Source organism: Geobacillus sp. Manikaran-105, from assembly GCF_002809955.1.
In the GTDB taxonomy this organism is placed as follows: Bacteria; Bacillota; Bacilli; order Bacillales; family Anoxybacillaceae; genus Geobacillus; species Geobacillus thermophilus.
Genome location: NZ_PIJG01000003.1, coordinates 57,672 through 98,989, shown reverse-complemented (window position 1 = coordinate 98,989; position 41,318 = coordinate 57,672). Strand labels below are relative to the sequence as shown.

The 41,318-nt window shown below is 51.8% G+C and carries 37 protein-coding genes, 4 pseudogenes and 2 CRISPR repeat arrays (1 of these 43 only partly in view); of the genes and pseudogenes, 5 read left to right on the top strand and 36 right to left on the bottom strand.

Annotated elements, in window-relative coordinates; all coding sequences use genetic code 11:
* Positions 1-86: 86 nt before the first annotated feature.
* Positions 87-458: a substrate-binding domain-containing protein gene (locus CV945_RS01940; protein ID WP_232721959.1), complete on the top strand. Its 372-nt coding sequence runs from the start codon at positions 87-89 to the stop codon at positions 456-458.
* A 100-nt stretch (positions 459-558) separates the two neighbouring features.
* Here the strand turns inward: CV945_RS01940 and CV945_RS01935 are convergent, their stop codons facing one another.
* Complete coding sequence (locus CV945_RS01935; RefSeq protein ID WP_100659029.1) at positions 559-1,323, bottom strand: enoyl-CoA hydratase; 765 nt, start codon at positions 1,321-1,323, stop codon at positions 559-561.
* A gap of 134 nt (positions 1,324-1,457) precedes the next feature.
* Between CV945_RS01935 and CV945_RS01930 the strand changes: the two are divergent.
* A pseudogene (locus CV945_RS01930) lies at positions 1,458-1,808 on the top strand (ArnT family glycosyltransferase); the annotation flags it as partial.
* Positions 1,809-1,857: 49 nt separating this feature from the next.
* On the opposite strand, the gene CV945_RS01925 reads toward CV945_RS01930, so the two are convergent.
* A complete protein-coding gene (locus CV945_RS01925) occupies positions 1,858-3,294 on the bottom strand; it encodes an aldehyde dehydrogenase family protein (RefSeq protein ID WP_100659028.1) in 1,437 nt (478 codons plus the stop codon).
* A gap of 426 nt (positions 3,295-3,720) precedes the next feature.
* Here CV945_RS01925 and CV945_RS01920 point away from each other — a divergent pair, with 426 nt between their 5' ends.
* Positions 3,721-4,371, top strand: a complete 651-nt coding sequence (locus CV945_RS01920; RefSeq protein ID WP_025950879.1) for a cyclase family protein — start codon at positions 3,721-3,723, stop codon at positions 4,369-4,371.
* A gap of 114 nt (positions 4,372-4,485) precedes the next feature.
* Here CV945_RS01920 and CV945_RS01915 read toward each other — a convergent pair.
* Both CV945_RS01915 and CV945_RS01910 read right to left on the bottom strand, forming a co-directional pair.
* Positions 4,486-4,593 (bottom strand): annotated as a pseudogene (locus tag CV945_RS01915) (maltose acetyltransferase domain-containing protein); the annotation flags it as partial.
* A 51-nt stretch (positions 4,594-4,644) separates the two neighbouring features.
* Positions 4,645-6,024 (bottom strand): D-serine ammonia-lyase, encoded by a 1,380-nt coding sequence (locus CV945_RS01910; RefSeq protein ID WP_100659027.1) that lies wholly within the window; start codon positions 6,022-6,024, stop codon positions 4,645-4,647.
* A gap of 426 nt (positions 6,025-6,450) precedes the next feature.
* Between CV945_RS01910 and CV945_RS01905 the strand changes: the two genes are divergently transcribed.
* Positions 6,451-7,620, top strand: coding sequence for an MFS transporter (locus CV945_RS01905; protein ID WP_100659032.1), 1,170 nt, complete (start codon positions 6,451-6,453; stop codon positions 7,618-7,620).
* Between the two features lie 333 nt (positions 7,621-7,953).
* Positions 7,954-8,433: a GNAT family N-acetyltransferase gene (locus CV945_RS01900; RefSeq protein WP_100659026.1), complete on the top strand. Its 480-nt coding sequence runs from the start codon at positions 7,954-7,956 to the stop codon at positions 8,431-8,433.
* Positions 8,434-8,543: 110 nt separating this feature from the next.
* Here CV945_RS01900 and CV945_RS01895 read toward each other — a convergent pair whose 3' ends face one another.
* The 32 genes and pseudogenes from CV945_RS01895 to CV945_RS01735 form a co-directional block, all read right to left on the bottom strand.
* Positions 8,544-9,167, bottom strand: a complete 624-nt coding sequence (locus CV945_RS01895) for an urease accessory protein UreH (RefSeq protein WP_050367337.1) — start codon at positions 9,165-9,167, stop codon at positions 8,544-8,546.
* Positions 9,168-9,187: 20 nt separating this feature from the next.
* The gene (locus CV945_RS01890) at positions 9,188-10,003 is read right to left on the bottom strand and encodes an urease accessory protein UreD (RefSeq protein WP_033011719.1); all 816 of its coding nucleotides are present in this window, start codon (positions 10,001-10,003) and stop codon (positions 9,188-9,190) included.
* A complete protein-coding gene (gene ureG / locus CV945_RS01885) occupies positions 10,000-10,614 on the bottom strand; it encodes an urease accessory protein UreG (RefSeq protein WP_033011718.1) in 615 nt (204 codons plus the stop codon). Before ureG ends, CV945_RS01890 begins: the two co-directional genes overlap by 4 nt.
* Before the next feature lie 49 nt (positions 10,615-10,663).
* Positions 10,664-11,341 carry an urease accessory protein UreF gene (locus CV945_RS01880; RefSeq protein WP_033011716.1) on the bottom strand — a complete coding sequence of 226 codons (678 nt, stop codon included), beginning with the start codon at positions 11,339-11,341 and terminating at the stop codon, positions 10,664-10,666.
* Entirely contained in the window at positions 11,334-11,780 is a 447-nt protein-coding gene (gene ureE, locus CV945_RS01875; RefSeq protein ID WP_050367339.1) for an urease accessory protein UreE, read from the bottom strand. Before ureE ends, CV945_RS01880 begins: the two co-directional genes overlap by 8 nt.
* A gap of 10 nt (positions 11,781-11,790) precedes the next feature.
* Complete coding sequence (gene ureC, locus CV945_RS01870) at positions 11,791-13,500, bottom strand: urease subunit alpha (RefSeq protein ID WP_100659025.1); 1,710 nt, start codon at positions 13,498-13,500, stop codon at positions 11,791-11,793.
* On the bottom strand, positions 13,497-13,832 hold the full coding sequence (locus tag CV945_RS01865) for an urease subunit beta (RefSeq protein ID WP_015375019.1): 336 nt from the start codon (positions 13,830-13,832) through the stop codon (positions 13,497-13,499). The genes ureC and CV945_RS01865 overlap by 4 nt, the downstream gene beginning before the upstream one ends.
* A gap of 44 nt (positions 13,833-13,876) precedes the next feature.
* Positions 13,877-14,182, bottom strand: a complete 306-nt coding sequence (gene ureA, locus CV945_RS01860) for an urease subunit gamma (RefSeq protein WP_020755308.1) — start codon at positions 14,180-14,182, stop codon at positions 13,877-13,879.
* Positions 14,183-14,266: 84 nt separating this feature from the next.
* Positions 14,267-14,968: an urea ABC transporter ATP-binding subunit UrtE gene (urtE, locus tag CV945_RS01855; protein WP_063165752.1), complete on the bottom strand. Its 702-nt coding sequence runs from the start codon at positions 14,966-14,968 to the stop codon at positions 14,267-14,269.
* Positions 14,947-15,711 carry an urea ABC transporter ATP-binding protein UrtD gene (urtD, locus tag CV945_RS01850; RefSeq protein ID WP_055357887.1) on the bottom strand — a complete coding sequence of 255 codons (765 nt, stop codon included), beginning with the start codon at positions 15,709-15,711 and terminating at the stop codon, positions 14,947-14,949. Before urtD ends, urtE begins: the two co-directional genes overlap by 22 nt.
* Positions 15,686-16,744: an urea ABC transporter permease subunit UrtC gene (urtC, locus tag CV945_RS01845; protein WP_042380801.1), complete on the bottom strand. Its 1,059-nt coding sequence runs from the start codon at positions 16,742-16,744 to the stop codon at positions 15,686-15,688. The genes urtD and urtC overlap by 26 nt, the downstream gene beginning before the upstream one ends.
* Before the next feature lie 11 nt (positions 16,745-16,755).
* On the bottom strand, positions 16,756-17,649 hold the full coding sequence (urtB, locus tag CV945_RS01840) for an urea ABC transporter permease subunit UrtB (protein WP_042380689.1): 894 nt from the start codon (positions 17,647-17,649) through the stop codon (positions 16,756-16,758).
* A gap of 61 nt (positions 17,650-17,710) precedes the next feature.
* Positions 17,711-18,967, bottom strand: a complete 1,257-nt coding sequence (gene urtA / locus CV945_RS01835; RefSeq protein WP_033011712.1) for an urea ABC transporter substrate-binding protein — start codon at positions 18,965-18,967, stop codon at positions 17,711-17,713.
* A gap of 290 nt (positions 18,968-19,257) precedes the next feature.
* Entirely contained in the window at positions 19,258-20,655 is a 1,398-nt protein-coding gene (locus CV945_RS01830) for a methyl-accepting chemotaxis protein (RefSeq protein ID WP_047818477.1), read from the bottom strand.
* Between the two features lie 117 nt (positions 20,656-20,772).
* Positions 20,773-21,444 (bottom strand): annotated as a pseudogene (locus CV945_RS01825) (GntT/GntP/DsdX family permease); the annotation flags it as partial.
* 193 nt (positions 21,445-21,637) lie between these two features.
* The gene (locus tag CV945_RS01820) at positions 21,638-23,197 is read right to left on the bottom strand and encodes a gluconokinase (RefSeq protein WP_100659024.1); all 1,560 of its coding nucleotides are present in this window, start codon (positions 23,195-23,197) and stop codon (positions 21,638-21,640) included.
* Entirely contained in the window at positions 23,184-24,230 is a 1,047-nt protein-coding gene (locus tag CV945_RS01815; RefSeq protein ID WP_033008364.1) for a LacI family DNA-binding transcriptional regulator, read from the bottom strand. Before CV945_RS01815 ends, CV945_RS01820 begins: the two co-directional genes overlap by 14 nt.
* 107 nt (positions 24,231-24,337) lie before the next feature.
* A pseudogene (locus tag CV945_RS01810) lies at positions 24,338-24,436 on the bottom strand (DUF4351 domain-containing protein); the annotation flags it as partial.
* Between the two features lie 233 nt (positions 24,437-24,669).
* Positions 24,670-25,374: direct repeats of the CRISPR family, unit length 30 nt; unit sequence GTTTCAATCCCTCATAGGTACGATAAAAAC.
* 182 nt (positions 25,375-25,556) lie between these two features.
* Positions 25,557-26,492 carry an AEC family transporter gene (locus tag CV945_RS01805; protein WP_033008367.1) on the bottom strand — a complete coding sequence of 312 codons (936 nt, stop codon included), beginning with the start codon at positions 26,490-26,492 and terminating at the stop codon, positions 25,557-25,559.
* Between the two features lie 75 nt (positions 26,493-26,567).
* A complete protein-coding gene (locus CV945_RS01800) occupies positions 26,568-27,254 on the bottom strand; it encodes a response regulator (RefSeq protein WP_033008361.1) in 687 nt (228 codons plus the stop codon).
* 72 nt (positions 27,255-27,326) lie between these two features.
* Positions 27,327-28,925, bottom strand: a complete 1,599-nt coding sequence (locus CV945_RS01795) for an ATP-binding protein (RefSeq protein WP_100659023.1) — start codon at positions 28,923-28,925, stop codon at positions 27,327-27,329.
* Between the two features lie 75 nt (positions 28,926-29,000).
* The gene (locus CV945_RS01790) at positions 29,001-30,527 is read right to left on the bottom strand and encodes a tripartite tricarboxylate transporter permease (RefSeq protein ID WP_100659022.1); all 1,527 of its coding nucleotides are present in this window, start codon (positions 30,525-30,527) and stop codon (positions 29,001-29,003) included.
* 13 nt (positions 30,528-30,540) lie between these two features.
* Positions 30,541-30,996: a tripartite tricarboxylate transporter TctB family protein gene (locus tag CV945_RS01785; protein ID WP_015375035.1), complete on the bottom strand. Its 456-nt coding sequence runs from the start codon at positions 30,994-30,996 to the stop codon at positions 30,541-30,543.
* A 52-nt stretch (positions 30,997-31,048) separates the two neighbouring features.
* Positions 31,049-32,089, bottom strand: coding sequence for a Bug family tripartite tricarboxylate transporter substrate binding protein (locus CV945_RS01780; protein ID WP_100659021.1), 1,041 nt, complete (start codon positions 32,087-32,089; stop codon positions 31,049-31,051).
* Positions 32,090-32,451: 362 nt separating this feature from the next.
* A complete protein-coding gene (locus CV945_RS01775; RefSeq protein ID WP_100659020.1) occupies positions 32,452-33,381 on the bottom strand; it encodes an Rpn family recombination-promoting nuclease/putative transposase in 930 nt (309 codons plus the stop codon).
* Positions 33,382-33,481: 100 nt separating this feature from the next.
* Positions 33,482-33,846: direct repeats of the CRISPR family, unit length 30 nt; unit sequence GTTTCAATCCCTCATAGGTACGATAAAAAC.
* A 180-nt stretch (positions 33,847-34,026) separates the two neighbouring features.
* Entirely contained in the window at positions 34,027-35,187 is a 1,161-nt protein-coding gene (locus CV945_RS01770; protein WP_100659019.1) for a mannitol-1-phosphate 5-dehydrogenase, read from the bottom strand.
* Complete coding sequence (locus CV945_RS01765) at positions 35,187-35,630, bottom strand: PTS mannitol transporter subunit IIA (RefSeq protein ID WP_100659018.1); 444 nt, start codon at positions 35,628-35,630, stop codon at positions 35,187-35,189. The genes CV945_RS01770 and CV945_RS01765 overlap by 1 nt, the downstream gene beginning before the upstream one ends.
* A gap of 5 nt (positions 35,631-35,635) precedes the next feature.
* Entirely contained in the window at positions 35,636-37,726 is a 2,091-nt protein-coding gene (locus tag CV945_RS01760; RefSeq protein WP_100659017.1) for a BglG family transcription antiterminator, read from the bottom strand.
* Between the two features lie 275 nt (positions 37,727-38,001).
* Positions 38,002-39,453, bottom strand: a complete 1,452-nt coding sequence (locus CV945_RS01750) for a PTS mannitol transporter subunit IIBC (RefSeq protein WP_100659016.1) — start codon at positions 39,451-39,453, stop codon at positions 38,002-38,004.
* 138 nt (positions 39,454-39,591) lie between these two features.
* Entirely contained in the window at positions 39,592-40,095 is a 504-nt protein-coding gene (locus CV945_RS01745) for a PIN domain-containing protein (protein ID WP_044743587.1), read from the bottom strand.
* Positions 40,088-40,384: a UPF0175 family protein gene (locus tag CV945_RS01740; protein WP_011231436.1), complete on the bottom strand. Its 297-nt coding sequence runs from the start codon at positions 40,382-40,384 to the stop codon at positions 40,088-40,090. Before CV945_RS01740 ends, CV945_RS01745 begins: the two co-directional genes overlap by 8 nt.
* Positions 40,385-40,504: 120 nt before the next feature.
* On the bottom strand, positions 40,505-41,318 hold the 3' portion of the coding sequence (locus tag CV945_RS01735) for a CoA-acylating methylmalonate-semialdehyde dehydrogenase (RefSeq protein ID WP_100659015.1). It continues 650 nt past the right edge of the window; the window shows 814 of its 1,464 coding nt (coding positions 651-1,464); its start codon lies beyond the right edge, outside the window; its stop codon occupies positions 40,505-40,507.

The window sequence follows — 41,318 nt, the reverse complement described above, 5'->3', positions numbered from 1 at the left end:
TGCAAAATCCGAAATAATTCACAAAAATTTTGCACATTATTTCGGAATCCGTCTGAAATAATTTGAAAAAGGGGTTCCGAAATAATGTGCTAATTTACAATAATACAAATAAGGATAAAATCAGGGACTTCCTCTCTAACCACCGGGATATCACCGCCCTATTTGTGATAAATAATGGCCTGACAGTTATGGAAGTAGCCCTGGAAATGGGCTATACTATTCCACAAGACTTATCTATTATTATGTTTGATGACTATGAGTTTTCGCATCTTCTCAAAGTTCCGCCTACATGTATGAGGCAACAAGAAAAATTATTGGGGCAAGAAGCTGTAAAACTAATTATATCGACAGTTGAAAATCCGTTACAAAAACGTCAGCAAATCTTTGTGCCTCCAAAGCTTATTATCAGAAATTCAACTGCTCTATATAAAGCAAAGACTAGCCAACAGGTAAATTAACAAGACCCTTCCGTTAATACAGGTATTTGTACTAAAAAAGAGACTCCTGCCAAGATGCACACAAGCGCAGTCAGGCAGGAGTTTGTTGTCTCAATCCCTCTTACCTCCCCCCAAACACCGGCTTCCGTTTTTCTAAAAAGGCGCGGACGCCTTCGCGGTGGTCTTCGGTTTGCCGCATGCGCTGTTGGGCGTCGGTTTCGAGTTCGAGCACGCGAAGCAGCTCCTCTTTTGTTTGTTCGACGTACAACATTTTCGTGGCGATCATGGCTTGGAGCGGTTTTTCTTGCAAGGAAGCGATGAATGGTTCGGCCTGCTCCTCGTTTTCGACAACGAAGTCAACGAGCCCAAGCTGCTGCGCTTCGTCCGCGCTCATCGGTTTTCCTTCCCAAATGATCTGTTTGGCTTTCGCCGTGCCGACCCGCTGGGCCAGGAAGAAATGCCCGCCGCCATCAGGGATGAGGCCGATGCCGATGAAATTCATCGCCAGGCGCGCTTCTTTCGTGGCGATAAGATAATCGCTTGCCAAGGCGAAGCTGAATCCAAGGCCGGCCGCTGGGCCATGGATGAGCGAAACGGTGATTTTCGGCATCGTATACAAGAGCATGATCATCTCTTGGATCGTGTTCATCACCGTCTGAAATTGACTCGGATCATCGACAGAAAGCATCGTCTTAATGTCGCCGCCTGCCGAGAATCCCCTTCCCTTACCGCGGATGACGACGATCGAAGCGTCACTTTCCTTGATTTGCCGCAACGCGTCGACAAGTTCCGTTAACATGTGCCCATCCATCGCATTGAGTGCCTGCGGGCGATTGAGTTCCAGTATTGCTTTGTTTTGGTCAAATGTCAGTACAACCGTTTCCATGGCTTTCCTCCTCTGAATGATGATTCATTTCTTTTCATTCGCCATGAAGATGGTTTTTTCCTTGTTGGCGGCAAAAATATCATGTTCTCTAACACATCCATGCTTGACATCTTTATCTACTTGTAATAGCTTCTATGTCGGTGTTGCTTTTTTTCGAAGCACAGCGTGCCGATAAAGGAGTGGATCGCACGAGAAATCCAAGTGTACGAAACATCTCGTTTTATCTAGCGGCGGCGTTGATCTTCTCGATGATGGTCTACAACGTCTTTTATCATCTAGGAACATTCCCGATTTCAAGCTGGGACGAAGCGCGTCATGGCGTCAATGCATACGAAATGCTGAGACATGGAAACTTGATCGTCAACACATACCTTGGGCATCCTGATTACTGGAATTTAAAGCCTCCTGTCAGCTACTGGGCGATCATGATTGGCTTTAAACATACAGCCTTGGAGTGCCACTCTCTCCAAGGCTGCGCAACCATTCTTCTAGAATTTTAGGAATAAACTTTACTCCAACCTCTTCTCATCCCGCTTAACTTTCGTTAAAAATAATCAACTTCAACTCCGTCATTTCTTCAATCGCATAGCGAATCCCTTCGCGGCCAAACCCGCTTTCTTTCACGCCGCCGTACGGCATATGGTCAACGCGGAACGTCGGGATGTCGTTGATCAGCACCCCGCCGACGTGCAGTTGTTTCGCCGCTTTCCATGCGGTATGGATGTTGTCGGTGTAGATGCCTGCCTGCAAGCCGTAGCGCGAGTCATTGACCAATTCAATGGCTTCATCGATCGAACGGACGCGGTTGATCAAGACGATCGGGGCGAACACTTCTTGGCACGACACTTTCATCGTCGGTTCGGCGTCCACAATGACCGTCGGAAGCAAGATATTGCCGTCGCGTTCGCCGCCAAGAACAACGTTGGCGCCGCCTTGTTTTGCCTCTTCGATCCAAGAGAGCGCCCGATCGACGTCATTTGGCGTAATTAAGGCCGACACATCGGTATTCGGATCGAGCGGGTCACCCGTCTTCAATTGTTTGGCCGCCGTGACAAATTTCTCAACGAATTCGTCATAACAATTCTCATGCACGTAAATGCGCTGGAGTGAAATGCACACCTGCCCTTGGAACGTGAACGCACCGAACACGCAGCGCGGGATGATGCGGTCAAGATCGACCTGCTCGTCGACGATCACGGCCGAGTTCGAGCCAAGCTCCAACGTCACCCGCTTTAAGCCCGCCTTATTGCGGATCGCGATGCCGACTTCCGGGCTGCCGGTGAAGGTGATCATGCTGATGCGCGGGTCGGTGACGATTTTGTCGCCGACCGTGCGGCCGCTTCCGGTGACGACGTTGAGCGCCCCTTTCGGCAAACCGGCTTTTTCGAACAATTCGGCGATAAAATAGGCGGACAGCGGCGTTTGGCTGGCTGGTTTTAACACAACTGTGTTGCCCGAGGCAATGGCCGGGCCAAGTTTATGGGCGACCAAGTTCATCGGGAAGTTAAACGGCGTAATCGCCCCGATGACGCCGATCGGCTCGCGGACCGTCAAGGCGATGCGATGTTCCCCGCCCGGCGCGGCGTCAAGCGGCAGCGTTTCCCCGTGAATGCGCTTCGCTTCTTCGGCGGCGAATTTGTACGTTTGAATCGTGCGGGCGACTTCCCCTTTCGCCGTGATGATCGGTTTGGCTGCTTCCAGTGCGATCAACCTTGCCGCTTCTTCCTGCCGCGCTTTCAGTTGCTCGACAACCCGCTCTAAAATGGCGGCCCGCTCATGAGCAGGCATAGCGGCCATCGTTTGCCGCGCGGCGTACGCCGCCGCGATCGCTTCGTCAACTTCTTCTTCCGATGCAGCCGGGATCTCGGCGATCGTCTCGCGTGAATACGGTGATTTCAGTTCAGTGTAAGACTTCCCTTCCCGCCATTCGCCGTTGATGTATAGCTTCTGTTTCTGCACCGCGATTGACATCTTTTCACCCTTCCCTTCTTTTAAGCACGCGGCCGAAATTTTCCCCTTCAGTATATGTCCCGCATGCCCTGTTTATTTGTTTCATTCGCCATCGCGCGTGAAAATCCTTCCACTTGTCCTTTGTTTACGAAAGCCGTCCGTTGCCATGCAGCGCCATCATTCGCCTCTCTCGTTACGGGTGACGTTCCCCTCCCCTCTCTATGATAACACTCCGTCGCTCGGTTTGCCGCCAAACTGCTTGCCCCTGTTCGCGGAAAGACAAGCAACATAGCCCTTGGTCACCGGCCGCCCAACGTTCGGCGCAACATTTCCTCAGCTAACCGTTCAGCCCCGCAAGGCATGATGATGGCTTTCTAATTCCTCCTTCTCCTATGTTTTTGTTGTATGATAAAAGCAGCCAAAAATAGTGTAGAGGGAGATTTGGAAATGAACATTAAAACACTCATCGACCTCACCATGCCGATCACGGCCCAAACTCCGGTGTACCCGGGGGATCCGAAGCCGAAAATCGAACCGGCGGCGACGTTCGCCCAAGACGGCTATCACGTCAGCCGCTTGGTGCTTGGGTCGCACAGCGGCACGCATGTGGATGCGCCGTTTCACTTTTGCGAACACGGTTGGCGGCTCGATGACGTGCCGCTCACCTATTTCCTCGGCCGCGGCATCGTGATCGATGCCACCGGGAAAGCGGAAGGCGAAGCGGTGACGATGGCCGATGCCGCTCCGTATATCCCGAAGCTGTCGCCGGGAACCATTGTGTTGTTTCATACCGGCTGGTCGCAATACGCCGGAACAAAGCGGTATTTTTCCCATCCGTACGTTGCTCCGGAGGTGATTGAAGCGATGCTGGAGCGAGGCGTGCGGACGTTTTTCATCGACGCGCTCAACATCGACCCGCCGGACGGCTCGTCGTTCCGCGCCCACGAACTTATTCTTGGCGCCAACGGGGTGATCGGAGAAAATTTCGTGAACTTCGAGCGAATCGATTTTGATGACCCGTATATTATTGCCCTCCCTCTTTCCTTGCCTGGCTGCGACGGTTCGCCTGTTCGGGCGGTGGCGGTGCAGTGGGCGTAACGAAGAAGGGCGATACAATCAAACGCCCCGCACATGCTTTGCGCGGGGCGCGGCCTTGGGCTATTTGAGCCATTTGATCACTTTCGCCGGGTTTCCGCCAACGACCGCGTTGGCGGTTTCATTATACAAACGAACGAGCCGCCGCTCCCGCTCCTTGACGAGCTCCGGGTCGGCGGGGTTGTACCATTGCCCCACCAACATCTTTTCTTTTTCGGTTTTCATTCAATCCCTCCAACACCTCGTGCATTCGTTTCAAAACTCCATGGAATGATCTTATCGTCCTTCAGAAAAACCGTTCCCTGTCATCGTTTCGATGCGCACGCCTTCCCGATAATAGGCCTCCATCACATCCTTTGGCACCATGCTTCCGCCTGTCGCCCAGCCAATATGGACGGCGTTTTTCATCTTTTCTTTCAAACCGTTTGCCTCTACGTACGTTTGCCCCGCCAAATCACGAAACAGCCGAACAGGCCCCGCCACCCCCGCCAAGGCGGACGGCTCTAAATAGATTTCCTCCGTTTCAACCATCGCCGCGAGCAAGCGGTAAAGCGTCGAATCGTCCACTGTATAGACGCCGCTGATGACGTTCTCAAGCATGTTTCCCACCAGCCGCGACGGCCGACCCACCGCCAGCCCGTCCGCTTCGGTCTTATTGTCGAGGCCAAAATCTTGCACCGACACGCGGTCGTGCTCTCCTGTCATCAGGCCGAGCAGCATGCAAGGCGAATGCGTCGGCTCAGCGAAAAAGCAATGGACATGATCGCCGTACACGAGCTTCAGCCCAAACGTCACCCCGCCCGGACCGCCGCCGACGCCGCAAGGAAGATACACAAAGAGCGGATGGGTTTCATCAACCGTGATGTTCATGTCCTCTAATTGCTTTTTCAGCCGAAACGCCGCCACCGCATAGCCTAAAAACAGATGGATCGAGTTCTCATCATCGATAAAATACGACGTTGGATCCTCGGCGGACTGTCTTCGCGCCTCTTCCACCACTTTGTTGTAATCAGTGAGATGTTCGATGACGGTGACCCCTTTGCTTCGCAACAAGTCTTTTTTCCATTGTTTCGCATCGGCTGACATATGAACGGTGACGCGGAACCCAAGCTTTGCCCCGATGATGCCGATGCTCAAGCCTAAATTTCCTGTCGATCCAACGACCAGAGAATAGCGGGAAAAGAATTGCCGGAATTCTTCGCTGTCCATGACCGCATAGTCGTCTCCTATGGTGATCATCCCGTTGGCGAGCGCGAGGTCTTCCGCATGTTTCAGAACCTCATAGATTCCCCCTCTCGCTTTGATCGACCCGGAAATCGGGAGATGGCTGTCGCATTTTAGCAACAGCTCCCCCTCGATGTTGGTCTGAAACATCTTTTCTAAACGCTGTTTCATGTTCGGAATCCGGACTAAAGGGGATTCGATGATGCCATGGGCTGGCTGCGTCTCGGGAAACACTTTCGCGATGTAGGGGGCAAAGCGGCGCAATCGTTCTTCCGCCTCCTTGACATCGCGTTCGCGTAAAGGAATCGTTCGAATGGCTTGCGCAAACGCGTGATATTTTGGATTGCGCCAAAACACCTCTTCGGCCGCCATGATCGTTTTAAGCAGCGGGAATTCCTTTATCCACTTTTGGATTTCGTTTTTGGTCATCATGCACCATTCTCTCCCATGCGTGTTTGTCGTTTCGCACCCTGGGCGGATGCCGGTCCAAAGTCCGCTTCATTGTTTGTCGAACCGTTTACCTCCAGTCTCGCGAAAACCGCTCCCATTGTCAATGGGGAGGAAGGAAAATGGGTTGTGGGCGACATTCAGGCTCACATTTCGCACCCTGAATAAAAATTCAAAATAAGCCTGATTTGAGTGAATAAAAATTAGTTATTTTACAACATTTGTATAAAAATTTATTTTTATGCGAATATTTTGGTTATTTTTTGTATATTATGCAAAGGTTGCGAAATATGAGTTCAGGAGTGATCGCCAGCCTCGTCGGAATGGCCAAGCGAGGTGCGATCTGCTTTGAAAAACGCCTGTCTTTCCATTATGATGAAAGAGGCAAACCATATCGTGGAGATGATGATCATGGGCAATCGCCGCGGTTTATCGCTTTTGTTTCTCGTGATGTTTTTGGTCATGGCCGGGTTTGGCATCATTATCCCTGTCCTTCCATTTTACGCGGAAAAAATCGGCGCGACGCCAACACAACTCGGTTGGCTAATGGCCGTGTATTCGCTCATGCAATTTTTATTTGCGCCGATGTGGGGGAATTTATCGGACCGCTATGGACGAAAGCCGATGCTGCTTGTCGGCATTTTCGGTTTGGCTCTTTCGTTTTTCTTGCTCGCCGTCGCGACAAAGCTTTGGATGTTGTTTGCCGCTCGCATCATCGGCGGATGTCTATCGGCGGCCACGATGCCGGCCGCTATGGCGTACGTCGCAGATGTGACAACCGAAGAAGACCGGGGCAAAGGAATGGGGATGATCGGAGCGGCCGTTGGGCTTGGATTCATTTTCGGACCGGGGATCGGCGGCGTGTTCTCGAAAGCGAGCTTAACCGCTCCGTTTTGGATGGCAGGCAGCTTGGCGCTCTTGACCGCTCTATTCGTTTTCGTTTTCTTGCATGAGTCGCTTCCGAGAGAAAAGCGAACGAATATACGAACAAAGCGGCCATCGCTTGCGGCCGCCCTCCAAGGGCCTGTAGCGCGCCTATACTTACTGCAGCTGATCACAACGTTTTCCCTCGCCGGACTTGAAGCGACGTTCGCCTATTTTGCCGCTGAACGAGCGGGGCTTTCGTCGACGGAACTGGGCTACATCTTTATGATCATGGGGCTTGCAGGGGCCATCGTCCAAGGAGGGTTGCTTGGAAAACTGATCCGCTCATTCGGGGAAGGAGCTGTCATTCGTGTCGGGCTGTTCTTGTCAGCAGTTGGCTTTTTTCTCATTTTATTCGTTCACAGCTTTTGGACAGCCGCGCTCTATTTAACGATTTTCGGCATTGGAAACGGCATCATCCGCCCGTGCGTCTCCGCGTTGTTGACGAAGCATACAGCGGATGGCCAAGGAAGCGCAACAGGCGTCTTATCCTCGTTCGATTCGCTCGGCCGCATTGGCGGTCCGGCGATCGCCGGCTGGTTGTTCACCTTAAAGTCCAGTTTGCCATATATGTCAGGGATTGTGCTAACATTCATTTCCTTCGCTGTTTTTCAATCGTTTCAACGCGCGATGATGCAAAAAGACTCGGCCCTTTGACACAAGAGGAGGACGGATGTGGACATCCCCTGTTACAGATCAGCGAGCGAAAAAGCCCACTCCTTGAGGGGTGGGATGAAAGCGAGCCCCGTCTAACCTAGCGCACTGGTCACAGGTGCGCCGCCCATTGGGGTACATCCTAACCCGATGGGACGGGGTGATGACACACCCCTGAATTTGGGCGTTGTCCGAACTAGAAATGGATGAGGACGCGAACGACCCAAGAATCCCACGCCTTTAGGCGTGCGGAGTGTCAAACTCACGCACGGAAGTGAACGTCTTATGCATTGGGGTGATCAAACATCATCATCTGCACAAAGGAGGAGGAGCGCCTTGAACATCGTTCCAACCAAACAGTTGGACCGCGCCATCGTCAACCAATTTTTCAACGACCATTGGGGAAGTCCGCAAATGGTTGTTTCAACCGGCATCTATAACTGCAGCGAGCTGGATGGATTTGCGGCTGTTGAGAATGGATCTCGGATCGTCGGGCTCATTACGTTTGTGATTTGCGGAAACGAATGCGAGATCATCTCGCTAGACAGCATAATGGAAAACCGCGGCATCGGCAGCGCCCTTTTGCATGAGGCAGAGGCATGGGCGAGACAACAAAGGTGCACCGCTGTTCAACTGATCACCACCAACGACAACTTGCATGCGCTTCGTTTCTATCAAAAGCGCGGCTACCAAATTGTGAATGTCTTTCCGAACGCTGTCGACAAGGCGCGGCGAATCAAGCCAAGCATTCCGAAAACAAGTCCTGACGGCATTCCTATTCGAGATGAGTTGTTGCTGGTCAAACCACTGGTGTGACACGAGGTGATGATGACGCCGCATCGAAAAAGAAGCACCGGCCTTCTCCCAAGACCGGTGCTTCTTTGTTTTGAACAACCCTCCACCTATGACGCCAGCCGCGAGGAGCGTCAAATTTCGGCGGCGATATGATACATGTAATAGACCCCATAGGCGATGCTGATGAGGGAGACGGTTTTCACGATCCATTGATTCATGACTTGCTGTTTCGCTTTCATCCAAACAAACGGAATCCCGAGAAACGTCGTGAACAGCATCATGCCGATGACCGTTCCTAGGCCAAAAATCAAAATAAAAGCAAGCGCCATCCAAGTTCCTTTGACCGTCGTCATCGTCAACAACACCATTCCGGCGCTGCCGGCTAAACCGTGGACGATGCCAATCAATGTCGATTTCACATGTAAATGATGAATATCGCCCTGGTGATGATGATCCAGCCTCATTGTCGAACGGAAACTAGCCATTCCTAGAATAACGATCATGATACCGACGCCCATTTCGAGATAAGAAGCAATCTGTTCAGGAATTTGCCGCTCAAAGGCGATCATCGCCATCCCAACAACGAGCAGCGTCAACGTATGGCCGATTCCCCAAAACATGCCGGCCAGCGATGAAAGGGACAGTTTTTTCGTCCGGCTGGCAATGGTCGAAACGGCAATGACATGATCCGGTTCCGTCGCATGTTTCATTCCAAGCAGCAATCCAAACAAGAGCACAGGCCATATCGTTCCCATTGTCTTCTTCCTTTCCCTTGTCAATATTTCCTCCAACAGACTGGCGCTTTCTCACCGCATTGTTGGCGAATGAACTGTTGGACGCGTTGGAATATCGCTTCGATGACCGATGTTTCATACGCCAATATACGTACAGAAAAGCCTGGAACGGCCGCCGTTGAAAAACCGCAGCGAACCTCTTGCGACATCTCTTCCATGAATTGGTTGAACTGTTCTAACACTTCCTTTGTGATAAACGGAGAAAGAGCCACGAATGATCCGACATGCGTGTAGCCGCCGAGCTGCAGCATGCTCGTTAAGTGCTGCCGCGAGTCCAAGTACAGATGGTCAAACAGAACGAGCGCCTCGTCTTGATACACCTTCAGTTTCGAGCGAATCCAATCATAGCGGAACAGCTCGCCGCTTTCCGACCATCCAGGCGTGATGATTTCGCCATAAACGAACGTGGAGCTTGGCGTGATGTACACCGTCGTTTCTTGATAAAAGCGCGCATGCTCATAGGCGATCGTCGGGTCGGGGAAATATTCAAGTACGCTTTGCTCCCCAAGTGACAATCGTGTATACTGCCTTACAGGCGTTGAAGGAGTTTTGTAGATTTTCGCCGCCGACTGGGTCGTCACCATCAACCGGGCGCTGGGCTCGAGGAAGATTTCCATATCATATGAATCCCCATCGACATACCCGCCGCCCACGTGGACAAGATATAACGTCGGATGAGCCGGGTCGAGGTAAACAGGACGCATCAGTTTCAGCGCCCCTTCACTATAGTTGTCCAAAATGACGGTGCGGCCGTTTTTCACGACCGCTGTACATCGCAAACGCCCCGTCCAGCTCATTCTTCCAGCCCTGCCAGCAGCACCTGTTTTTCGATCCAATCCACAACGTCAAAAAGACCAATCTCTTCTTTTAAATTTGTAAAAATGACCGGCTTCGCCCCTCGCGCTGCTTTGGCGTCCCGTTCCATCACTTCCAGACTGGCGCCGACGTAAGGGGCAAGATCGATTTTGTTGATCACGAGCAAATCCGACTTCATCATCCCCTGTCCGCCTTTGCGCGGAATTTTCTCCCCTTGGGCGACGTCGATGACATAAATGGAGAAATCGACCAACTCCGGGCTGAAGGTCGCCGCCAAGTTATCGCCGCCGCTCTCGATCAAAATGAGTTCCACATCTGGATGGCGCCGTTTCAGTTCATCAATGGCCGCAAAATTCATTGATGCGTCTTCGCGAATGGCCGTATGCGGGCACCCGCCCGTTTCGACGCCGATAATCCGATCTTCCGGCAAGACGCTATGTTTGATTAAAAATTGGGCATCTTCTTTTGTATAAATATCATTCGTAATGACCGCGATGCTAAAGCGGCGATGCATCGCCCGCGTCAGCTTCTCGACAAGCATCGTTTTGCCGGCGCCGACCGGGCCGCCGATGCCGATTCGTACCGGTTCCATTCTGGATTCTCCCTTCTCTGTCCTTCTTTCGTTCCACGTCAAACAAGATTTACGACATAAACAATCGAACAGGAAGACGTTCATGCTGCATTTGCGCGATTTCCAAGCCGACGGCTGCCGCCCCGAGCTCCTCTTCGTCGAGTGTCTCGATGATGCTCGCGGCATGAATCAAATATGGCTGCGCCATGACGAGCAGCTTTTGCCCGTCCGTCTGGCCGAGGGGAATGCCGCGAACCGCGTTTTGCACCATCGTTTGTACGGAAGCAAACAAATACGTCAGCACCGTCGTTTGTTTGGCTGCTCCGATTTTGCGGCCAACCGCCGCAAACACAATGGCCGGATGAATGGACCGCGTCGTTTGCACGATCTCATCCAATTCATCGACTCCGTAAATGTCGCGGCACAGTTTCCATAAGCGCCCCCCAATCATTCTCGTTCCTTCTCGCGTTTCCTTCGCCAAGCAGAGAGCAAACAGCGTGTCGTTCAGCCGCTGCAGTCCTTCCATACGATCGACTTCCAACTGCTCATAGGCGATCCGGCACGCCAATCCATCCGTATACGTCAGCTGGGTTTGGATATACACGACGAGCGCGTCGCCAAACGTTTTGGCATCACGAATTTGTTCATGGTACATATAAGTTTCAAACCCAAAGGAATGGGAAAATGCTCCAGACGGAAAATTCGAATCGGAGAGCTGCAGCAGCCACAACAACTGTTGGTCAGTCATGGCGATGCCCGATATGGCGGAACGCTTGTTTTACTTTCCGTTTTTCCCTCTTGTACGGGATGCCGAGTTGCTGGAGCAGCTCTTCGACTAAATAGTCGTATTGGACGAGCATTTCCCCTTCCTCGAATTGGGCGGGCAAGTGGCGGTTGCCGAGCTGATGAGCAATCTCCCCCATTTGTTTCATGGAAACCGGCTGGATGACAAGCAAATCATCGGGAAGAACGGATACGACAATGGCATTATGCTCATCCATCCATAACACATCTCCGTCTACCAATTCTTTTGCTTCTTTCAAGCGAATGCCAATTTCCCTCCCGTGGTCGGTCACCACCCGCTGAATTCGTTTCACTAAATCGTCGCTTGGCATGTACACCCGTTCGATGTGCGGGGGGAGAGAAGAAAGAGTTCGAATGTTGCCGATAACCGTTTCTACAATCATCATCATCACCTCAAAATAGAAAATATCGTTGCGCCATGGCCACAACTTCAGCCGGTTCGCACGTGATGAGCCGTCCATCGACCTTCACTTCATACGTTTGCGGATCGACATCGATTTGAGGCATGGCGTTGTTGAACACCATATCGTGTTTCGTTAACGAACGAATGTTTCCAACCGGTTTGACGATTTTGTGCAATCGCAGTTTGTCAGGGACGCCGCGTTCGAACGCCGCTTTGGACAAAAACGTAATGGACGTTTTCGCGACGGCGGCGCCATAGTTGGCGAACATCGGGCGGTACAGAGCGGGCTGCGGCGTCGGAATGCTGGCGTTCGGGTCGCCCATCACGCTGTAGGCGATCATCCCGCCTTTGATGACGAGCTCAGGCTTGATCCCGAAAAAAGCGGGATGCCAAACGACCAAATCTGCGAATTTTCCGACTTCGACTGACCCGACATACTCCGCGACGCCATGAGTGATAGCCGGGTTGATCGTATATTTGGCTACGTACCGTTTGACGCGGACATTATCGCCTCGCCCCGTTTCCTCCGGCAAGCGGCCAAACTGTTTTTTCATTTTGTCGGCCGTTTGCCACGTGCGCAAAATGACTTCCCCGACGCGCCCCATCGCTTGCGAGTCGGAACTGATCATGCTGAAGGCGCCGATGTCGTGCAAAATGTCTTCTGCCGCGATCGTTTCTTTGCGGATGCGCGAATCAGCAAAGGCAATGTCTTCTGGAACGGACGGATCTAAATGATGACACACCATTAACATATCTAAATGCTCATCGAGCGTGTTTTTCGTATACGGCCGCGTCGGGTTCGTGGAAGAAGGCAAAATGTTCGGGAAGCTGGCGACTTTCATAATATCGGGCGCATGTCCGCCTCCCGCCCCTTCCGTATGGTATGTATGGATGACACGTCCGTTAATGGCCTTCAGTGTATGCTCGACAAACCCGCCTTCATTCAACGTATCGGTATGAATGGCGACTTGCACATCGTACTCATCCGCCACTTGCAAGCACGCATCAATCGCTGCCGCCGTCGTTCCCCAGTCTTCATGAAGCTTAAGTCCCACCGCGCCCGCGCGCACTTGCTCCGCGATCGGCTCTTTTGCCGACGCGTTGCCTTTTCCTAAAAACCCAAGATTCATCGGGAACGCTTCGGCGGCTTCAAGCATCCGGTAAATGTTCCACTCTCCCGGCGTGCACGTCGTGGCATTCGTTCCAGTCGCCGGTCCGGTCCCGCCGCCAATCATCGTCGTAATGCCGGATGACAGGGCGGTTTCGATTTGCTGCGGGCAAATGAAATGGATATGGGCATCCACTCCTCCAGCGGTCACGATTTTCCCTTCGGCCGCGATCACTTCCGTTGAGGCGCCGATGACAATATTGACGCCGTCCATTAACAGCGGATTCCCCGCCTTGCCGATGGCGGCGATGTTTCCATCTTTGATCCCGATATCGGCTTTGTAAATGCCGGTGTAATCAACGATGACGGCGTTCGTCAACACTAAATCGACCGCTTCGTCGCGGACAGCGAGCGGATGCTGCCCCATCCCGTCGCGAATCACCTTCCCGCCGCCGAATTTCACTTCATCGCCGTAAACGGTATAGTCATGCTCAATTTCAATCCATAAGTCTGTGTCCGCCAACCGGATGCAGTCCCCGGTCGTCGGTCCAAACATATCCGCGTATTGCCGTCTTGACATGGAAAAACTCATTCTCTTGCTCCCTCCTTCCCGTTGTCATCAAGCGGACCGTTGACCATATTGTTTAGTCCGTACACCCGGCGCTTGCCGGAGAACGGGACGAGCTCCACTTGCTTCGCATCCCCGGGTTCAAAACGGACCGCTGTCCCGGCTGGGATGTTCAAATGTTTTCCGTATGCGGCCTGTCGGTCAAATTCGAGAAACGAATTGACTTCAAAAAAGTGAAAATGGGAACCGACCTGCACCGGGCGGTCGCCGCGGTTTATGACCGTCAGCTTCGTAACCGGCTTTTGCCGGTTGCACACAATCGGTTCGTCGCGCAATCGGTATTCTCCTGGGATCATAAGATCACTCCTTTATCCACCTTCATCGGAATCGGCCGGCGCTATTACGACCGGATCGGCTGGTGGACCGTGACGAGTTTCGTGCCGTCCGGAAACGTCGCCTCGACTTGAATCTCGTCGATCATGTCAGCGACGCCTTCCATCACATCATCGCGCGTCAAAATCGTTGCGCCGTATTGCATCAACTCCGCCACCGTCCGCCCGTCGCGGGCTCCTTCCATCAGTTCATACGTAATGAGCGCCACCGCTTCCGGATAATTTAGCTTCAAGCCCCGCTCTTTCCGGCGGCGCGCCAAATCAGCGGCAACGACGATCAGCAGCTTTTCCTGTTCACGCGGAGTCAGTTTCACTCATCTCTTCCCCCCTCTTGAATGCTCCCGCCTATACTCGCAGGTTCAAAAAATCTCTCATTCGCTAACACCGCTGTCTGCTGCTTAAACAGCAAGAAACGATTGAATATAAGTCAAATCAGCCCCATCGACATCCCCTTTCGCCACGACAGCGCCGCGATCCAAAATATAGAAACGATCGGCACAAGAAAACGCCAGCTCCACGTTATGTTCGACCAATATGATGCCAACCTGCTTTTCTTCGGCGATTTTCATAATCGCATCATGAATCAACGCAACGATCGAGGGCTGAATGCCTTCCATCGGTTCATCAAGCAAGAGCAGTTTCGGCCGGCCGGCCAACGCGCGGGCAATGGCCAGCTGTTGCTGCTGTCCGCCGCTTAAATCTCCTCCTTTTCGCTGGCGCATCTCTTTTAAAATCGGGAACAGCGCGTACATTTCATCAAGGGTCGGCTGGGGACGGACTTTTTCGGCCTGCGCTTCCAGCCCGAGAAGAATATTTTCCTCCACCGTCAACGCCGAAAAAATTTCCCTCCCTTGCGGCACATAGCCGATCCCCGCTCGCGCCCGCCGCTCCGGCGGCCAGCGCGTGATATCTTCCCCCTCCCATTCGATGACGCCTGACATCGGGCGAATCAACCCGATGATCGTCTTCATCAACGTCGTTTTTCCAACCCCGTTTCTGCCCAACACCGCCGTCACCCGACCAAGAGGAACATCCATGTCAACATGATCGAGCACCACACTTCCGTCATAGCCAGCCGTTACATCCCGGAGGCGCAGCACGCGTTTTTCCCCCTTCCAAGGTACACATCGATCACTTGTTCGTTTTGCTGCACTTCATCCATCGATCCTTCGCACAATACTTTTCCTTCATGCATGACTGTCACTTGTTTGGAATAGCGGCGGACAAAGTCCATATCATGCTCGACAATAATGACCGCACAATGTTCGGCCATTTCATGGAGCCATTCCCCCGTGCGCTCCCGCTCCGCCGCACTCATGCCGGCGATCGGCTCATCCAATAGGAGGAGCTGCGGACGCTGAATGAGCTGCATGCCGATTTCCAACCACTGCTTTTGGCCATGAGACAGCGAGCCCGCTAAGCGATGACGTTCATCGAGCAATCCAATTTTCTCTAGCTGTGCTGCCATCATTTCTTTCTCTTCTCCAGTCAGCTTCGCCCGCAAAACGGAACGCAGACGCCGATCTTGTCGCATGGCTAACTCCATATTTTCCCACACCGTCAAAAACGGAAAAATGGAAGGGCTTTGAAACTTCCGGGCGATCCCCATTTGCACAATTTCATATTCGGGCCGTTTCGTGATGTCATGGGAGAAAAACAGCACTCGGCCGTCCGTCGCTCTCGTCCGCCCGCAAATGACATCGAGTAGCGTCGTTTTTCCCGCTCCGTTCGGGCCGATCAAAAATCGCACTTCATGAGGGTAAACCGCGAGATCAACGCCTTGCAAAGCGCGAAATCCATCGAAGTCAACGACGACGTCACGACACATCAACACGGGCTTCACATTCATGCCCCCTTTTTTCTTTGATGCGAACGGCAGCGAGCGATTCATAAATGCCCGCCAATCCCTTCGGAACAAACAGCACAACAACGACAAACAAGGCGCCTAACAAAAGCAGCCATAGATCCGGATAATTTTCGCTTAAAAAGCTTTTCGCCGTGTTCATGACGATCGCGCCCATAATCGCGCCCATGAGCGAGTGGCGTCCGCCGACAGCAGCCCACAGCACCATTTCGATTGAAGGAATAATCCCCATCATCTCCGGGGAAATGAGCCCGACTTGCAGGACAAACAATGCGCCTGCCACTCCGGCAAAGGCGGCTGACAAACTATACACAAACACTTTATAGACGGTCGGATTAAACCCTAAAAAACGAACCCGATTTTCAGCATCGCGAATGGCAATGAGCACTTTTCCTAGCCGACCAGTCGTTAGACGGCGCGTCATAACGAAAATGAGGGCAAGAACAGCTGCTGTCAGCCAATACAACACAATTTGCGTAAGCGGCGATGATAACGAAAAGCCGAACACGGTCGAAAAATTGGTCAAGCCGTTCGTTCCACCCGTCCATTCTTGCTTGCCGATAAACAGCGTAACAAACACGACAACAACCGCCTGGGAAAGGAGAGAAAAATAGACGCCTTGAATCCGATTTTTAAACGTGAAATAGCTTAATAGGGCAGCCAGCAATGCAGGCAAGACGATCGCTGCTATGACGGCCACGACAGGATGCGCAAACGGCTTCCAAAACCACGGCAGTTCGCGCACGCTGCTCCACTCCATAAAATCAGGCAAATGCCCTCGCGAAGCTTCGAGCTTCAAATACATCGCCATGCAATAAGCACCCAATCCAAAATACACCCCATGGCCGAGGCTCAAAATGCCGGTATATCCCCAAATGAGAGAAATGCCGACCGCCACGATGGCAAAGCAAAGAAATTTGCCAAGCAAAGACAGGCGAAACTCCGTTAAATAAAATGGCGCCAAAAACAAAGCAACGAAAAACAGCCAGTATCCCCAACGTTTGTTCACGATGCTTCCTCCCCTCAATCGAGCGACCGCGTCCTCAAGCTAAGAAGACCGGACGGTTTCCATTGCAAGAACGCAATAATGAGAACGAACACAATGACTTTGGCGATGGTGGCGCTTGTGGAATATTCGACAAAGGTGGAGATTAAGCCGAGGCCAAACGCTCCCAGCAGCGTCCCAGCCAGTTTTCCCACTCCTCCTAAAATGACGACCATAAATGCATCGACAATATAGTACGTGCCGATCGTCGGCCCAATCGGCCCAAGCAAGGTCAACGCACATCCCGCCACCCCCGCCAATCCTGAACCGATCGCAAACGAGTATGCATCAACTTTCTGCGTGGCAATGCCGAGACAGGCCGCCATCGGCCGGTTCATGGTGACAGCCTGAATGCGTCGGCCAGCTCGTGTTTTCGTTAAATACATATAAAGAAAGAACACGATCGCCAATACAAGACAGAGAATAAACAACCGTTTATACGGAAACACCGCCCCAAACAAGCGGATTCCACCATCCAGCCAGCTTGGCGGCACAACCGCCACGTTGGGCGCCCCAAAGATAAGTCGGGCGGTCTGTTGCAAAATCAAACTGATCCCCCATGTCGCCAACAAACTGTCCAGCGGGCGGTGGTACAAATGGCGGATCAAACTTTTTTCCAGCCCCCACCCAAGCAAGGCAGCGATGAGAAACGACGACGGAATGGCAATGACAAAGTACATCCCCGCTGATTGCGGCGCATGATGGGCAAAGATTTGTTGAATAACGTAGGTTGTGTACGCGCCGACCATCATCAGTTCACCGTGCGCCATATTGATGACGCCCATCAATCCAAAGGTGATCGCCAACCCAATGGCGATCAAAAGCAAAATCGAACCGACGCTCAGCCCGTTGAATAATTGGTCAATAAACATCGCCGTCCCCCTCTCATGTCCGCTGGGCAAGAAGGAAGGACATGCCTTCCTCCCCATGCAACTATTCACTTAATCCTTTCGCCCATGGGTAGCTCTTTAAATACGGATCCGGCTTCACCGGCTGGCCGGAATTCCATAACTCTTTGAATTGTCCGTCCGCTTGGATTTCGCCAATGCGCACCGTTTTCCATAAATGCTGCGTTTCCCCGTCAATTTTCACTGTTCCTTCCGGCGCCTTGTATTCAAGGCCGGCCGCCGCTTTTTTCACTTGATCCACATCAAAGGAACCGGCTTTTTTCACTGCTTCGGCCCATAAATGAACCGCAGTATACGCCGCTTCAATCGGGTCAGCCGTCACGCGGTCTTGTCCATACTTTTCTTTATACTTTTGTACAAATGCCTTATTCTCCGGTGTATCGGTCGTCTGAAAATAGTTCCACACAGCCAAATGACCGGCCAACACATCCGGCCCGATCCCGCGTATTTCTTCTTCCGCGATACTGACGGACATCACCGTCACGTCTTTCGGTGTGATGCCAGCGTCTTTCAACTGTTTGAAAAAGGCGACATTGCTATCGCCGTTGAGCGTATTGAAGACGACAGCCGGTTTCACTTGTTTGATTTTGCTGATAATGGTGCTATAATCGGTATGGCCGAGCGGCGTATATTCTTCCCCGACCACTTGCCCACCTTCGGCCTTCAACTGGGCCTTGATGATTTTGTTCGCTGTCCGCGGAAAGACGTAATCCGATCCAAGCAAGAAAAACGTCTTGCCGCGGTTTTTCAGGAGCCAGCTGACCGCTGGAACGATTTGTTGATTCGTCGTCGCCCCAGTGTAAAAGATGTTCGGAGACGACTCCATCCCTTCGTATTGCACCGGATACCAAAGCAGCCCGTTGTTTTGCTCCACAACCGGAAGCATCGCCTTGCGGCTCGCCGATGTCCAACCGCCGAAAATGGCGGCCACTTGATCTTTTTGCAGCAATTTTTTCGCCTTTTCGGCAAATGTCGGCCAGTCGGACGCTCCATCTTCCACAATCGGTTCAATCTTCTTGCCGAGCAGCCCGCCCGATGCATTGATTTCCTCAATGGCCATTAACTCGGCATCGCGCAGCGACACTTCACTGATGGCCATCGTTCCGCTCAGCGAATGGAGAATCCCTACTTTGACCGTATCGCCTTCTTTACTAGCCGAAGACGAATCCTTTTTGTTTTCGTTTTTTGCTTGATCAACAGCTGATGACGCCGCACATCCCCCAAGAGCAAAAACACTGACGCATAAAAGCAGCCATAATTTCCACATGAATGCTGGTTTCATTCGCACACCCTTCCCCCCTATTCATTTGAAACATCGATGAATTCCTGCCCCTCATTCATCTAAAAGAGCGCATCCCTCCCTTGTTCCTCAAAAGCGATGCATGTTCTCCACGTTGAGGATTTGTTCTTGATTAGCAGTATAAGGCCCACGTTTCGCGGACTCAACATATTTGTCATATTTTATTACATATTTTTGTTATATTTATTATCAATCATCTTCCGACCAATCAGCCAGGTCGAAAAACAAAACATGCCCCAAAAAGGCACACATGCACCTTTTTGGGGCATCGTTCATTTCACAAGCGACAAATCCACTCCAATGACCCCGACAATTTGACCGTTATGATCCCTAATGGGAGCGGACACCGTGACGCAAAGATGTTTCGTCAATGCCGATACATACGGATCGGAAACGTACACTGTTCCTCTACAAGCTTCCTGAAACCACGACCGGACTTTGGCGTTGACCAATCCGGCTGGCGGGTTCGAATAGACAAACGCCCCATCAAGACGATTCGACCAGACAGCCTCAATCTCTCCATTCTCAGATAAAAATCGATCCAGCACGCGTTGATGCATGGCCTCATCCATTTGTTCCAACGGAGCTGACTGAAGCAAAGCCGATAGTTTCTGAATCGTGTTTTTCACGACCGCATCATCGACAGAAATCGTTTCTCTCATCCAATCACGTCCGACCGTTTGCTGCAGCTCCTCCGCTGTCTTTTGCAGCGCTTCATTAATGCGCAAAATCTGTTCGACGCTTTCATGCTGTTCGTTCATATCCGCCGTCACTCGCTCGACAAACCGTTGATTTTCCCGGCTCAATTGCACGATTTCTTCTAGGAGAACGGCGATTTCTTTCACGCTGTCCGACTGCCCAGACGCTGACCGGACAGAAGAGGAGACGAGGTCCGTCATATCATTCAGCTGTCGCTGCAGCAAATGAAGGAACGACATAATCGCTTCCATTTCTTTCTCTTCGACATCGATTTGCCTTGTTTCTTCGCGAACGATATCGGTTGTCGCTGCGATTTCGCGTTGAATAAGGGACAAAATATCCTGTGTTTGCTGGACAGCTTCCGATGTTTGATTCGCCAACATGCCGATTTCCCGCGCGACGACCGCAAACCCGCGCCCATGTTCTCCCGCACGAGCCGCCTCAATATTGGCATTGAGCGACAAAATTTTCGTTTTCTGCGAAATCTCGCCGATCGCTGATATAATTTCATTGATGCGTCGCGAATGATGAACGAGATGGTCCATTTGTTCCAATAACGTTTCATGGTGGGAGCGCAGTGTTCGAATTTCTTTTTGCAACGTCTCCAATGAATTCCATGAATGCAGCCAATGTTCGGAAAACTGCTGGCTGCTCGCATACATATCACGCGAAGATGCAGCGATTTCCCTAGCCGCCTCCTCGATTGTTCGCATTTTGTTCGCCACTTTTTCCGTATACTCCACCGTTTTCTCGCTATGGTCCATCAGCTCTGCCGCACTATTCCGGCTTGAATCGGAAATGTCATTCAGCGAAAGTGCCGCCATCTTCATCTGTTCCATCGCTGCTTTGAGCTGATCAACCGCCACAACAATTTGCCTTGCAATTTGTTGCGGTCCTCCCTGCGTTTCCTCACGTCGAGGCTGATCCAGTTCGCGCTTTATTTTTCGTTCCGCACGTCTCGCAAAAATCAACAGGCGTCACTCCTTATGTCATTTTTTATTACATAATTATAATATAAAATATAACAAAAGGACATATAAAAATAAGACGCCCGTTCTTCTAAAAACGAGCGTCTTGCCTGGAAAAGGCTAGAGAACCATATTCAATAACAAAATGAAGACAAACGCCACCACCGAAATAATCGTTTCCATGACTGTCCATGTCATGAGCGTTTCTTTCACCGTCATGCCGAAATATTCTTTGATCATCCAGAAGCCGGAGTCATTGACGTGCGACAAGATCAACGAACCCGCGCCGGTCGCCAAGACAAGCAGTTCCATATTCGTTCCCGGCATGGTAGCCGCGATGGGGGCAACGATGCCGGCAGCGGTCATCATCGAGACGGTCGCCGATCCCGTCGCTACGCGAATGAGCGCCGCAATGCCCCAGCCTAACAGGAGCGGAGAGAAGTGCGAGTGTTTCGCCACTTCCGCGATTTGTTCGCCGATGCCGGAATCAAGCAGCACTTTGTTGAATGCGCCGCCCGCCCCGATGACAAGCAGGATGTTCGCGACCGGGCCGAGGCAGTCGTTGGCAAATTTCAAGACAGCGTCGCGGTTGAAGCCGCGGGCGTAGCCTAAGCTAAAGAACGAATAAACCGTCGCGATCAAGAGCGCAACAATCGGGTCGCCGATAAAGCGCAGCACTTTCGCCGCTTCTGACTTTTGATCAAGCGTCACGTTTGCCACAGAGGCAATCAACATCAAAATGACCGGAAGCAAAATCGTGAACAGCGTATTGCCAAAGCCAGGAAGCTCACGTGCTTCTTTATGCTGCACAAGCTAATGAGCAATAATAACACGATAATAGCAGCAACAACAATGGCGATTTCCATCACAAGCTCCCCCTTTATCTTTGAGATAAATCGATTTAGTGAACAAAGCAAACGTTTTCAGATCTTTGAAGGAAAGGGCTAAATCGATTTAGCGCCCGATCATAGCCAGCTAAATCGATTTAGTCTTCCTCCCTTTCCCCACTCCGCCGCTGAAACGCAGCGATGATGTCAAATTCCTCTTTCAATCGCTCATACAAGCGGGCATACAAATCAAACAGTTCAGCGTAAATGAGCGTATGTTCTTCCTTCGGCTCATGGCGGGCCGTTGTGTCGATCCACGTTTTCACCGTTTCCAGCGGCGGCAGCTCGCCTAACGCGTAAAGCGCCACCGCAGCCGCCCCCAGCGCCGACGCCTCGTGCGTCTGCGGCACGATGAGCGGTTTGCCGAGCATATCAGAAAGCATTTGCCGCCAAAACGGCGACTTGGCGAATCCGCCCGAGACACGGATTTCCGACATCGGCCCCGTGACATCGCGAATGGCCAAGGCGACGGATAGGATGCTGAAGCAGACGCCTTCCATCACGGCACGAATCAAATGTTCACGTCGATGATGAAGGCCAAGTCCAAAAAACGTTCCGCGCGCGTTCGCGTTCCAATACGGCGCCCGCTCGCCCGATAAAAACGGCAAAAACACCAGCCCCTCGGATCCAGGCGGAACACGTTCGGCGTATTTCGTCAACAAATCGTATGGATCCATTCCGAGCTTTTTCGCCACTTCCCGCTCCTGGGCGCCGAACTCATCGCGCAGCCAGCGAAGCAAAATGCCGCCGTTGTTCGTCGGTCCGCCGACGACCCAATAGCCGGGCGTCAACGCATAACAAAACGTCCGCCCTTTTTCATCGGTCGTCGGTTTTGCCGCGATCGTCCGCACCGCCCCGCTCGTCCCGATTGTAATCGCTGCTTCCCCCGGAAGCACCGCCCCGACACCGACATTGGCGAGCACGCCGTCACTTGCGCCGATAACGACGGGCACATCAGCGGATACCCCCATTTTATCCGCCCATTCTTTCTTCATTCCTTGCAGAATGTGTATAGCTGGAACTAAACGCGGCAGCTGCTCGCGGCTGATACCAAGAAACGAAAGCACACCCTCGTCCCAATCAAGCGTATCGAGGCGGAACAAACCAGTGGCTGAAGCGAGCGAATGGTCAGCGATATAATCGCCATATAGGCGGTAAAGCACATAGTCTTTCACAGAGACAAACCAGCGGGCTTGCCGAAACACATCCGGCTGCTTCTCTTTCAGCCAAAGCAGTTTCGGCAACGGGGACATCGGGTGGATCGGTGTCCCCGTCCGCCGATAAATATCAAGCCCGTTCTGTTCTTTCAACAGCCGCTCCGTTTGAGCCACGCTTCGGTTGTCCGCCCAGATGATTAAGCGAGTGAGCGGCCGCCCCGACTCGTCAAGCACCATAATCGAGTGCATCGCCGCGCTTAAACCCATAGCTTTCACTTGCGCTGGGCGGATGCCGTGGCGGATCGTCACCGCCCCGACCGCTTGAACGACCGCCGCAAACAGTTCATCGGGATCCTGCTCCGCAAACCCCGGGTGCGGCTGGATGATCGGATAGTCGATCGCATGAGAGGCCAGCACTCGTCCCTGTTCGCCAAACACAACGGCTTTCGTGCTCGTCGTCCCGATGTCCACACCGATGACGACACGTTCATGAATCTTCATCGTTTCTCCTCCCTTCTTTGCCATTTCCCCGTTTGATCCATGTCCGCTCCACCAATGCCGGGGAGAAACGAAACACGCGCGGGCTGTCGGCATGATTCGAATCCATTTGTTCAAACACACGCTCCGCCGCTTTTTTTCCCATCGCAAACGTTGGCTGGGCGATCGTCGTCAACGCCGGTGTATAAATATCGGCAAACGGCACATCATCGATGTTGATGATCGCCACCTCATCCGGCACACGAACCCCTGCGTCTTTCACAAACCGCAAAACCCCCATCAGCGTCAAGTCGTTGATCGCAAACAAGGCATTAGGCCGCTTCGGTTCGGCAAACCGTTGTTTCAACACTTCCGGCAGCGCGTCCGGATCAGCGGCGATGATGTTCCCATCTTCAACGTCCAGTCCTCTTTTGCGCATAGCCGCCCGAAACCCTTCAAATCGTTCCATCCGCGGCACGTTGTAAGGGACAAGCGGCGGGGTGACAATGGCAATCCGGTCGTAGCCATAGGAAGCGAAATACTGAACCGCCATTTCCGCTGCACCTGCATTATCAAGCAGCACGCTGTCTGCCTCCACTCCCGGCACCATCCGGTCGACAAACACAAGTGGAAACCGTTCCTCGACAAGACGGCGATAGACGTCCTCGTTCTTCCCTGTTGGAAACACGATCAACCCGTCCACTTGCTTCGCCAGCAGCGTATCAACATATGTTTTTTCCTTATCCGGATCATCGCCGGAATTGCAGACAATGACTTGAAACCCGCGCTTTTGGCATTCCTCTTCAATGGCGTGCAGCATTTGCGTTGTCATCATATGAAGCATATTAAAAACAATCACGCCAATGGTCGCTGTCGTCTTTTGCTTTAAGCTGCGGGCGATGGCGTTTGGCTGATAGCCAAGTTCCTCGATCGCTTGAGCGATGCGCTTTCTTGTTTCCTCGCTCATATATTCATAGCGTTTGTTCAAGTATTGCGAGACCGTGCTTTTCGAAACGTTGGCCAATTTCGCGACATCGGCCATCGTTACTTTTTTCAAAAGGGATCCCTCTCTCGTACTAAATCGATTTAGTTCAAAGCGTTTTCATAAACCGGTTTAGCTTTATTATAAACCAAATGAAAGCGGTTTACAATAAGTTTTGTTTGCTCGTACACGTGGGGAAAGAAAAGAAGCAAAAACTCCTCAAAAAATGTCGACAGCAACTCTTTGAACAACCGGTCATGATCGATGCGCTGTTTGGCCACGTTTTCCCTCCCTGCAATTGTCGGATTCACCGTACTGTATTCGCTCTTCGCGGCCAAATTCCTCCTTGTCCCTCCCCACGTTTTTTGGGCATGCGCCATTTGCCCTTTTCCGACGTTGAGCCGTAAAACAAGCCGAACTGAGCAGCGGTTCAGCTTTGGGGGGAATAGTTTCAGTTCCTCGTAGGTACGTAAAAACTTGAGGTCATTCAAAAACTTTCGTTCGAAATTTTGTTGTTTCAATCCCTCATAGGTACGATAAAAACTCGGTCTCCGGATCGGAATCATGATTAAAGAAAGTTAGTTTCAATCCCTCATAGGTACGATAAAAACCGCCATGGTTCGCGTCGATAGGAGCAATAGCGAGATACTTGTTTCAATCCCTCATAGGTACGATAAAAACCCTGACGGTGTGTATCGCAAGTCCACATCCTCGACGTTTCAATCCCTCATAGGTACGATAAAAACAAATTTTCCAAGCCTCTTGGAACATCTTCCGCTTGATTGTTTCAATCCCTCATAGGTACGATAAAAACTCTGCCTTTTCTATCTTTTCCCCTGTGTCCATTCTTAGTTTCAATCCCTCATAGGTACGATAAAAACGGAATTGGCGGAGTGCAACGCGGCACTCGAGGCGTACGAACGTTTCAATCCCTCATAGGTACGATAAAAACGCGCGGAATTGATTTACAATTGTTCGCATCACTATTGGTTTCAATCCCTCATAGGTACGATAAAAACGCTGTATTTGCGATCGCGAGAGGGCTTGCAGGCTATTGTTTCAATCCCTCATAGGTACGATAAAAACGAAAACTACTCCCCCGGACGCCCAAGCTCCTCCCAGTTTCAATCCCTCATAGGTACGATAAAAACGTCGAGCACGACAAACTCAACGTCGTCAGGATGATGTTGTTTCAATCCCTCATAGGTACGATAAAAACCCAAACCATACGCATCAAATCAAGCTTTTTCTCTCTGAGCTGTTTTCAGAATATCACGTTTCAAAAATTCTGTCAATACCGTTTAGCCGTGTTGTTTGTAGGATTTTGACGCAAAAAAACATTGTCGTCGATCCCCCGGGATTTTTGCACGATTGGAGGTCGACGACAACTTGCCCCCGTTTTCATCCGCCAATCGGAAACAGCAGACGGGCCGCATATACTGTGCCTGTCACGGTAATGGCGCTCAACAAAGTCGACACCAACACCGCCTGGGCGGCGTAATCTGGGTGGCAGTCATACTCGAGTGCATACAGCGCCGTATTGCGCGAGCACGGATAGGAACTAGCAATGAGCAACGCCTGAGCCGTCACGCCATCCATTCCTAATAGAAAGATCAAAGACCCAGCCAACAGCGGCGACAAAACGAGACGCCCAAACACACTTGCATACACAAGCGGCGGCAAGGCGTTAAAACGGGTGTAGGCGATTTGCGCTCCCAACGTAAAGAGGGCGATGGCTAAAAACGCGTCGGCGACCCGCTGAAGCGGCGTCCATAAAAATGATGGGATTGGGACGTGAAGCCATCGGCAGATCACACCGAACAACAGCGCGTGAAGAACGGGATTTTTCCATATCTCAGCAGCCCATTTCCCACTTTTCCCGTTTCCTGACACGAACTGATACACTCCATATGTATTGGTCAAGAAGTTTTGAAAAATGGTCACGATGATTTGAATCGTCGCCCCGAGCGGATGTTGGTGAAACACCAGCTGGCTGACAGGAATGCCGAAGTTGCCAGAATTGTTCAGCACAACCGTATTTTGAAACACCGCTGCCATACTTCGCTCCAGTTTGAATAGTTTCGCCATGATCCTACTCAAAACCATCAGCCCGCCGTTTTGCAACAGAAGAAACCCTAAGATAGCCGCTAACACCTTTCCATTCAACTCACTGTCATACACGTTGATGAATGCGACTGCCGGCAGCAGGACATACATGTTCAATTTGGATAATGTATTGAGGTCAAGACGAAAGAAACGGTGAAGCCCTGCTCCCAAGCCGACAATCAACAGCATAGGAACCATCACTTGCAATACAATTCCGCTAAAAACAGCCAAGACGTTTCCCCCGCTTTCTTTGTGCATATGTCGGCTCGATGTTCCTTGTATAACGTTGTTCAGACATCCCGCCTTTTACACTTTTTTTCGATAAATCCGCTCCGGACGACCGACCGATCCATAGACAATATCGGCTAGCACTTGTCCCGTGGAGACAAGGTATTCTAAATATCGACGGGCGGTCGTCCGGCTTGTGCCAATTTGCCGTCCGACTTCTTCAGCAGTGATGCCTTCTTGGCACTGCCTAACAACCGCTAACACTTTTTCCAGCGTCAACGGCTGAATGCCTTTAGGCAACATCGGCTGTTCCTTAACGGACCATTCTCTTCCCATCAGTTCATCAACATCTTCTTGGCCAATCCACTCTTTCTCTTTCACCCACCGCTGCATTTTGTCATAGTACTCTTTATACCGATGCAATGTGTCGACAAATCGATCAAACATAATCGGCTTGATAATATAATCAAACACCCCGCCATGCAGCGCTTGTTTCAAGGCATCCACTTCTCGTGCTGCTGTGATCATAATAATATCGATATTGGAAAAGCGTTCCCGAACCCATTTTAAAAAAGAGAGGCCGTTCATATCCGGAAAATAGACATCAAGCAACAACACGTCGGGTTGCAGCACCTCTGTCAATTCCCTTGCCTCTTCGGCGTTCGTGGCAATGCCGACCACTTCATACCCGTTCACTTTCTCGACAAAGCGCCGATTAATTTCAGCGATGCGGCGGTCGTCTTCAATAATAAGTACACGAATCATCCCCTCTGCTTCCCTCCCTCCGAAATATTGATGCATAAAGGTGTAGAGGCCTTTTATGGGAAATGCTTTCTTTCAGCATGGGTTGGCACGGCCCGACCGCTTCGGAATAATGACGGTAAACACCGTTCCCTCTCCTTGTTTCGACTGGTAGGTGATTTGCCCACCAAGCATCGCCAGCGCCTTCTTGACAAGATCAAGCCCATACCCACGGAGGCCGTTGGCTTTGGTCGAAAAGCCGCGGTCGTATATCCGTTCCGCCACATCCGGATCAACGCCTAATCCGTTATCCTCGACCTCAATAATCAAGTCATCGCCGAGGTCGGTCAAAAAAATGGTCACTCGTTTCTCTTCTTTTCCGTTGTGGAGGACCGCTTCCATGGCGTTATCCAACAAATTCCCGACAATCGTCACCAAATGGTCGCGATCGATCCATGGCGGCACATCGCGAAAACTGCTTTCCCGATCAATTTCAAAGGTGATTTTCAGCTCATGGGCGCGGTTGAACTTGCCAATCAGCAGCCCGCCGATGATCGGATCCGGAATTTCTTTCATGACAAACCGGACGATGTTTTGTTGCAAGTCGGTCTCTTTTGCGATCAGTTCAAGCGCTTCCTCATACGATTCCAGTTGAATCAGGCCAGAGATCAAATACAGCTTGTTGGAAAATTCGTGCGTTTGCGCGCGCAAGGCATCGGCATAACTGCGAAGCTGCGATAACTCTTTGGTCAAGCGATACAATTCCGATTTGTTTCGAAACGTCGATACCGCTCCAATCACACGCCCTTGCTTGTCTTTGATCGGAATGCGGTTGGCAATGACGGTTTCTTCCCCTAACACCATTTCATCGTCAAATTCCGCCTGCCCCGTCCGAATGACTTCAGGCAGCCTCGAGTGGGGAATAAGCTGCAAGATCGGCATTCCCAACACATCGCGTTCGTTCTCATACCCAAGCAGCTTCAGCGCCGTTTGATTGACCATCGTAATCGTTCCTTCTTGATTGATGGCCACAATTCCTTCGCGAATCGCTTCTAAAATCGCCTGCTTTTCTTGGTAGAGCAAACCGATTTCTTCCGGTTCAAGGCCATGAATCGATTTTTTCACCGCCCTGGCGATCGCCACGGCGCCCACCGCTCCGAGAAAGAGGGCAAAAACGGAGAAGAGAAACATCTTCATACGATACGACCATACTGTACGCTGAATATCCTCTAGCAAAAAACCAACCGAAACAATGCCGATCACATGTCCGTTTTCATCAAAAATCGGCGCTTTTCCCCGGATCGCCGGACCAAGCGAACCGACCGCCTCGGAAATAATCGCTTTGCCTTTCAGCACTTCGCCGTTGTCGCCCCCTACCATATGCTTTCCAATCCGATCTGGCAGTGGGTGAGCGTAGCGGATTCCCTTACGGTTGCCAATCACTACGTACTCCGCCCCTGTCTTTCGGCGAATATGTTCGGCAAACGGCTGCAAGCGCACTGACGGATTCGGGTCGCGGAACGCCTCGCGCACGAGCGGAGTCGACGCGACCGTCTCGGCCACATTCAGCGCTCGCATGCCGATTTGTTGTTTGATAGTCTCCGCGAACATATGTTGGAATAAAAACGTAAGAAACACGATGACAAACAAAAGCAGCGAACAAATGATCATCATCAACCGTGTTTGCAGTTTCATCGTGCTGTCCTCCAAACGGAAAAATGAAAAGAAAGACCATCCTCCACTAAAGGAAGAAAGCCTTTCTTTCTATTATTACATATCTTCATTGACAATGACGGTTTTTCCTCGTAATTTCATGAAAAACGGCACGGCAATCCACAATAAGGCGATGACCAACAAGACGAGCGAAATCGGTTTTTCAAAGAAAACGAGATAGTCCCCGTTTGATGCCGTCAACGCCCGGCGCATGTTGTTTTCAATCATTGGCCCCAGCACAAGCCCCAATACAAGAGGCGCGAGCGGGTAATCGTGTTCCGCGAGCCAATAGCCGAGCAAGCCAAATGCCAACAACAGAAACACATCAAACGTCGTCACTTGCACCGCATACACGCCGAATACAGAGATGGCGATAATGAGCGGCAACAAATACTTCGTCGGTGTTTGGATGATTTTCGCAAATAGTTTCACAAGCGGCATGTTGAGAATTAACAACATCACATTTCCGATAAACATGCTCGCAATCAATCCCCAGGCGACAGCCGGATGTTCATCAAACAACAGCGGACCTGGCTGGACGTTGTACATAATGAGCGCTCCCATCAAAATGGCCGTCGTCCCGGACCCCGGAATCCCGAGCGTCAACAGCGGAATCATCGCGCCTCCAGACGCACCGTTGTTCGCCGACTCGGGCGCCGCGACGCCGGCGATCGTCCCTTGGCCGAATTTTTCTGGATGTTTGCTGATTTTCTTTTCAAGAATATAAGAAAAAAATGAGGCCAACGTCGCTCCGGCTCCCGGCAGCACGCCGATGAAAAATCCGAGCAGCGACCCGCGGGCAATCGGGCCGGCACTTTCCTTCAAGTCCGATTTGGTTGGCAAGATGCGCCCGATTTTAGCAATTTCCCCTTCGTTCGTTTCCCGATGGAGAATCGCTCTAAACACTTCTCCCAACGCAAACAACCCGACCGCTACGGTTAAAAACTCCAGCCCCCCATACAAATAGGAAATGTTGTACGTGAAGCGTGCGACGCCAGAGACGTTGTCGAGCCCGATCGTGGAAAGAAGCAGGCCAAAGATGGTCATGATCCACGCTTTCGTCATCGACTTGCCGGCAAGGCCGCTCACCGCAGCAAGCCCCAGCAGCATGAGCGAAAAATACTCCGCCGGACCAAACTTGAGCGCCACATTGGAAAGTGGTTCTGCCAGCAGCACAAGCCCCACCAAAGCCACAATCCCTGCCACAAACGAACCGATCGCCGCAATCGCCAGCGCCGCCCCGGCCCGGCCTTGCCGCGCCATTTGATAGCCGTCCAGCGTCGTGACAACGGATGACGATTCCCCTGGCGTATTGAGCAAGATCGATGTCGTCGAACCGCCGTACATCGCCCCGTAATAGACGCCGGCCAACAAAATGATCGAACTGGCGGCCGCCTGCTCGGGACTCAAACCCGATGTCATCGACGCCGTCACCGGAATGAGCAGCGCCACCCCGCTCATCGGCCCGATCCCAGGAAGCACGCCGACCGCCGTGCCGATCAACACCCCGATAAACGCAAACAGCAAGTTATGCGGCTGAAGCGCCGTCTGAAATCCGTCAAACAAAAACGATAGTGTGTCCATGATGCCCCTCCTTTCATTGGAACCAAATCGGCCAGCTTGGCAATGTTCCTTGCAACAGTTTCACATAAAGGCCATATACGCCTAACGAAAAACCAGCCGCAATGGCGATCGATTTCCACAGCGCCCCTTTTTCCATCGTTTGAAAGCCGATGACAAGAAAGAGAAATGTCGTGATCACATATCCAACCGTTTCAAGCAACGCCGCATAGAAAATGGCGGCGATGAAAATGACAAGAAACTTTTTATATTGCCGCGGCAGTTTCTCCCCTGTTGCGCCTGAATAATTTCTTGTCTCAAACAGCAGTTTTATGCTTAATAAAACCAACACAAGTCCAAGCAAAAACGGAAACACGTTCGGCCCGACAGCGCTGCCGTAGGCGCTTTTCGATATGCGCAAACTTTCCACCATAAACAAAGCGCCCACAGCCAAAAACGCCACCGCCGCGATCCGGTCAGCCGTTTTGTTCATCGCTTTCCCTCCCGCTTTTGGAAAAAGGGGAAGAATGCTCTTCCCCCTCGAGTTATTTATGCATCCCAAGCGACTTCAGCAGGTCGCCGACTTGCTGCTCCTGCTCTTGCAAAAACTTCGTAAATTCGTCCGAATTGCGATATTCCGCCGCCCAGCCTTGTTTTTGCAGTTCTTCTTTCCACTTCTCGTGTTCAGACAACTTTTTCAATGTTTCTTCCCAAAACGCTTTTGCTTCCGAAGACATTTCCTTCGGCCCGAACACGCCGCGCCAAATCGTAAACTCGGCATCAACGCCAAGCTCTTTCATCGTCGGCACGTCTTTCAGCACTCCGCCGAGGCGTTCAGGAGCGGAAACCGCCAGCACCCGCACTTTGCCGGCTTTCAAATATTCGCCAACCGAAGACGCATCCGTCGCAATCACATCCGCATTGCCGCCAAGCAGCGCCGCCATCGCTTCTCCGCCGCCATCGTACGAAACATACTTGACTGATTTTGGATCGATGCCCGACTTATAGATCGGCAAAATCGCCACTAAGTGGTCCATCGACCCTGGCGCCGACCCTCCGGCAATGGTGACGGATTTCGGATTTTGTTTAATGGCGTTCAGCAAGTCGGTCAACGTTTGAAACTTTGAATCGGCTTTAACCACAATCGCGCCAAAGTCTTTCGTCAACTGGGCGAGCGGGGTCGTGTCTTTGTAGCCGAACGGGCTGTTCCCTTCTTTTTTCAAGTTGTTGATAATAATTGGCGGGGAGTTGACAAATAGTTTGTAATCGTTTTTCACATCCTGGGTAGCGTATTCGGCCATAAAGACTGCCCCGCCGCCGCCCGGTTTGTTTTCGACCGTCATGGTCTGTTTGACAAGCCCTGTCTCATCCAACACTTTCATGACCGCGCGGGCCGTTAAATCCCAACCGCCGCCCGCCCCAGACGGAGCAACAATCGTAATCGGCTTCGTCGGATAGTTTGAGGCCGATGAGCCAGAGTTTGAACCGGACGATTTCGACCCCGCCGATTCATTGCCCCCACAGGCCGCCAAAGCCAGTGTCATCATCCCTGCGGCGAGCAATCCCCACCATTTCGTTTTCTTCATTTCTCCCTTGCCCCCTTGTTTTTGATAACGTTTTCAAACTCAACCTTACCATGCCCCAGGGTGAACGTGAAGTTTTTGAAAATAAAATGAATTTTGTGCATTTTGTTCATGGAGGTATAATCAGACCTGATATCAAGCACCTAGCGGAACGCTGGAGTCTCAAAGCAAAAAAAGACCGCCAGCCTTCAAGGCCGACGGTACATAAAACGTTGGCACGGTACATACTTTCTGATTTTTGTTCCTCCTCTTTCATGTGACCGGACGATCATCCGTTTTCTACAATCGATCACTTACGAATCAGTGATTTCCTCTACCTCTTTTGCCACCGCCAACCGTCCTCGTTAGATAGCCGCCTCTTGTGTTTAATTTCCCTGCTCTTCAAGCAATTCCCAAACATCTTGCTCTGGAAGATCCACCAACCGAGCAATATCTTCCACCTTCATTCCTTTGCGCGCCATGTTGCGGATCAGTTGTTTCATTCCTTGCTTCATTCCTTGCTTCATTCCTTGTTTCATTCCCTGTTTGATCCCTTGTTCAATCCCTCGTTTGATCCCTTCTTCCAACCCCTGTTTCCTTCCCTTTTGCTCATAGGAAATGATCAGCTCCAACACTTGCTCTTTTTCTTTCGTTTCCATCGCCCTCACCTCTCTTTGCAGTTGTTGCTCTTCCTCCTCCGACAGCTTCACATATGTTTCAAAAAAGCCCAAGAGCAGCCGCTGCCTCGCTTCATCCAGCTCCAATCGCACCAACATGCGCAAAAACTCTTTTTTCAACTCAATTTTCTCACTTTCAGTATACCCCATTTTGCCAAGGAGGGCAGCCGCAATCGGATTGTCATGCCGGATATAGTCTCTCCAATGTTTCTTGCGCAACTCCACCGGGAAAAAGCGAAACTGCAGCACGTCGCCAAAGGGAAACTCGATTGAGAACACGGACGGTTCTTCGCGGAGGGTGTCATGGCTGAAGACAGCGATCGGAACGATGCGGGTGCGGTATTTTTCAAACAAACGGCTGAAATAGATAAACATGCGCTCTGGAAACGATGGTTGCACGTAGCTTTGATTCTCCACATGAACGATGATCAGCCCATCCTCCCCTTTCAGCTTCGTCTCGACTAATAGATCGACGCGGTATTTTTCACCTGCCGTGACATCGGTAAACAGTTCTTCGGACAGAAAGGACAAATGGCTGAAATCAATGTGTTCATGCATGTCGGGAAAAAAGAGGAGAAGAAACTCTTCGAAGAACGTTTGAATCAGCTCTTTGAACAATCGGTCATGGTCAATGGCCATTCGATCACCCCTCTTTGAACGTGTTCAATTCTATCCATTCGCAAGCAGGGGGTGAAAATCCTGCATCGGGGACAGAAAAAGTTGTACCGTACTGTATAGCGCTTCAGTCCCCCACAGGTACGATAAAAACGTATTCCTGTACCACGTGATTTAACTGTTGAACAGATGTTTCAATCCCTCATAGGTACGATAAAAACACAAAAGCAAATGACAGCCCAGCGATCAGACCCGCAGGTTTCAATCCCTCATAGGTACGATAAAAACTTTGTCCAACCGGGACAAAATAATTTATGTTCGACATGTTTCAATCCCTCATAGGTACGATAAAAACTTTGGCCAAGATGTAAAAACTTTTTCGTTTGAAGGGAGTTTCAATCCCTCATAGGTACGATAAAAACTCATTGATCGCGTAACGTTGCAAAACGACGTATTGAAGTTTCAATCCCTCATAGGTACGATAAAAACCCAAACCATTCGCATAAAATCAAGCTTTTCCCCTTTTGACTGTTTTCAGAATATCACGTTTCAAAAATTCTGTCAATACTGTCGAGCCGTGTTGGTTGTAGGATTTTGACGCAAAAAAACATTGTCGTCGATCCCCCGGGATTTTTGCACGATTGGAGGTCGACGACATTTGCAAGACGGTCAGTTTTTGTTTTTCTCCATTCTTCCGTACTCGTCCTTCACCGCCGCCACGAGCGGGTGCCCACTTTCAAGCCCCGCGTATTGCCGAAGCGCGCCTTCGATTCCATGTTGGGCGATTGTTTGTTGAAGGGCGGCGGCTTCCACGTCGCGGTCGTCATCGAACCGCAGGAGGGCGGCGATTCCTTTAGCCAAGCCGTGCGGGACGTTGCCGAATAAGGCGCAATATTGCACGGCTGGCGCGACGAGGCGGTCGTTCGGCCCAAGTTTGCGGATCGGCGAGCGGGCGACACGGATGATGTCGTCGGACAGCGCCGGGTTCATGAAGCGCCCGATCGTCGTCTCGATATACGCGCGGTGCTCATCTGCCTTCCAACCGTGCTTTTTCACCAACACCGCTCCGGATTCGCTGAGCGCCTGTTCGACATCCGCCCCAATGGCGCTGTCTTTCATCGCGTCTTGCACGGTTTCGTATTGCTTGAGGTAGCCTAAGTAGGCGGCAAGGGCATGGCCGGTGTTGACAGTAAATAACTTTCGTTCAATATACGGCCCTAAGTCAGCGACAAAATGCGCTCCTTGAATCGGCGGAACCGCGCCGATGACGTTGCGCGTTTCAATCGCCCATTCGAAAAACGGCTCGACCGTCACCGCCAGCGGATCATCGTTCGTTTGGTTTGGCACGATGCGGTCAACCGCGCAGTTGAGAAAGCCGACCGACTCGCCCGCCAGCTGTTGTTCGGCTTCGGAAAGATGGGCAAACACGTGCTGCTTCAACGTCTCCGTGCCGCCGATCATATTTTCGCACGCAATGACATGAAGCGGAGCTTGCCGGGCGGCCAGCCGCTGCTTGAGCCCGGCGGCGATGACCGGGGCGATGGCCGGCAAAATGTGCGGGCCGACGGCGGTCGTGACCAAATCAGCGGCGGCGATCGCCGCGATGACTTGCTCCCGCTCTGTTTGGCTGTTCAACGCCGAGACGCCGCGCACCCATTGTTCTTCTCGCTGCTCGCCGGCGACAATGACGCGATACTCCCCCCGCTCCTTGAGCAGGCGGACGATTTGTTCGTTGACATCGACAAAAACGACCTTATATCCCGACGCTGCCAGCAAGCTGCCGATAAAGCCGCGGCCGATGTTGCCAGCGCCAAAATGAACCGCCTGCATCAGCCGTTCACCTCATGGAGCAGCGCAAGAATGTCTTCTTCTGTTTTGGCGTTCGCCATCGCTTCGACATTGTCCGCTTCCGCACAGACGAGCGCCAGTTTTGACAGAATATCCAAATGCTCCCCGTCTTTGCCGGCAATGCCGATCACGATCAGAGCCGTATTGCCGCCGCCAAAATCGACGCCGCCCGGGACTTGCACGATCGAAATGCCGGACTGTTTCACGAGCGCTTTGGCTGCTTCCGTTCCGTGCGGAATGGCGACATTGTTGCCGATATACGTTGATGTCAGTTCTTCCCGCTCAAGCATCGCATCAACATATGCCGGGGCGACATATCCTTGCTTGACCAACACCTCGCCAGCAAGGCGGATCGCCTCTTCTTTCGTTTTTGGTTGCGCATTGAGCACAATGTTTTCTTTGTTTAAAATCGAATGGGTTACCATCGTTTTCACTCCTTCATTGATGTCCAGTAATGATCAAAAAATTGCTCCAAATGGGCGCTGACAAGTGAATACACTTCTTCCTCGCCGCCATGCGTCAAAACGGCAAGGCTTTGCTCATCTTTCACCAGCAAGGAGCTGACCTCGCTTAATACAGCGAGCATCTCCTTATCGGCATCTGATGGCCCAAGCAGCAACACAACCGTGTTGATCTCCATCGGCTCCCCGTCCATGCCGGGCACCGTTTGCGGCGCATCAAGTCGGTACATCGTCAGAGATGGACGAAGGACAGCGAAGCTTCGAGCGTGGTAAAGCGCCAGCGTCGTGCCAGGGACGCCAAGCCCGCCAAGCGACTCGCGGCGCCGCAGCTCCTCGATGACGACATCGGCATCGACGATGACGCCACTTCGTTCAAGACGGCGGCACGCGTCCGCCAATAGTTCATGAACAGAGCGCCCCTTGACCACCTCGAGGGAAAAACCGTCCAACAGGTGGACGATCGTCTCGCTGATGCGCCGGACCGCCTTCATCGCCTCGAGCGCTGGCCTGTTTCTCTGTGCGATTGACTCTTTCCTCATCCGCTTTTCAGCGGCTGATTTTCGCTCTAAAAATTCACGGATTGCCCGCGCTTCCTCTTCCGTCAACATCGGGCTGACGGTGAAATATGGGCCGCCTTCATCGGCCAGCGGCACGGTCGAGACGACAAGGTCATACGCGCTTGCATCTTTCTCTTTCCATTCAAACACGGACGCTTGTTCCAGCGAAACAATGTCCGGAATCTCTTTTTTCAGCCTCGTCGCTAAAATTTTCGCCGTCCCAAGCCCGCTCGAACAAATGACGAGCACCCGCCACCCTTTTCTCTCCCGCATGAGCGCGGAGGCAAAATGGAGCACTAAATAGCCGATCTCCTCCTCAGGCATCGGGACGTTGCCAAACAGTTGCTTTGCCCCTTCTGCGACAATGGCGAACAGCTCCGCATAGTCCCGCTTAATTTGCTCAAGCAGCGGATTGGATACCCCCATCCCGTGCTCCAAGCGGTACAGGGCTGGCTTCAAGTGGACGACCAAATCTTCATACAGCGTGCGGTCGGCGGACAAATCGACGCCAAGTTCGCGGCTGACAAAGCGGATGAGTTGCTGCGCTTTCATGCCAACCGCCAAACTTGCCTCCTCCATCATCGTCCCTTGGCGGCTGCGCCATTTCGCTCCCATCAAGTGCATCGTCATATAGCCGATCTCCTCGCTGGGGATGGCAACGCCAAAGACTTTTTCCAACGATTCGGCGAGCACGCGAGCGATTTCGTATTCGTTCGTCGCTTGAAGCGTCTGCAAATCCCGCGGATCGAAGTGGATCGCTTCTCCCCGCTTGATGCGCTCGATCGCTAGAGCCAAATGGACGACAAAGGCGATGTACGAGCTATCGGCCATCGTAAACGGGAGCGTTTCTTTCACTTGCTCGATTTGCTGCTCAATGATGGCGAGCTTTTTTCTGTCCACAAGCCCGAGCAGCTTCTCCGCCACGGTGTCAAGCGGAGCGTCCGCTCGTTTTTGGATCGTCTCTTTCATCAATGCCAAAAATTCGTGTTCATCAACATGGCGGAACAACAAATCGCTCATCAAGCGCCGTTTCGCCGATTCTGAACCGGCCAGTTCCACCCCGTATCCACGCTTGCGGATGAGCGAAAGTCCATACGTCTCGATTGTTTGTTCCAATTTGTCCAAATCAAAGCTGACGGTCGCCACCGTCACATTCAAGTCGTTCGCCAATGAAACAAGTTTCACCGGCTCGGCCGCTTCCAACAGGGCGATTAAAATCATGAGCTGCCGCTCTTCCGGTGTATATTCATGATGGGAAAGACGGAGCAGCTCTGTGGCCAGCGCCTGTTTGTTTTCTTCCCTTCCGATGAGCCGAACGCCGACTCCTGCCTTTTTCACCAACTCCAGCCCGTAACGACGCAACACCGATTCGAGCCCTTGCAAATCGCGGTGAACCGTACGGGCGCTGACATTCAGCTCCTCGGCCAGTTCGCCGACGGTCAAATCACGGTCGCTTGCCAACAAACGCTCAAGCAGCTTCCGCTCCCGTGCCGATACGTACATCGCCGTTCACCTCCCATCTTCGGTCGTATTGTTGACAGGTTTAAATTGGCCAATCGGTTCTTCATCTCTTATTGTAAGGGCTTTTTTCTTGATTTGACAATGAAGAGATGTTTCATTTTCGTCATTGTTATTGTTGACAGTTTTTAATTTCACATTCATGATTCCTTTTTCGGCGCCAAAACCAACCCTGCTGGCCGGAAAACCGACTCGAAACAGCAGGCTGCCGTAAAACAAAACGCAGGGGGAACGCCATTTCCCCTGCGTTTCATGCCGATTTACGCGTTCTTTTTCAATTGTTCAATCAACTCATCGTACTTCGGGCTGTTTAAGAAGTTTTCGACCGATACGTGGTAGGCGTTCGGCAATTTTGCTTTTGCACGGTCGGTTAAGTTTTGGTGGGTGACGACGATGTCGGCGTCTTCCGGAAGCTGGTTGATCGCCGTGTTCGTCACTTCGATATCGAGCCCGGCTTTTTGCACTTTGTTGCGCAAAATCGACGCTCCCATCGCGCTTGAGCCCATTCCCGCGTCACACGCAAAGACAATTTTTTTCACCCGCACAGGGACGGCCTGTTCCGCCACCGCTGCTGCCGCTTTCTCTTGTTGCTGCAACGCGGCCGCCACTTGGCTTTGTTTCCCTTTTAACTGTTGCATTTTTTCCGCCGCTTTCGCTAAATCTTCTTCCCCTTCCTTTAGTTTCGCCGATTTCAAGAACACCGACGCGACGAGGAACGATACCGCTGCGGCGACGAACACGCCGGCTAGCACGCCAAAGTAATTCCCTTTTGGCGTCATCGCCAGCAAGGCGAAAATGCTTCCCGGCGACGGCACCGCCACCAGCCCGGCGTTGAGGATGGTAAACGTGAACACCCCACTCACGCCGCCCGCCATCGCCGCTAAAATCAAGACCGGACGCATGAGAATGTATGGGAAGTAAATTTCATGAATCCCGCCTAAGAAGTGGATAATCACAGCCCCTGGTGCCGACTGTTTCACCATCCCCTTGCCAAACAGCCAATACGCGAGCAAAATGCCAAGTCCTGGACCTGGGTTCGTCTCGAGCAGGAACAAGATCGATTTTCCCGTTTTCGCCGCCTGCTCGACGCCAAGCGGGCTTAAAATGCCGTGGTTGATCGCATTGTTCAAGAACAGCACTTTCCCTGGCTCGATGAACAAGTTCGCCAGCGGCAACAAATGCCAGTCAATGATTTTTTCCACTCCCGCTGCTAATGTTTTGCTGATGAGCGAGATGACCGGGCCGACTCCTTTAAAGGCGAGCAGCGTCAACACGCCGCCGATAATCCCGGCTGAGAAGTTGTTGACAAGCATCTCAAATCCTTGCTTCACTTTCCCTTGGAACAATCCATCCACTTTTTTGATCACATAACCGCCAAGCGGCCCCATGATCATCGCGCCTAAAAACATCGGAATGTCCGAACCGACGATGACTCCCATCGTCGCCGTCGCCCCGACAACGCCGCCGCGGACGTCATACACCATTTTGCCGCCCGTATAGCCAATCAACAGCGGTAACAAATACGTAATCATTGGCCCGACGAGCTTGGCAAACGTCTCGTTCGGCCACCAGCCCGTCGGGATAAATAGGGCGGTAATCAGCCCCCAGGCGATAAACGCCCCGATATTCGGCATAATCATGCCGCTCAAATAACTGCCAAACCGCTGAATCTTCACGCGGAAGCCTGTTTCGTTTCCGGTTGTATGCGTCATAACGTCGCTCCTCCTTTTGCTTGACTGTACCTTTATCTTAAAACGCTTACAACCGGCCTTCAATGAGAAGTAAACGCGATTTTGTCAAGGGGGTTGTTGACAGGGGTTAAAAAAGAAAACCCCGCGCGGCGGGCGGGGTTACAGCGTTTCTTCTGCCAACGACAACGCCTCTCGATAGAGACGTTGGGAGAGATAAAATCCATTTTCAAGCAAAGTGTCTAACAGCGGCTTGACTTCCGCTATTTTCCTGTTTTTCTTTCCCAGAATCAAAACTCCGATTGTACCGATAGGCCGTAAAAGGAATTGTTTCGACAATGATCTGGCAGCATGCTCATCCATCACAACGACTTGAGCACCAAGTTCTTTCGCTCCAATAATAACTTCTAACTCCCCGGCATGGAATTTTCCATATAAACTTTCAACAAGGCTGCGATTTTTTACATGGTATAGCCTAAACACCCCCTCGCTGACCAATCGTTTGAGCTCCTCTTTTCCATAATGGCGTGGGGCATGGTGATGAACAATTTCTTGATAGACAGCTTCCGGAACATATACTTCATCAAATAGTTCAGACAAAAGAGTCAATTGACCAACGATCGACAGACCTATAATCGGTGTAGAATTGACCGTAACCCTACTCATTGTGATCCCTATTTTCTTTGCTCAATTTTTGCACCGTGTCCCAATCATCTTTGATGTGTTCCTCCGTATATTCCATCCAAGGAATCGCCTTCGAACGCAATACATCGATAAATTCCCCTAAGGATTTTCCTGCCAATTCAGCCGCTTTCGCCAGCGTCACCTGTTTTCCAACAAACAAACCAATCGCCAATGAAAGCTTTATTTTTGCCTCAACTGTGTTGCCTTCCAATTCATTAATGGCGGGCAAAAACTCTTTCGGCAAGTTCACCTGAAAGTAGTCCATGGCCATTGAACTCACACCCTTTTTTATTTTATTCTATCACACTTCGCGCCTTTTGAATGCCGTCACGACTCAGTGTGAGGTGATAAAAAAGCAGCCCGAATCCAAGCGGGCTGCTTCATTGTTTTCCTATTCATATCTCGCCGTCACCATTTTCTTTCTCGTATAAAACTCGACGCCGTCGCGGCCGTTGGCGTGGAGGTCGCCATAGAACGAGTTTTTGTAGCCCGAGAACGGGAAGAACGCCATCGGCGCCGGGACAGCGACGTTGACACCAAGCATGCCGGCATCGATTTCTTCACGGAACTGGCGGATCGCTTTGGCGCTGTCCGTGTAGATGCAAGCGCCGTTGGCGAATTCCGACCGGTTGGCGATCTCAATCGCTTCGTCCAAGTCGCGGGCGCGGACGACGGACAGAACCGGGGCGAAAATTTCATCCGTCCAAATCGTCATGCCCGGTTTGACATGGTCGAAAATCGTCGGGCCGATGAAGTACCCTTTTCCGCTTGTCGCCGAGTCGCGGCGGCCGTCGCGGACAAGGAGCGCCCCCTCTTTTTCGCCGATTTCGATGTATTTGATCGTCCGCTCTTTATGCGACTCGCGGATGACCGGGCCTAAAAAGACGCCTTGGTCGAGCCCGTTGCCGATTTGGATGCGGTCAGCGGCTTCTTTGAGCCGTCTCACTAGCTCATCAGCGATATCGCCCACAGCAACGACAACGGAGCATGCCATGCACCGCTCACCTGCCGAACCGAACGCGGCGTTGATGATGTTCGTCACCGCCATGTCGAGGTCGGCGTCCGGCATGACGATCGAATGGTTTTTCGCGCCGGCGAGCGCCTGAACGCGCTTGCCGTGAGCGGCGGCTGTTTTGTACACATATTCGGCGACCGGCTGCGAGCCGACGAACGAGACGGCTTTAATGTCTTTATGCTCCAGGATG

Bases quoted from the DNA above. Each gene is read 5' to 3' on its own strand.
- CV945_RS01795 (WP_100659023.1), bottom strand. From the start codon at position 28,925: ATGAAACTGCAAACACGGTTGATGATGATCATTTGTTCGCTGCTTTTG.
- CV945_RS01910 (WP_100659027.1), bottom strand. From the start codon at position 6,024: ATGATGACCAAAAACGAAATCCAAAAGTGGATAAAGGAATTCCCGCTG.
- CV945_RS01865 (WP_015375019.1), bottom strand. From the start codon at position 13,832: ATGATCCCAGGAGAATACCGATTGCGCGACGAACCGATTGTGTGCAAC.
- CV945_RS01780 (WP_100659021.1), bottom strand. From the start codon at position 32,089: ATGAAGAAAACGAAATGGTGGGGATTGCTCGCCGCAGGGATGATGACA.
- CV945_RS01770 (WP_100659019.1), bottom strand. From the start codon at position 35,187: ATGCAGGCGGTTCATTTTGGCGCTGGCAACATCGGCCGCGGCTTTATC.
- CV945_RS01750 (WP_100659016.1), bottom strand. From the start codon at position 39,453: ATGACGCATACAACCGGAAACGAAACAGGCTTCCGCGTGAAGATTCAG.
- CV945_RS01925 (WP_100659028.1), bottom strand. From the start codon at position 3,294: ATGTCAATCGCGGTGCAGAAACAGAAGCTATACATCAACGGCGAATGG.
- CV945_RS01740 (WP_011231436.1), bottom strand. From the start codon at position 40,384: ATGGCCATGGACTACTTTCAGGTGAACTTGCCGAAAGAGTTTTTGCCC.
- CV945_RS01790 (WP_100659022.1), bottom strand. From the start codon at position 30,527: ATGGACACACTATCGTTTTTGTTTGACGGATTTCAGACGGCGCTTCAG.
- CV945_RS01880 (WP_033011716.1), bottom strand. From the start codon at position 11,341: ATGACTGACCAACAGTTGTTGTGGCTGCTGCAGCTCTCCGATTCGAAT.
- CV945_RS01785 (WP_015375035.1), bottom strand. From the start codon at position 30,996: ATGAACAAAACGGCTGACCGGATCGCGGCGGTGGCGTTTTTGGCTGTG.
- CV945_RS01745 (WP_044743587.1), bottom strand. From the start codon at position 40,095: ATGAGTAGGGTTACGGTCAATTCTACACCGATTATAGGTCTGTCGATC.
- CV945_RS01775 (WP_100659020.1), bottom strand. From the start codon at position 33,381: ATGGCCATTGACCATGACCGATTGTTCAAAGAGCTGATTCAAACGTTC.
- urtB (WP_042380689.1), bottom strand. From the start codon at position 17,649: ATGTTTATTGACCAATTATTCAACGGGCTGAGCGTCGGTTCGATTTTG.
- urtA (WP_033011712.1), bottom strand. From the start codon at position 18,967: ATGAAACCAGCATTCATGTGGAAATTATGGCTGCTTTTATGCGTCAGT.
- CV945_RS01800 (WP_033008361.1), bottom strand. From the start codon at position 27,254: ATGATTCGTGTACTTATTATTGAAGACGACCGCCGCATCGCTGAAATT.
- CV945_RS01920 (WP_025950879.1), top strand. From the start codon at position 3,721: ATGAACATTAAAACACTCATCGACCTCACCATGCCGATCACGGCCCAA.
- CV945_RS01760 (WP_100659017.1), bottom strand. From the start codon at position 37,726: ATGTACGTATCGGCACGGGAGCGGAAGCTGCTTGAGCGTTTGTTGGCA.
- CV945_RS01895 (WP_050367337.1), bottom strand. From the start codon at position 9,167: ATGGGAACGATATGGCCTGTGCTCTTGTTTGGATTGCTGCTTGGAATG.
- ureG (WP_033011718.1), bottom strand. From the start codon at position 10,614: ATGGAACCGGTACGAATCGGCATCGGCGGCCCGGTCGGCGCCGGCAAA.
- CV945_RS01905 (WP_100659032.1), top strand. From the start codon at position 6,451: ATGGGCAATCGCCGCGGTTTATCGCTTTTGTTTCTCGTGATGTTTTTG.
- CV945_RS01935 (WP_100659029.1), bottom strand. From the start codon at position 1,323: ATGGAAACGGTTGTACTGACATTTGACCAAAACAAAGCAATACTGGAA.
- ureE (WP_050367339.1), bottom strand. From the start codon at position 11,780: ATGATTGTAGAAACGGTTATCGGCAACATTCGAACTCTTTCTTCTCTC.
- ureC (WP_100659025.1), bottom strand. From the start codon at position 13,500: ATGAGTTTTTCCATGTCAAGACGGCAATACGCGGATATGTTTGGACCG.
- CV945_RS01765 (WP_100659018.1), bottom strand. From the start codon at position 35,630: ATGGTAACCCATTCGATTTTAAACAAAGAAAACATTGTGCTCAATGCG.
- CV945_RS01890 (WP_033011719.1), bottom strand. From the start codon at position 10,003: ATGAGCTGGACGGGGCGTTTGCGATGTACAGCGGTCGTGAAAAACGGC.
- CV945_RS01820 (WP_100659024.1), bottom strand. From the start codon at position 23,197: ATGAAGATTCATGAACGTGTCGTCATCGGTGTGGACATCGGGACGACG.